The organism is Elusimicrobiota bacterium, from assembly GCA_026388095.1.
Taxonomy (GTDB): domain Bacteria; phylum Elusimicrobiota; class Elusimicrobia; order UBA1565; family UBA9628; genus UBA9628.
This window is the reverse complement of the sequence record JAPLKL010000044.1, coordinates 55,693-112,047: the sequence shown is the minus strand read 5'-3', so window position 1 is coordinate 112,047 and position 56,355 is coordinate 55,693. Positions and strand designations below refer to the sequence as shown.

General features: G+C 67.9%; 52 protein-coding genes and 1 riboswitch (2 of these 53 cut by a window edge). Of the genes, 18 read left to right on the top strand and 34 right to left on the bottom strand.

Annotation, left to right across the window (positions count from 1 at the left end; genetic code table 11):
• The 5 genes in view from NTY77_10880 to NTY77_10860 are tightly spaced (at most 46 nt apart) and all read left to right on the top strand, a layout consistent with a single transcriptional unit that may run on beyond the window.
• Positions 1-372, top strand: partial view of a hypothetical protein gene (locus tag NTY77_10880; GenBank protein MCX5795989.1) — the 3' portion only. Its footprint begins 18 nt before the window's first position; 372 of the gene's 390 nt are visible here — the last part of the coding sequence; its start codon lies beyond the left edge, outside the window; the stop codon is at positions 370-372.
• The gene (locus NTY77_10875; protein ID MCX5795988.1) at positions 372-1,868 is read left to right on the top strand and encodes a DUF3943 domain-containing protein; all 1,497 of its coding nucleotides are present in this window, start codon (positions 372-374) and stop codon (positions 1,866-1,868) included. The genes NTY77_10880 and NTY77_10875 overlap by 1 nt, the downstream gene beginning before the upstream one ends.
• Before the next feature lie 19 nt (positions 1,869-1,887).
• Positions 1,888-2,106, top strand: a complete 219-nt coding sequence (locus NTY77_10870) for a hypothetical protein (protein ID MCX5795987.1) — start codon at positions 1,888-1,890, stop codon at positions 2,104-2,106.
• A 36-nt stretch (positions 2,107-2,142) separates the two neighbouring features.
• Entirely contained in the window at positions 2,143-3,285 is a 1,143-nt protein-coding gene (locus NTY77_10865) for a DUF2914 domain-containing protein (GenBank protein MCX5795986.1), read from the top strand.
• A 46-nt stretch (positions 3,286-3,331) separates the two neighbouring features.
• Positions 3,332-4,339, top strand: coding sequence for a WD40 repeat domain-containing protein (locus tag NTY77_10860; GenBank protein ID MCX5795985.1), 1,008 nt, complete (start codon positions 3,332-3,334; stop codon positions 4,337-4,339).
• A gap of 54 nt (positions 4,340-4,393) precedes the next feature.
• On the opposite strand, the gene NTY77_10855 is transcribed toward NTY77_10860, so the two are convergent.
• The 4 genes from NTY77_10855 to NTY77_10840 form a co-directional block, all read right to left on the bottom strand.
• Positions 4,394-6,562: a type II/IV secretion system protein gene (locus NTY77_10855; protein ID MCX5795984.1), complete on the bottom strand. Its 2,169-nt coding sequence runs from the start codon at positions 6,560-6,562 to the stop codon at positions 4,394-4,396.
• A gap of 104 nt (positions 6,563-6,666) precedes the next feature.
• Positions 6,667-7,326 (bottom strand): response regulator transcription factor, encoded by a 660-nt coding sequence (locus tag NTY77_10850; protein ID MCX5795983.1) that lies wholly within the window; start codon positions 7,324-7,326, stop codon positions 6,667-6,669.
• Positions 7,323-10,499, bottom strand: coding sequence for a histidine kinase (locus tag NTY77_10845; protein MCX5795982.1), 3,177 nt, complete (start codon positions 10,497-10,499; stop codon positions 7,323-7,325). Before NTY77_10845 ends, NTY77_10850 begins: the two co-directional genes overlap by 4 nt.
• 35 nt (positions 10,500-10,534) lie before the next feature.
• Entirely contained in the window at positions 10,535-11,473 is a 939-nt protein-coding gene (locus tag NTY77_10840; protein ID MCX5795981.1) for a LysR family transcriptional regulator, read from the bottom strand.
• 83 nt (positions 11,474-11,556) lie between these two features.
• Between NTY77_10840 and NTY77_10835 the strand changes: the two genes are divergently transcribed.
• Positions 11,557-13,140, top strand: a complete 1,584-nt coding sequence (locus NTY77_10835) for an aldehyde dehydrogenase family protein (protein ID MCX5795980.1) — start codon at positions 11,557-11,559, stop codon at positions 13,138-13,140.
• A 3-nt stretch (positions 13,141-13,143) separates the two neighbouring features.
• Here the strand turns inward: NTY77_10835 and NTY77_10830 are convergent, their stop codons facing one another.
• The 6 genes from NTY77_10830 to NTY77_10805 form a co-directional block, all read right to left on the bottom strand.
• Positions 13,144-14,280, bottom strand: coding sequence for a catalase family protein (locus NTY77_10830; protein MCX5795979.1), 1,137 nt, complete (start codon positions 14,278-14,280; stop codon positions 13,144-13,146).
• A 68-nt stretch (positions 14,281-14,348) separates the two neighbouring features.
• A complete protein-coding gene (locus tag NTY77_10825) occupies positions 14,349-15,101 on the bottom strand; it encodes a methyltransferase domain-containing protein (GenBank protein MCX5795978.1) in 753 nt (250 codons plus the stop codon).
• Positions 15,098-16,231 (bottom strand): type III polyketide synthase, encoded by a 1,134-nt coding sequence (locus NTY77_10820; GenBank protein ID MCX5795977.1) that lies wholly within the window; start codon positions 16,229-16,231, stop codon positions 15,098-15,100. The genes NTY77_10825 and NTY77_10820 overlap by 4 nt, the downstream gene beginning before the upstream one ends.
• Positions 16,224-17,429 carry a U32 family peptidase gene (locus NTY77_10815; GenBank protein MCX5795976.1) on the bottom strand — a complete coding sequence of 402 codons (1,206 nt, stop codon included), beginning with the start codon at positions 17,427-17,429 and terminating at the stop codon, positions 16,224-16,226. Before NTY77_10815 ends, NTY77_10820 begins: the two co-directional genes overlap by 8 nt.
• Before the next feature lies 1 nt (position 17,430).
• Positions 17,431-19,455 (bottom strand): M48 family metalloprotease, encoded by a 2,025-nt coding sequence (locus NTY77_10810; GenBank protein ID MCX5795975.1) that lies wholly within the window; start codon positions 19,453-19,455, stop codon positions 17,431-17,433.
• A gap of 525 nt (positions 19,456-19,980) precedes the next feature.
• Entirely contained in the window at positions 19,981-21,783 is a 1,803-nt protein-coding gene (locus NTY77_10805; protein ID MCX5795974.1) for a protein kinase, read from the bottom strand.
• On the opposite strand from NTY77_10805, the gene NTY77_10800 reads away from it, so the two are divergent.
• The 3 genes from NTY77_10800 (at position 21,782) to NTY77_10790 (ending at position 27,715) form a co-directional block, all read left to right on the top strand.
• Positions 21,782-22,081, top strand: a complete 300-nt coding sequence (locus NTY77_10800) for a hypothetical protein (GenBank protein MCX5795973.1) — start codon at positions 21,782-21,784, stop codon at positions 22,079-22,081. The two genes, NTY77_10805 and NTY77_10800, sit on opposite strands and share 2 nt — an antisense overlap.
• A complete protein-coding gene (locus NTY77_10795; protein MCX5795972.1) occupies positions 22,078-22,302 on the top strand; it encodes a hypothetical protein in 225 nt (74 codons plus the stop codon). The genes NTY77_10800 and NTY77_10795 overlap by 4 nt, the downstream gene beginning before the upstream one ends.
• A gap of 211 nt (positions 22,303-22,513) precedes the next feature.
• Complete coding sequence (locus NTY77_10790) at positions 22,514-27,715, top strand: AarF/UbiB family protein (protein MCX5795971.1); 5,202 nt, start codon at positions 22,514-22,516, stop codon at positions 27,713-27,715.
• Here the strand turns inward: NTY77_10790 and NTY77_10785 are convergent.
• The 10 genes from NTY77_10785 to NTY77_10740 all read right to left on the bottom strand — a co-directional run bounded on the left by NTY77_10785 (position 27,689) and on the right by NTY77_10740 (position 37,256).
• A complete protein-coding gene (locus tag NTY77_10785) occupies positions 27,689-29,356 on the bottom strand; it encodes a DUF2478 domain-containing protein (GenBank protein MCX5795970.1) in 1,668 nt (555 codons plus the stop codon). The two genes, NTY77_10790 and NTY77_10785, sit on opposite strands and share 27 nt — an antisense overlap.
• Positions 29,353-30,159: a DUF364 domain-containing protein gene (locus tag NTY77_10780; GenBank protein ID MCX5795969.1), complete on the bottom strand. Its 807-nt coding sequence runs from the start codon at positions 30,157-30,159 to the stop codon at positions 29,353-29,355. The genes NTY77_10785 and NTY77_10780 overlap by 4 nt, the downstream gene beginning before the upstream one ends.
• 5 nt (positions 30,160-30,164) lie before the next feature.
• Complete coding sequence (locus NTY77_10775; GenBank protein ID MCX5795968.1) at positions 30,165-30,626, bottom strand: DUF4279 domain-containing protein; 462 nt, start codon at positions 30,624-30,626, stop codon at positions 30,165-30,167.
• 454 nt (positions 30,627-31,080) lie between these two features.
• Positions 31,081-32,028, bottom strand: coding sequence for a molybdopterin-binding protein (locus NTY77_10770; GenBank protein ID MCX5795967.1), 948 nt, complete (start codon positions 32,026-32,028; stop codon positions 31,081-31,083).
• A 1-nt stretch (position 32,029) separates the two neighbouring features.
• The gene (gene moaC, locus NTY77_10765) at positions 32,030-32,488 is read right to left on the bottom strand and encodes a cyclic pyranopterin monophosphate synthase MoaC (GenBank protein MCX5795966.1); all 459 of its coding nucleotides are present in this window, start codon (positions 32,486-32,488) and stop codon (positions 32,030-32,032) included.
• 1 nt (position 32,489) lies between these two features.
• A complete protein-coding gene (locus NTY77_10760; GenBank protein MCX5795965.1) occupies positions 32,490-33,290 on the bottom strand; it encodes a radical SAM protein in 801 nt (266 codons plus the stop codon).
• Positions 33,274-34,449: a molybdopterin molybdotransferase MoeA gene (locus NTY77_10755; protein MCX5795964.1), complete on the bottom strand. Its 1,176-nt coding sequence runs from the start codon at positions 34,447-34,449 to the stop codon at positions 33,274-33,276. Before NTY77_10755 ends, NTY77_10760 begins: the two co-directional genes overlap by 17 nt.
• 5 nt (positions 34,450-34,454) lie before the next feature.
• Positions 34,455-35,507, bottom strand: a complete 1,053-nt coding sequence (locus NTY77_10750) for an ATP-binding cassette domain-containing protein (GenBank protein ID MCX5795963.1) — start codon at positions 35,505-35,507, stop codon at positions 34,455-34,457.
• A 1-nt stretch (position 35,508) separates the two neighbouring features.
• Positions 35,509-36,279 carry an ABC transporter permease gene (locus NTY77_10745; GenBank protein ID MCX5795962.1) on the bottom strand — a complete coding sequence of 257 codons (771 nt, stop codon included), beginning with the start codon at positions 36,277-36,279 and terminating at the stop codon, positions 35,509-35,511.
• Entirely contained in the window at positions 36,279-37,256 is a 978-nt protein-coding gene (locus tag NTY77_10740; protein ID MCX5795961.1) for an extracellular solute-binding protein, read from the bottom strand. Before NTY77_10740 ends, NTY77_10745 begins: the two co-directional genes overlap by 1 nt.
• A gap of 132 nt (positions 37,257-37,388) precedes the next feature.
• Here NTY77_10740 and NTY77_10735 point away from each other — a divergent pair, with 132 nt between their 5' ends.
• The 5 genes from NTY77_10735 to NTY77_10715 are packed head-to-tail and all read left to right on the top strand — an operon-like array spanning position 37,389 to position 40,503.
• Positions 37,389-39,257, top strand: coding sequence for an aldehyde ferredoxin oxidoreductase family protein (locus NTY77_10735; GenBank protein ID MCX5795960.1), 1,869 nt, complete (start codon positions 37,389-37,391; stop codon positions 39,255-39,257).
• On the top strand, positions 39,254-39,478 hold the full coding sequence (locus NTY77_10730) for a MoaD/ThiS family protein (GenBank protein ID MCX5795959.1): 225 nt from the start codon (positions 39,254-39,256) through the stop codon (positions 39,476-39,478). The genes NTY77_10735 and NTY77_10730 overlap by 4 nt, the downstream gene beginning before the upstream one ends.
• Position 39,479: 1 nt before the next feature.
• On the top strand, positions 39,480-39,977 hold the full coding sequence (gene mobB / locus NTY77_10725; GenBank protein MCX5795958.1) for a molybdopterin-guanine dinucleotide biosynthesis protein B: 498 nt from the start codon (positions 39,480-39,482) through the stop codon (positions 39,975-39,977).
• Entirely contained in the window at positions 39,974-40,156 is a 183-nt protein-coding gene (locus tag NTY77_10720; GenBank protein ID MCX5795957.1) for a hypothetical protein, read from the top strand. The genes mobB and NTY77_10720 overlap by 4 nt, the downstream gene beginning before the upstream one ends.
• An 8-nt stretch (positions 40,157-40,164) precedes the next feature.
• The gene (locus NTY77_10715) at positions 40,165-40,503 is read left to right on the top strand and encodes a phage holin family protein (GenBank protein ID MCX5795956.1); all 339 of its coding nucleotides are present in this window, start codon (positions 40,165-40,167) and stop codon (positions 40,501-40,503) included.
• 24 nt (positions 40,504-40,527) lie between these two features.
• On the opposite strand, the gene NTY77_10710 is transcribed toward NTY77_10715, so the two are convergent.
• Positions 40,528-40,962: a DUF3568 family protein gene (locus NTY77_10710; protein ID MCX5795955.1), complete on the bottom strand. Its 435-nt coding sequence runs from the start codon at positions 40,960-40,962 to the stop codon at positions 40,528-40,530.
• 136 nt (positions 40,963-41,098) lie between these two features.
• Here NTY77_10710 and NTY77_10705 point away from each other — a divergent pair, with 136 nt between their 5' ends.
• A complete protein-coding gene (locus NTY77_10705) occupies positions 41,099-41,845 on the top strand; it encodes a TIGR03435 family protein (protein ID MCX5795954.1) in 747 nt (248 codons plus the stop codon).
• 84 nt (positions 41,846-41,929) lie between these two features.
• Here the strand turns inward: NTY77_10705 and hcp are convergent, their stop codons facing one another.
• The 6 genes from hcp to NTY77_10675 all read right to left on the bottom strand — a co-directional run bounded on the left by hcp (position 41,930) and on the right by NTY77_10675 (position 46,937).
• Entirely contained in the window at positions 41,930-43,543 is a 1,614-nt protein-coding gene (gene hcp / locus NTY77_10700; protein MCX5795953.1) for a hydroxylamine reductase, read from the bottom strand.
• Between the two features lie 86 nt (positions 43,544-43,629).
• Positions 43,630-44,181 carry a hemerythrin domain-containing protein gene (locus NTY77_10695; GenBank protein MCX5795952.1) on the bottom strand — a complete coding sequence of 184 codons (552 nt, stop codon included), beginning with the start codon at positions 44,179-44,181 and terminating at the stop codon, positions 43,630-43,632.
• 97 nt (positions 44,182-44,278) lie between these two features.
• A complete protein-coding gene (locus tag NTY77_10690) occupies positions 44,279-44,977 on the bottom strand; it encodes a Crp/Fnr family transcriptional regulator (protein ID MCX5795951.1) in 699 nt (232 codons plus the stop codon).
• Between the two features lie 7 nt (positions 44,978-44,984).
• Positions 44,985-45,773 carry a GNAT family N-acetyltransferase gene (locus NTY77_10685; protein ID MCX5795950.1) on the bottom strand — a complete coding sequence of 263 codons (789 nt, stop codon included), beginning with the start codon at positions 45,771-45,773 and terminating at the stop codon, positions 44,985-44,987.
• Positions 45,764-46,252 (bottom strand): N-acetyltransferase, encoded by a 489-nt coding sequence (locus tag NTY77_10680; GenBank protein MCX5795949.1) that lies wholly within the window; start codon positions 46,250-46,252, stop codon positions 45,764-45,766. Before NTY77_10680 ends, NTY77_10685 begins: the two co-directional genes overlap by 10 nt.
• A 1-nt stretch (position 46,253) precedes the next feature.
• On the bottom strand, positions 46,254-46,937 hold the full coding sequence (locus tag NTY77_10675; GenBank protein MCX5795948.1) for a class I SAM-dependent methyltransferase: 684 nt from the start codon (positions 46,935-46,937) through the stop codon (positions 46,254-46,256).
• Between the two features lie 36 nt (positions 46,938-46,973).
• On the opposite strand from NTY77_10675, the gene NTY77_10670 reads away from it, so the two are divergent.
• Positions 46,974-48,209, top strand: a complete 1,236-nt coding sequence (locus NTY77_10670) for an anion transporter (GenBank protein MCX5795947.1) — start codon at positions 46,974-46,976, stop codon at positions 48,207-48,209.
• An 81-nt stretch (positions 48,210-48,290) separates the two neighbouring features.
• Here the strand turns inward: NTY77_10670 and NTY77_10665 are convergent, their stop codons facing one another.
• From NTY77_10665 to NTY77_10635, 7 genes are all read right to left on the bottom strand, one after another.
• A complete protein-coding gene (locus NTY77_10665; GenBank protein ID MCX5795946.1) occupies positions 48,291-48,890 on the bottom strand; it encodes a hypothetical protein in 600 nt (199 codons plus the stop codon).
• 13 nt (positions 48,891-48,903) lie between these two features.
• Positions 48,904-49,707, bottom strand: coding sequence for a transporter (locus NTY77_10660; GenBank protein MCX5795945.1), 804 nt, complete (start codon positions 49,705-49,707; stop codon positions 48,904-48,906).
• Between the two features lie 118 nt (positions 49,708-49,825).
• Positions 49,826-50,188, bottom strand: coding sequence for a hypothetical protein (locus NTY77_10655; GenBank protein ID MCX5795944.1), 363 nt, complete (start codon positions 50,186-50,188; stop codon positions 49,826-49,828).
• Between the two features lie 69 nt (positions 50,189-50,257).
• Positions 50,258-51,292, bottom strand: a complete 1,035-nt coding sequence (locus tag NTY77_10650; GenBank protein MCX5795943.1) for a DMT family transporter — start codon at positions 51,290-51,292, stop codon at positions 50,258-50,260.
• On the bottom strand, positions 51,292-52,440 hold the full coding sequence (locus NTY77_10645; GenBank protein ID MCX5795942.1) for a cation:proton antiporter: 1,149 nt from the start codon (positions 52,438-52,440) through the stop codon (positions 51,292-51,294). The genes NTY77_10650 and NTY77_10645 overlap by 1 nt, the downstream gene beginning before the upstream one ends.
• A gap of 30 nt (positions 52,441-52,470) precedes the next feature.
• A riboswitch (Fluoride riboswitch) is annotated at positions 52,471-52,536 on the bottom strand.
• 57 nt (positions 52,537-52,593) lie between these two features.
• Entirely contained in the window at positions 52,594-52,863 is a 270-nt protein-coding gene (locus NTY77_10640) for a translation elongation factor-like protein (protein ID MCX5795941.1), read from the bottom strand.
• 70 nt (positions 52,864-52,933) lie between these two features.
• Positions 52,934-53,128: a hypothetical protein gene (locus NTY77_10635; GenBank protein MCX5795940.1), complete on the bottom strand. Its 195-nt coding sequence runs from the start codon at positions 53,126-53,128 to the stop codon at positions 52,934-52,936.
• Positions 53,129-53,276: 148 nt separating this feature from the next.
• Here NTY77_10635 and NTY77_10630 point away from each other — a divergent pair, with 148 nt between their 5' ends.
• Positions 53,277-55,835, top strand: a complete 2,559-nt coding sequence (locus tag NTY77_10630; protein ID MCX5795939.1) for a DUF748 domain-containing protein — start codon at positions 53,277-53,279, stop codon at positions 55,833-55,835.
• A gap of 159 nt (positions 55,836-55,994) precedes the next feature.
• Positions 55,995-56,355: the 5' portion of a response regulator gene (locus NTY77_10625; protein MCX5795938.1), read on the top strand. 74 nt of this gene lie beyond the right edge of the window; the window shows 361 of its 435 coding nt (coding positions 1-361); its start codon is at positions 55,995-55,997; its stop codon lies beyond the right edge, outside the window.

Genomic DNA, 56,355 nt, shown 5'->3' with positions numbered 1-56,355 from the left:
CTCCTTTTATTGACTTTAGCCGGCTGCGCTTCCCAGCCGCGGCTGCGGCCTTTCACGACCGATGGGTGCAGCCTGTTTCCCGACGGGACATCGGAGCACAAGGACCTATGGCTCGATTGCTGCAAAAAGCACGACCACAAGTACTGGATGGGCGGGACCAAAGCGGAGCGCTTGCAAGCGGATATCGAGCTCCGCAATTGCGTCGCTGGCGTCGGAGAGCCCAGAACCGCGGAGTTGATGTTGCAGGGCGTCCGGGCGGGCGGAACGCCCTATCTGCCGACCCGTTTTCGCTGGGGCTACGGCTGGCGCTATTTCCGAGGCTATAAGCCGCTTACGGACAAGGAAAAGAAGCTCATTGAGGATTCCAAATGATGATGAGATATCCGGCCATCCTGGTCATGCTTCTCCTGCCCGTGCGGCTTGCCGCCCTGGATCCCCTGATCCCGCCCTCGGTCACCAAGGCCGCCGGCGAGACGGTGACCAAGGCCTCCACCGACACCGCCAAGAACGTCGGCCCCACCACGCCCGACCGCGTGCTCCCGGGTGAGCCGCCCAAGCGCAAGAACTACCTCATCCCAGCCCTGGAGATCCCGCTGTTCCAATTGACCCTGAACGGCTATAACCGGCTTGCTTCTGGAGTGAACGACTACGATTCGACCCTGAATACCGGCTGGCAGCATCTCCGCCACGGCCCCTGGGTGGTCGACCAGGATGACTTCGCGGTCAATCAGCTCGGGCATCCTTATCAGGGTTCCCTGTACTACGGTTTCGCGCGCGCCTCCGGCCTCAACTTCTGGGAAGGCTGGATCTACAGCAATGCGGGCAGCTTCATCTGGGAGACCTACGGGGAGACCACCGATCCCTCCATCAACGACCAGGTCGCCAGCGGCACAGGCGGGCCTCTCATCGGAGAGCCCCTCTTCCGGATGGCCAATCTGGTGCTCGAGGGGGGCGGCGGGCGGCCCGGGTTCTGGCGCGAGCTGGGAGCCGGGTTCATCTCGCCGCCCACGGCCCTCAACCGCCTCCTTTTCGGCGAGCGCTACACGCCGATCCTGAAAAGCCGCAATGCCGCGACTTTCGCTCAGGTGCAAGCCGGCGGCGGAGTGAACACGACGGTCCGCAATCCCAACAGCACGGAGACGATCAACCGCAACGTGCTCACCGCGGGCTTCTCCATGGCCTACGGCCTGCCCGGCCAGCCGGGCTACCTCTACCTGCGGCCGTTCGACTATTTCACCTTCGAATTGAACGGCCTGCGCGAGAACCGCTCCGACTTCGCCAATATCATGACCCGCGGCCTTTTATTCGGACAGAAATACGAGGCGGGAGACGCCTATCAAGGCGTCTGGGGCCTCTACGGGTCTTTCGATTACCTATCCCCGCAGGTCTTCCGGTTCTCGACCACGGCCGCATCTCTGGGGACCACCTTCCAATGGTGGCTCTCGCGCAAGGTCGCGCTCCAAGGCACGGGCTTGGGCGGCATCGGCTACGGCAATGCCGGGACCATCGCGCCTCAAGGAGACGAGAGGGACTTCCATTACGGCGCCGCGCCGCAGGGCCTGCTCTCCCTGCGCTGCATCTTCGGCACGCGCGCCATGCTCGACACGACCGCGCGCGGCTATTACATCACCGGCACGGGCGCCAGCCGCGCTCCCGGCAGCGAGTCCATCGGCCGCATGAATGCCTCCTTCCTGGTCCGGATCTTCGGACATCATGCCCTGGGTGTCAATTATATGCTGACCAGCCGGGAGGCGCGCTACTCCAGCGCGAGCCTGGCGGCCAGGCACCAGCTGGTGGAGACCATCGGCATCGCCTACAACCTGCTCGGCGACATCCATTTCGGAGCGGTCGATTGGGATCGGAACTGAGATTCGGAGGAGATAGATAATGAGAACCATAGGCCTGCTGTTGGTGATCGCCGGACTCGTCGTGCTGGTCAATAAGGGGATCTCGTACACCAAGACGACGCAGTTGATCGACGCGGGGCCGCTCCAGGCCAGCGTGCGGCACACCAAGCATGTGTATCTCGAGCCGCTGGTGGGGGTGTGCGGCGTCGCCGGCGGCGTCCTGCTCATCCTGCTCGGACGCAGGCCCAAGGCGCCCTGATGAGGGGAGCCTCCGTGATTCCCGTGGTGATCGAGCATGGCTGATCCAGGCCAAGCGCCGAGCGTTGCGCCTGCCCCGCAGGCGGCCGTGCCGCTGGCGGCGCGCGTCAAGGACTTCTACCTCGAACACGAGCCCGCCTGCACGACCGGCTTCTTCATCGCCGGCTACCTTTTCGACATTCTGGCCGTGGGCCGCATCGACCACCTGCGCAACATCATCCACCAGGCGGTATATCTCTTCCTCTGCGCGCTCTTCACCGGCCTGGAACTGCGGGAGCTCTACGGCGAATTCTCTCCCCCTCTGCGGCTGCAGACCTTTTGGCGCTATCATAAGGCCGCCACCCATTTCATGCTGGGCACTTTGCTCAACATCTATACCGTGTTCTACTTCAAGAGCGCCTCGCTGGGCGCTGCCTTGGTCTTCCTGCTGGTCCTGGCGGCCATCCTGGCCGTGAACGAACTCAAGCCCTTCAAAACCTCCGGCACCACGCTGCGCATGGGGATCTTCAGCCTCTGCCTGATCTCGTATTTCACCTACCTCGTGCCCATGCTGGCAGGCTCGATCGGCGCCTGGCCCTTCATGGGCTCCATGGCCGCGGCCGCCCTGGTCATGGGGGCGCTGGCGGGGCTGCTGCAGCGCCGCCTGTCCGGCCATCCCCACGCGCTCCGCAGGCACGTGCTCATCCCCTTCGCCGCCGTGCAGGCGTGCTTCGCGGGGCTCTATTTCGCCAAGCTGATCCCGCCGGTGCCCCTCTCGATCTCCGCGATCGGGATCTATCACGACGTGCGCCGCGTAGGCGACCGCTTCGCCTTGACCACGACCCGCCCGCGCTGGAAGTTCTGGCAGCGCGGCGACCAGAGCTTTCTCGCCCGTCCGGGCGACAAAGTCCATTGCTTCGTCAGCGTGTTCTCCCCCGCGCGCTTCCGGGACAGACTGCAGGTGCGCTGGCTCTTCCTGGACCCCGCGGCCGGCTGGCGGGAGTCCGACGTCATGCCGCTCGACATCATCGGCGGGCGCGCGGGCGGATTCCGCGCCGACACGATCAAGAGCCGCTACCAGGCGGGCCGCTGGCGCGTGCGCGTGGAGACCTCCGACCGAAGGGAGCTAGGACGCATCGATCTGACGGTGATCGAGGACGATTCGCCCGCGGCGCCGCCCGCGCGCACCGTTCTGCGATGAGCTATCATATGGTGGTTTGACCGGACTCCGAAGGAGGACCAATACCATGGCATCCCGCCTGCGCAGGACCATCCTGGCAGCCTTGACGGCGCTCTGGGCGATCCCCGCCTCGGCTGACAACGAGTTCACGGCCGGCTGGACCGGAGCCGGACACGTCGACGACGTGACCTGCGTGGCCTTCTCCCCGGACGGGACCCGGGCCCTTTCCGGCAGCCAGGACAAGACGGTCCGGCTCTGGGACCTGGGCAAGGGCCGGACCTTGAAGGTCTTCGCCGGCCACGAGACTCCCGTGGCGGCCGTGGCCTTCTCCACGGACGGCGCGACCGCCCTCTCCGTCAGCGACGAACTCTCCTTCCGGAGCTGGGACATCGCCACGGGCAAGCCGGTCCTGGCCTATCACGATCACGGCGTATTCATCTACGTCGCCGCCTTCTCGCCGGACGGCGGCCAGGTCATCTCCGGATGCAGCGACCGCACCCTGAGGCTGTGGGATTTCGCCCGGGACCAGGAGGTCGAGTACTGGGGAGGACGCTCCGATTACGTGGCGGCCGCGGCCTTCTCTTCCGACGGCAGACGGGCCCTGACCGGCGGCGGAGACTCCGAAGTCTGGGACGTGGCCAAGGGCAAGGTCCTCTCCCGATTGAAAGGCATCACCGGCATCATCCTGGCGGCAGCCTTGTCCCCCGACGGCAGGACCGGCGTGACCGGAGGCCGGGAGAATATCATCAGGGTCTGGGACACCCGGACCGGAGAACCGCGCGGAGTATGGAAAGGCCATGGGAAACCCATCCGGGCCCTTGCCTTCAGCCCCGACGGGCGCCTGGTCGTCTCGGGCGGAGAGGACTTCACGGTCCGGTTGTGGGACGCGGCCGCCGGCAGAAGCCTCAAGGTCTGGACCGGCCATACGGGCTACGTCCGCGCCGTGGCCTTCTCTCCGGACAACGGGCGCGCGCTTTCCGCGGGCAGCGATGGGACCCTGCGGCTCTGGGACGTGAGCCGGGCCTTGGCCGAAGCCAAGTCCGACGAGCTGGGAGCCCGGAAGAAGACGCCCTAGGCGCCAGGACGGCTTAGGCGCGCTGGATCCCCCACGGGCCGCAGAGCCGGCTCTTCAGGCCAGTCTCAGCCGCCTGAAGGCGGCGTCGATGCGGGCCAGGACCAGGGGGGGCTTGATGGGCTTCACGATGTAATCGTCGGCGCCGAGGCTCAAGGATTCCGCCTGGCTGCCTTCGTCGGCGATGCAGGTCAGGATGATGATGGGGAGCCCCAGCATCCCCAGCGACTGCCGCAGGGCGCGGATCACGCCATGGCCGTCCATGTTCGGCATGTTCAAGTCCAGGATCAGGAGGTCCGGCGGGTTCTGGGCGATCTTCGCGAGCGCCTGGATGCCGTCTTCCGCTTCTTCGACCGCGTAGCCCTTGTCCTGGAGGACCTTCCGGAGGATGCTGCGGCTGACCTTGTCGTCGTCCGCGACCAGGACGCGGTTGCCCGCCGCTTTTTCTTTGGGTTGCGCGGGAGACTGGGCCGCCGGCGGCGCCGGTACGGAAGCCTCCTTCCTCGCGGCGGCATCCGCGCCGGGATCCAACCGGACGTAAGGCAGGACCTCCTCGAGCGTCGTGTCCCCCTGGGAGAGATGCCATAAGGCGTCCGCCAGCATGGTGTGGAGCAGCCGGCGCTCCAAGGCGTGGGCGCGCAGCGCCGTCTCCCCGTCTCCCGCGCTGATGCGTTCCTTGAGCTCGGGAGTGATCTCCAGGAACTCCAGCAGGGCCAGCCGGCCCTTGAAGCCGTTGAAGTCGCACTTCGGGCAGCCCACGGGCTTATGGTACGCCGTCTTCATGCCCTGCCGCGCGAAGGCTTTTACGAGAGCCGGGTCCGACTCAGAGGCCTTGACCGGAGCCTTGCAGTCGGGGCAGAGCCGCCGCACGAGCCTCTGGGCGCTGATGGCGATGAGGCCGGAAGCGATCTTGAACCGCTCCACGCCCATGTCCGCCAGCCGGCCGATCGAGCTCACGGTGTCGTTGGTGTGCAGGGTGGAAAGGACCAGGTGGCCGGTCAGGGCCGCTTGCAGGGCGATGTCGGCGGTCTCCCGGTCGCGGACCTCCCCGACCAGGATGATGTCGGGGTCCTGGCGCAGCACCGAGCGCAGGACCGCGGCGAAGCCGAGCCCCTGCTTCTCCCGGACCTGCACCTGGTTGATCCCTTCCAGCCGGTATTCGATGGGGTCCTCGACGGTGACGATGTTGGTGTCTTCGGATTTCAGCTTGTTGATGAGGGCATAGAGCGTCGTGGTCTTGCCCGAGCCGGTCGGGCCCGTGACGAGGAAGATCCCCTGAGCCGTCTTCAAGGCCGTTTCCATCCGGGAGGCGACCGTCGGCTCGAAGCCGAGCTTCTGGAAAGGGACCTCGGCCGCGCGGTTCTCGATGATGCGCATGACCACCTTCTCGCCGAAACTGGTGGGCAGGATGGAGACGCGCAGCCCCACCTCGTGCGCCCCGACCCGGAGCTTGGCGCGCCCGTCCTGCGGGCGCTGGTGCTGCGAGATGTCGAGGTCCGCCATGATCTTGATGCGCGAGACCAGCGCCCCGACCGCGATGTGCCGGGGCAGGACCATGACGTGCTTGAGCATGCCGTCGATGCGGTAGCGCACGTGGCTCTCCGCCTCGTCGTGCTCGATGTGGATGTCGGAAGAGCGCATGGCCACCGCCTTCGCGATGATGGCATCGGCGAGCCTGATGACGGGCAGCTGGACTCTTTCCTCCACCTTCGATTCCTGCGCGCTCCCCCCCACGACCTCGACATGCTCGTGGACGTCCAGGCGCTCCAGCAGGTCGAAGATGACCGTCTCCGCGCTGTAAAGCGACTCGATCAGCTTGTCCACCCGTTCGGCCAGGCAGTAGCAAGGGACCGGCCGGCGGCTGGAGATGGCCTGGACGTCGTCGAGGGCGGCCTGGTCCGTGGGATCCGCCATGGCCACCGTGATCGTTTCGTCGTCGCAGGTGACCGGGAGCAGATGGTGCTTCCGGCAGAGCCTCTCGGGCACGAGACTCTGCGCCATCTTGTCGATCATCTCGATCTGGAGGTCGCAATAGCTGACGCCGTGGGCCTTGCGCACGATGGCCGCGACCTCCTCCTGGGTGGCCAGCCCGGCGCGGATCAAAGCCTGCCCGAGGTAGGGCTCATTCTTCTGGCGGAACCTCTCCACCGCCTCGGGGGTCACTCCCTTCAGGCCCAGGACGGCGCGCAGCAGCCATTCATCCAAGAATCTATATTTCAGAGGCATCGCGTTTTCCCCGCCCGCCAGCGGCGGTCCGGGGAGACCCGATGGTCATTCTACCTTTTAACGGCCTGGGCGCAATCGGCCGCGCGCGCCGCCGGCGCGGGGAGCTAGGTGAGCGAAGTCAGCCCGTTCTGGATGGCGTACTTGGTGAGGCCGGCGATCGTGGCGATCTTGAGCTTGCGCGACAGATGCTCCCGATGCGTTTCCGCCGTCCGGACGCTGATGCCCAGCTTGCGCGCGACCTCCTTGTTGGCCAAGCCCTCGGCCAGCAGCGAGAGCACCTGCCGTTCCCGATCGGTCAGGGCGGCAGCGCCTTCGGCCGCGGCGGGCCTGGTGCCGGGGACCAGGAGCGCGTCGCTCATGTCGGGAGGGAAATGCAGGCCGCCCCTGAAGACATGCCTGATGGCGTCGAGCAGATGCTGCGTCGGCTCGTCTTTCGTCACATAGCCGTGCACGCCGCACCGGGCCATCCTCACCACATACTCCTCGGTGGCGTGGATGCTGAAGGCCAGGAGCTTGGCCTTGGGCACGAGCTGGCGCAGGCGCTTGGCCAGCTCCCCGCCGTCCAAAGACGGCAGGCTGACATCCAGGACGATGACGTCGGGCGAGAGCTTCTTGCCCTTGCGCAGGGCCTCCGGGCCGTCGCAAGCCTCCCCGACCACCGCGATCGAATCCTGGTGGGACAGATAGGCGCGCACTCCTTCCCTCACGATGGGATGGTCGTCCACCAGCAAGACCTTGATCGGCGCCGGAGCCCGGCCGTTCATCTCCGGCCCCGGCCCGCGCCGTCCAAGGGAGCCCGGACCACGAGCCTGGTCCCCTGCCCCACCTTGGAGTCGAAGTCCGCGGTCCCCCCGATGGAGGCGGCCCGCTCCCGGATATTGACCAGCCCCCCCCGCCGCCGGCCCTCCATGCGCAGCCGGGCGCCCGAGCAGCCGCGTCCGTTGTCGCTGACGACCAGCTTGAGCGCGCGCCCCGTCCGCGACAGCGACACCGCCACCCGCGTCGCGCGGGAATGCTTCCCCACGTTATGGAGCGCCTCCTGCGCGATGCGGAAGACCGTCAGCGCCAGGTCGGGCTCGACGAGCTTGGGAGCGCCCGCGCCCCGGAACGCCACGGGGACGCCCAGGCGCTTGTTGAACTCGCGGCAAAGGCCCCGCAGGGCCGGCTGCAGGCCGAGGTCCTCCAGCTCCGAGGGCATCATGTCCTGGGAGACCCGGCGGATCTCCGCGACAGCGCGGTCCAGGACCTGCGTCGCGCTGGTGATCCTTCGGCGCGCGGTGTCCGGCAGGACGCCGCTCTCCCCGGGCAAGGATTGCAGACGGAATTTCACGCCGGAGAGCATCTGGCCGATCCCGTCATGGAGCTCGCGGGAGAGGCGCTTGCGCTCCAGCTCCTGGGCCGACACGACGCGCGCATGCAGCGACCGGAGCTCCTTCTCGGTCCGCTTGCCGGCGTCGATGTCGAGCCAGGCGAGCACGGCGCCGTCGGCCGCGCCGACCTCGGTCCGGTAAGGCCGCATCCAGAGCTGGTACCAGCGGCCGTCATGGCGGACCTGCAGCCCTTCGCCGTCGGCGGTCCGGATCACTTTCCTGAGCGTCCGCTCCAGATGGGGGACGTGGGACATGAAACGGCTGTGGAGGATGGAGCGCCCGACCTCGGCGCGGGGGATGTGGAGCTCCTTCTCCGCGGCCGGGGTGAGCAGGCGGATGCTCAGGTCCGGCCCCAGCAGGATGATGGGGATGTTGATGTTGGCCAGGAGGTTGGTCAGGTCGTTGTTGCTGCGGCGCAGGGCCTCGTTGCCTTGCCGCACCTCATCATTGGAGGTGATGAGCTCCTCATTGGTGGACTCGAGCTCCTCCTTGGCGGTCTCGAACTCCTCGTTGATGCTTTGCAGCTCCTCGTTGCCGGAGAGGAGCTCCTCATTGGCGGACTTGAGCTGCGCGTTGGTGGCCTCCTGCTCCGCGATGATGGACTTGAGATGCTCGTCGGAGACGGCCAGGTCCTCTTTGAGCTGCAGGACCCGGGAGGCGTGGGCCGCGGTCCGGGCCCGGCCGCCGCCCTTCGTCTCGGGCGCCGCCGGGGCGGCCTCCTCGAAAAGGATCAGGTAGCGGTCCTTAAGGCCGCCGGAGGATTTGATGGGCGCCACTTCGACCTGGACTCGCGGGCGCGTGCCCGCCGGGCGAGGCGGCGCCACGGTCTTGCGCACCGAGGCCCCCGACTTCTTCGCCATGTAGAGCGCCGCCCGCAGCTCAAGAAGGAGCTCTGCGGAAGCCATCCGGCGCAGGTTCAGGCCCGGCTTGCCCGGCAGCGGCCGCAGATACGAGGTGGTGTCCCCGATGAACCGGAGGATCTCCAGCTCGCCGTTGACGATGACGCCGTCGGGGCGGAACCGGGCCGGCAGGATGTCCGCCAGCCCTCCCTGCGGATCGGCAGGATCCGCGCTCCAGTCGCCTTCCCCCAGAGGGCCGTGCTCCGAGACCGGCACGGATTGCGTCCCCGGGAAACGGCTCGGCACCACGGCCTCCAGGTCCGTCTGCGCCGGCGAGGCCCGCTTGGAATAAAGCTTGCGCTTGGCATCCAAGGTCGAGAACCGCTCCGACATGTCCCCCACGGTCTCCGAGCGGCCCAGCATGAGCACGCCCCCGGGCTTGAGGGCGTAATGGAAGATGCGCAGGGCCTTCTCCTGCAGGAGCGGCCCCAGGTAGATCAGCAGGTTGCGGCAGCTGATCAGGTCCATGTTGGAGAACGACGGGTCTTGCGCCAGGTTCTGCCGGGCGAAGACGCAGCGCTCGCGGATGGCCGGCGCGACCTGGTAGCCGCCCTCCGTCTCGATGAAGAAGCGCCGCAGCCGTCCGGGAGCCAGTTCCGCCGCGAGTTCCTTGGGGTAAAGACCGGCGCGGGCTTGCCGGATCGCGGCGGCATTCACGTCCGTGGCGAATATCTGGAAGGGCAGGCCCACGGCCTTGGCGTCCAGGAACTCGCTCAGGTTGATGGCATGGGAATAGGCCTCCTGGCCCGTGGAGCAGCCGGGGACCCATATGCGCACGGGCTTGGCGGAGCCGCGCTTGAGGAGCCGGGGGTAGACCTGGCTCTTCAAGGCCCGGAAGGCGTCCGGCTCGCGGAAGAACGAGGTCACGGAGATGAGCAGGTCGCGATAGAGCGCATCCAGCTCCACGGGATCCTTTGCCAGCGCGCAGGCGTAGCTCTCCAACTGGCTGATCCGGCTCAGGGCCATGCGCCTCAGGATGCGCCGCCGCAGCATGCTCTGCTTGTAGAGGTCGAACTCGACTCCCTTGGCGGCCTGCAGGAGCGCCAACACCATCCGGAAAGACCCCGCCCTACGGGGATGCGCGGCCTTGACCCGCCGGTGCCCCAGCCTCCTGGCGATCTCCGCCGGGGGAAGCACGAAATCCACGCAGCCGGAGCGCGCCGCCGTCTGCGGCATGCGCTGGTGCGCCGCCGTCTTCTCATCCTGCGCGAAAGTGGTTCCGCCGCCGGCCTTGATGGCTTGCAGCCCTTTCGTGCCGTCCGACCCCTCCCCGGATAGGAGTATCCCGATCGCCCTGGGCCCTTGATCCTTCGCCAACGAGGCGAAAAAGCCGTCGATGGGGTTGCTGCGTCCGGACTTGGCGCGCAGGCGCAGGACCCCGCCTTCTATGGACATCTCCCGGTTGGGAGGCACGATGTAGACCTGGTCGGGCAAGACCAGCTCGCCGCCGCGCACGGTGCGGATGGGGAGCCTGCTGGTCCGGGCCAGGATCTCGGCCAGATGGCTCTCGTATTGGGGAGCCAGGTGCGGGAACAGCACGAAGCCCATGCCGGTATCGAGCGGCAAGGAGCTCAGCAGCTGCCCGAAGGCTTTCAAGCCGCCGGCGGAAGCCCCGATGCCCACGATGGGGAAGCTCCGGCCATGGCCCTGCCGACTCTGATGTTTCACGCTCGACACCAACATACGACTTTGAAAACCGCTTTTCAAGGACCTCGGCGCGGGGCCCGCCCGATGGCGTCGCCGAACTCGCCCACGGTCATGCCGGTCAGGAAGCGCGTGAGCAGCCGGTTCTTCTCGCGGCCGGCGCGGGCCCGCTTCTGAAAGACGCAGAAGCGGTCCTCCAGCAGCTTGAGCCCCGGGAAGACGACCCGCAGCCGTCCCCGGGCCAGGTCGTCGAGCACGGCGTACTTCGGCGTCAAGGCCACGCCCAGCCCCTCCGCCGCGGCGTTGATCATGCCCCGGATGTGGTTGACCGCGATGACCCGGCGGAACACCGGCCGGCCGCCCTGCGGCACCGCCTCCAGCATGTTGCGCCACCATGCCCCTTCCTTGTCCAGCGACAGCACCGGCAGGCGCTCCAGGTCGCGGGGCGTGGAGACCGGATTGCGCTTGAGAAAAGACGGCGCGGCCACCACCGCGTATTTCTCGCGGAACAGGCTTATGCTCTCGACCGCTGGGTTCTGGTGCGGACGGCAATCCACCGCCAGATCGATCTCATCGCGCAGCAGAGGCTGGGTCAGCTCATGGGAGAAGAGGAAATCCACGCGCAGTTCGGGATGCGCCTCCAGCAGGGGCCTCAGCTTGCGGATGAGCACGTGGCTTCCGAACTCCACGTTGGCGCCCAGCACCACGGCCTTCTCGATGCCGCCTTCCGAGCGCGCCAGCCGCTCTGCGGCCTCGTCCAGCTCGCCGAAGACGCGCTCGCAGACGCGGTAGAGGTATTCGCCGTCGTCGGTCAGCGCCAGCCGGCGGCCGCGCCACTCGACCAAAGACCGGCCCAGGCCGGCTTCCAGCTTGCGGATGGCGTGGCTCACGGCCGAAGGGGTGAGGTGCAGGCGCTCGGCGGCCGCGGTGTAGTTGCCGCTGCGCGCCGCCTCCCGCAGGACCTCCAGCTTGTTCAGGTTAAGATGAAATCCATTCATTCTGTATATGAAAACATATCGTTTTGTTCATCTCAAGAGCGGTGCTAGACTAGAATGGAGATAAAGGAGCACAGGAGGAGGCGATGCCCACCGTGATGGAAAAAGACCTGAAGGTGACTTACACGACGTCCGCCGCGGACCTGGAGGCCATCCATGCCCGCTTCGATTCGGCGCTCGCCGAAGTGCGCGGCCGGCTCGGGCGGGACTACCCCATCTACATCGGCGGCAAGCCCATGCGCAACGGCCAGAGCCCGCTGCTGGACCTCTCGCCCATCGACACCTCGATGGTCCTGGGCCGGTTCACGGCCGCCACGGTCGAGCAGGCGGTCCAAGCCATAGAGGCGGCCGCCGGAGCCAAGCAGGCCTGGGGGACGCGCACGCCCTGGCAGGCGCGCGTTGCCATCATGCGCAAGGCCGCGGCCATCGTGCGCCGCCGCAAGTTCGAGCTCGCCGCGATCATGAGCCTGGAGGTGGGCAAGAACCGCCTGGAGGCCCTGGGCGACGCCGAGGAAGCGGCCGACCTCATGGAGTACTACGCCGCGCAGATGGAGGAGGCCGGCGGCTTCATCCGGAAGATGGGCTCGCTCACCCCGACCGAGCGGACCACGGATATCCTGCGGCCCTACGGGGTCTTCGTCTGCATCGCGCCCTTCAACTTCCCCATGGCCTTGGCCTCGGGCATGACCTCGGCCGCCTTGGCGGCGGGAAACACCGTGGTCTTCAAGCCCGCCGGCGACACCCCCTGGACCGGCCTCTGCCTCTACGAGGTCTACCGGGAGGCCGGCGTGCCGGCCGACGCGTTCCACTTCATCACGGGCAAGGGCTCCGTGATCGGCGACGCCCTCTGGCAGCATCCCAAGGTGGACGGGATCGTGTTCACGGGCTCACAGGAGACCGGGATGCGCATGTTCCGCGGCTTCAGCCGGAAGTGGGTCAAGCCCTGCCTCATGGAGCTGGGCGGCAAGGGCCCGGCCATCGTCATGGACAGCGCGGACCTCGACAGCGCCGCCGACGGCGTGTATAAGTCGGCTTGGGGGATGCAGAATCAGAAATGCAGCGCCTGCTCGCGGGTCTACGTGCACCGCAAGGTCGCCGAGGCCTTCCTCGCCAAGCTCATCGCCCGGACCAAGGCCATGAAGATCGGGGATCCGACCCGGAGGGACGTGTTCTACGGGCCGCTCATCAACGAGGCGGCGGTCACGACGTGGGAGCGGGCCGTGGACCTGGCCAGGCGGGACGGCGAGATCCTCCACGGCGGCCGCCGTCTCCAGGACGGAGCTTTGGCCAAGGGCTGGTTCGTGCAGCCCACCATCGTCAAGGCGCCGCTCTCCAGCCGGCTATTCCTGGACGAGTACTTCGTCCCCATCCTCCCCGTCGCCGAGGTGGAGAGCCTGGACCAGGCGCTGGCGGAGAGCAACAAAGCCGACTACGGCCTCACGGCCGGAATCTTCAGCGCCAAGGAAGAAGAGGTGGCGCGGTTCTTCGACGAGGCCGAGTTCGGGGTCCTCTACGCGAACCGCCGCAACGGCGCCACCACCGGAGCCTGGCCCGGCTGCCAGCCCTTCACCGGCTGGAAAGGCTCGGGCTCGGGCGGCAAGGGCGGCCTGGGGCCCTACTACGTCGCCCAGTTCATGCGCGAGCAGAGCCGGACCGTGGTCACGGAGTGACCGCTAAGGGTTGTCGCCGGCGTCCGGTTCCCGTCGGACTTCGTGATTGTAATCGTGGCGGAACTTCGAGACCGCCTCGTAAACCACTTTCCTGGCCCTGTTGATGTTGCCCAGAGGCCGGTGCGCGGGCAGGCTGTGCCAGGGAGTGAACGAGAGGTTCTCGCAGAAGCGCATCTGGCTTGCGCCCAAGAATTCCTGGACGGGGATGGTGACGGTCGCGACGGGGATGAACGCGGACTTGCGTTGGTCCCAGGGGATGCGCGCGTCTTCCACCGGCATGGTCTCCGGATCAGAGCGCTTCTGCACCATGAATCGGAAGCAGGCGGGCTTCCCATCCCGGACATCCAGTGACCTCTGCATGTTCAGGCGCAGGTAGTCCGGCGAGCCGGCGAAGTGGTTCCGCGGGTCCGGGCTCCCGGAGCAGGGCTGCGCGGAGAACTTGATCACGTTCTTTTCGCCCAGCAAGTAGGGGGTCGTGCTGAAATAAGGGGAAGACAGCGGGCTCACCATCTTCTTTCCCTTCCTCGCGAGCTGGAGAGCCGCGGAGAACTCGGTCCAGCGCCAAGGCAGCCGGCCGAAGAAGAACCAGGCCGGGCTCGAGCCCTTGGCGACCAGCTCGAAGAACTCGACATAGTCCTTGCTGTCCTTGATGAAGAAGGCGTCGTGGTTGAGCATCAGGAAATCCTGGGTCCTGGCGCCCTTTTCGCTCTCCAGGAGCTTCTCCCCGGCGACTCCCATGAGCTTGACGGCCATGCCGCGGGCATCGGCCGCTTTGTCATCCTGGATCTTGGGACCGCCGCTGGAAAAGCGGATCCACGCCGCATATTCCTTCCCCGGCTCGGCGAAGACCCCCGCGCGGAGGTCCGCCGGGACGTCCTTGTCCACCGTGAATGTCGCGCGGACGCAGCCATGCTGCTTGGCGTGGACGTCGCGCGTCATCAGCCCCTGATTCTGGGCTCCATCTTTTTTGAGTCTGGCCTGGCTCAGCTCAGCTATCTCCGCGACCAACGCGCCCTCATCCGGCGCGATCTGCTCGCCGGATGATCCATCACGAGCGGCCGGCGCTTGGCCTGCGCCCGTCGGAGCCGATGAACACCCGAGGATGGACGTCAACAGGATCCCCACGCACAATTCTTTCATAGGTCCAGCCTCCGAGCTGATACTCTACTCATCCCGCGCCCTGGACCGCAATGCGGAGTTTTACGAGGTCAGGGTGGTAGGATCCCGGGTCCGCCCTGGGAGCGGATGTATCTGCGGACGACCATGCGCCAGCGGAAGGCCCAGCGCCAGGATATCTCGGGGGCGGGCAAGCCGGCGCGGCGCGCCAGGTCCTCGAGTTCCGACCTGCGGAAAGCGCGCAGCACCGAGAGCGGGGCGTCGTGACGGATGAGGCGGTTCTTCGAAAGAAGGGCCGTCAGCCACTTGATGGAGCAATAGGCGGCCGGGTGCCGGTGCAGGTCGTTGATCACCAGCCCCCAGCGGCAGAGCTCGTACATCCTGGCCAAGGCCCTGACCGCCGCCTCGTCGGGCAGGTGGTGCAGGAGCAAGGCCGCGTGCACGATGTCGTATCTCCTCGTGGGGGGCAGGTCGAAGAGGTCCTGGGCGGAGAATTCGAGGCCGGGCAGGCCGGCGGCGCCGCGGCGCGCGCAAGCCGCGGCCTCCGGCGCGCGGTCGATGCCGTGCACGCGCGCGGTCAGGCCCCGCCGGCGCGCCCACTCCACGATGCGCCGCGCCGTGTCGCCCCCCCCCGAGCCCACGTCCAGGACGTCGAACTCCCGGCAGCCGGGCGGGATGAGGCGCTCCAGCGCGCCCAAGGTCGTGCCGTAGCCTCCCAAGGCCGAGTTGATGAAGGCCAACTCCCTTAGAGTCTCGGCCAGCTCCGCCGAATCCAGGCCGGAGGCGTCGATGAGCTCGAGGGCCTGGCTGCGCGCGGCGAAGTCCGGCCAGGCGCGAGCGCTCAAGGCCTGAAGAGCACGGCTCCCTCCATGGTGAGCCCCGGCCCGAATCCCAGGGCCGCGACGGGGCTTCGCGAGCCCCGCCGCAGCTCGCGGTCCAAGACGAAGAAGATGGTCCCGCTCGACATGTTGCCGCAGGAGCTCAAGACCTCGAGCGAGGATCGCACCTGCGAGCCGGTCAGGCCCAGCGCGGACTGGACCTCCGCGACGATCTTGCGTCCCCCGGGGTGGATGGCCCAGGCGTTGCCTCCCGGCTTGAGCCCGGCGCGGCCCAGAAGCTCCGCGACGAAGCCCGGCGCGGCGGTCTTGAGGCGCGCGGGCACCTCGCGGTCCAGGCGCATCTCGAAGCCCGAGGACCCGATGCGCCAGGACATATGCTCCAGGCTGTCCTTTTCGACTCGGCTGTGGGTGGCCGCCAAATCCGCCAGCCCCTTCTGGAACCGGCCGGGCCGGGCGTAGACCGCGGCGGCCGCGCCGTCGGCGAAGAGGCTGTTGGCCACGATGAAGTCGGGCAGGGCCCGCTTCTGGAAATGCAGGCTGCAGAGCTCGACGCAGACCTGCAGGACCACGGCCTCGGGCTCGGCCCCCAGGATCTGCCCGGCCATCCTCATGCCGGTGAAGCCCGCGTAGCAGCCCATGAAGCCCAGCACCGCCCGGTGCACCCGGGGCTCCAGCCCCAGACGGCCGATGAGCAGGATGTCGGGGCCCGGGGCGAAAAGCCCCGTGCAGGTCGTGAAGACCAAGTGGGTGACCTCGGCGGGCTGGGCGCCCGACTCGCGCAGAGCCTTGCGGCAAGCCTGCTCCGCCAAGTCGACGCTCCATTTTTCGTAGACCTTCATGCGCGCCGCCGTGGTCGGGAAGGGCTCCAAGGCCCAGTTGGGCGGATAGAATTCGAAGTCCTCGGGGGAGTCCTTGGTGTAGTCGGCCAGGACGCTGTGCCTCTTGGCGATCCCCGAAGAGGCGTAGATCTTGTCGAGGAAATCGAGGGTGACCGCGCGCCGGCGGCCCTTGAGCGTGGCCGCGGCCAAAGAGGCCATGAAGCGTTTGACGACCGGCTGGCCCGCTTGGTGCGGGGGCAAGGCCGTGCCCAGCCCGTAGAGGCGGGCCCGGCGCGGCGCGGCGCGCGAATCAGACACCCCAGAGCCCTCCCGCGGCCATGGTCTCGTCGATCTCCGCGTACTTCCCCAGCACCTCGGCGCGGTACCCGGGCGAGATCGAAACAGCCTGCGCGGCGATCCGCTCGCAATAGCCGCAGGCCTGACAGTCCAGGGAGGCGCAGTCGCGGTTGCGGAAACCGTCCAGGAAATCCTCCGGGATCTTCCGCGCGTCGATCCGGATGGGACACTCCGGCAGCGGCGAGAGCATGCCTTGCAGTCGCGCCAAATCGAGCAGCGGTTTCAGCCGCAAGGGATTGGCCTGCCGCGGCTTCCAGAAGTGACGCAGGGTCCAGAACGATTCCTTGCGCAGCGGCTCCTTCAAGCCATGCGACAGCAGCAGCTCGGCCAGGTTGCCGGCGAACCGCCCCTCGCTGTAGGCTTTGACGCGCCGCAGCAGCTCCGCCGACGGGAGCCCCCGTTCCAGGAGCTTGAACGTCTTGTAGCCCATCGCTGCGTAGGCGGCGATGTCCTCCGGCCGGATCCATGCCGCCTTGATGAACTGCGACGGGTCCGTCAAGCGCGTCCGCGAGCAGCGCAGGAAGCAGTAGTCGATGAAGAGCGTGCCGGTCCCGTCGGACGCGTGCGCAAAGCCGTTCTGATGATAGGTCTGCAGAGGGCAGTTCAGCAGGCAGACATGGTTCGCTATGAGCTGCAGGTCGCAGCGGACCGCCTGGCGGATGGCCGCCAACCGGCGGAAGTCCCGGTTGATCGAGAAGCTCTCCAGCGTGAGCGCGTCCGCCCCGAGCTCTTCCCAGAAGCGGGCGCGCCGGGGCGTGTCCACCTGGGCGTAGATCCCGACCCTGACCTTGAACTTCGGGAAGCGGCGTTTGACCAGTTCCAGGAGAAAAGGGGTGGAGACGGTGACCCGGCGCACACCCAGGTCGCCCAGCTTGGTCAACAGGGCCGTCATCCGCTTCTGCCAGGGCCGCGTCCATTCGTGGTTGCCGAAACAAGCGCCGTTGAGGAGATAATTGAAGGCGATGCCGTGACGGTCGAGCAGGCCGATGTAACGCCGCAGTTCCGCCTCCGAGAGCGGGGTCGCCAGGTAGCGGGGCCGGCCGCCGCTGACGCCGTCGGCGGGGAACTTGCCGTAGACCTCGTCGACCGGGTAGGCGGCGAGCGCCGGGACCAGTTCCGGATCGTAGTTCGCCGCCAGCGAGAACACGGCCGCTTTCATGTCAGAACATCCCGAGCATCCCCAGCACCCCGGCGGCCAGCGCCAGGAACGCGAACACGTACTGCCCCTCGAGGCTGTAGCAGGTGCTCTCCTTGCCGTCGCAGACGAAAGAGCGCAGTTCCAGATAGGGCACCGGAGCGCGCCGGTACCAGCCCTTCACGCTGAGCTCCTGGCCGATGAGCCCGGGCACCCGCCCGATGGCGAAGATCCACTGGAAGACGGCCAGAGGCTGGCGGTAGTCGAGCAGGATGAAGCCGGTCTTATCCTGCAGGACCAGGTCCTCCGAGACGATGAAGCCCGGGACCCCGCGGCCGATGACCCGGCCCTGCAGCGCCGCGGGCACGCCGCGCACTCCCGAGACCTTCACCTTCTTGAGCACGGCGCTCACCGTCATATCCGGGCAGAAGCCGCCGCGGTACTTGAACCACAGCCGGCATAGGCTGCCCGCGCCCCAGCCCGCGGCCGCGCCCCACCAAGTCTGGGCCCCGTGGATGCCGGCCAGAGAGTTGGAGAGCACCGCGGCACCGGCCATGAGCCAGGGCAGCCAGAGGAAGCCCAGGTCCACGAGGAACTCGTCCCAGTAGCTCTCCGGCTGGCGCAGGTCGAAGTCCACGTAAGGCTCCTGCCCGTAGGCCGCGGCTTGGCGGCCCAGCTGCTCCAGACGCCGCGCGGGAAGAGGATGCGTGGACTGCAGCTCATAGTATTTGGCCCAGGGATTCCAGAGGTCCCACTGCATGGCGCCCAGGATGTTCTCCTTGGACGGGGCTCCGGCGCGCGAGAGCGAAGCCGCCACCAAGCCCAAGGCGCCGACCGGGTCGAATATGCCCAGCGCGCGCACGGTCTCGTGGGTCGCCGACTCCTCCTCCTTCGGATCCGGACGCCGCCCGGCCAGGCCGTAGGCGATCTTGACCAAGGCCGAGGCCAGGCTGTTGGGCTGCCGCGTGAGCTCCCCTGAGAAGCGGTCCGCGTAGAGCTCGCGCACGCGCGACAGGAAGAGCACCACGTACTCCGTGACGTAGTAGAGGAGCAGAGCCGTCATGCCGATGAGGAAGACCTGCCCCCGGCCTTTGCGGCTGCCCGAGGAGGAGGGCTTGCGGCGGCAGCACACCTTGTAGATGGTGTAGAGGACCATGGGCACCAAGGCGGCGGCGGTCATGACCAGCATGTCCCAGTGCGCGATATGGCCGAGCTCGTGGCCGGCCACGGCCTCCAGCTCCCCGGGCTCCAGGATATCCATGACGCCGCGGGTCAGGACCAGGCGCGCGTCGCCCGGATAATGGCCGTAGGTGAAGGCGTTGGGGTTGCCGTCGTCTATGATCCCGCACCTCGGGAACGGGATGCCTCGGTCGCGGCAGGCCTTGCTGATGAAGCCGCGCAAGTGCTCGGGCAGGTCCGCGGCGTCGACCCAGCGGAACTCGTGGAACCAGCGCAGGCTCAGGTCCGTGAACCAGGGCCCCAAGATGAAGCTCAGCAGCAAGGCCGCGGCCGAGCCGATGAAGATATAGTCTAGGGGCAGCTTGAGATACGCCACGGCCGCGGCGCAGAAGCCCATGAGGACGGCGTAGAGAGCGAGTAACACTCCCCCGGAGCGCAGGGCCAGGCTGGGCAAAGCGGCCATGACCACCGCCCGCCCCGGAACCGCGGCAGGGGCCGGGGCCGGCGCGGCCGGCTTGGCTTCAGGCTCGGGCCGCAGCTCCAGGTCGAGCATGGACTGCAGCGCCGCCACCTCTCCCGCGTCGAACCAATTGCCGCCGCATTGCGGACAGGCGTCGATGACCGGGCCCGGAGCGGGGAACCTGGCCTGCGTCATCTTCACCTGGCAGCGCGGGCACGGCCGCAGCCCCGGGGCGGTGTCGCCATAGGCTTTGACGAGATCGTCATGGAGCGTCTGCGGGTACCGGACGTAATTGTAAATCTCGCCTTTGTCGAGCCAGACCCCGCCGCAGGCGGAGCACAGGTCCACGAGTATGCCGCTCGGGCCGAGCCGCTCTTCCAGGGATTGTTCCGCGCATTTCGGACAATTCATGCCCGGATTATAACAGAGAGGCCCTGCCATTGCCAGCGCGGGAATCATCCAACAACGGCTATGGTCACTTTCTTGAGGTGCTTGACGCGGCGCGGCAACCTCAACCCTTGGTCAGGTTTTCGGACGTCTGTTTTCGGATGTCTTGATAGGGCTCCCTCTTTGCCAATGCGAGGGGAGTCCAAAAAGGCTATTCCAATCTCAGATCCGCCGGCCTTTGCGACCATCAGTTCTCTCGGTCGGTTTTCGTTCCCCTCCGTTTTTGAAAAAATTACCATTTATTTTTCAGCGCAATCCGCATCGCGCGCGCGATGTAAATTCTGTCTATATTTTCGGCCTTATTTTTTCAAAAACGGAGGGATATTCGCCTTCGCTTGAAGTCCATTGGCGCCTCTTCCCGCGATATGCCGACGCCAAGTAAGATTGAGGAGGGCCGGCCGGCGAAGGGACCCCCTTGTTTCGACGGCACGGCCTCGTTTTATCCGGGGCTCATCTTTGGCTCAGACGCTGCCGCGCCAAGGCGCGGCCTCAGCCTAGGAGCGCGGCGACCAACTCGGAGCCGGAGTGGAAGCGGTCCTCGGGCCGCGGCGACAGGGCCCGGGCCAGCGCCGCGTCGATGCTCGGCGGCAGGTCCGGGGCGACCGCGCTCGCCGGCATGAAGCGGCCCTCCCGCTTGTGACGCAGCTGCTCCGGCCCTTCGAAGGGGCGCCGGCCGGTGAGCAGCTCGTAGGCCATCACGCCCAGAGCGTAGAGGTCGCTCTCCTTGGACACCGTGCCGTCGTGCTGCTCCGGAGCCATGTAGGGCATGGTCCCCAAGGTCTTGTCCAAAGTCTCCTGTGAGCCCCCGTTGCTGGAGCGGTGGGCGATGCCGAAATCCATCAGCTTGGCCACGCCCTCGTTGGATATCACCACGTTGGCCGGCTTGAGGTCGCGATGGATGACCTGCTTGGCATGGGCGACATCGAGCCCCGCCGCCACCTGGCCCAGGATATGCGCGGCTTCGGGCAAGGAGAGCCGGCGCTTGGAAAGCAGCAGGTCGTATAGGGGGAGGCCCGCCACGAAGTCGAAGACCAGGAATATCTCCCCCGCCTCCTGCAGGGCCGCGTAGATCTCCACGACGTTGGGATGCCGCACCAAGGCCACCAAGCGCGCCTCCTCGAGGATCTGCTCGTCGCCGATCTCGCGGCGCAGCTCCGCGCGCATCATCTTGATGGCGACCTTGCGCCGGATGGCCGTGTCGAAGCCCTCGAAGACCTTGCCCATGCCGCCCTCGCCGATGAGCCTCTCGATGCGGTAATTGGACCCGATGACCGTGCCCACGTCCACTCTCGCGGTCTTCGCAGCCCGCGCGGCCTTGGACCGGCGCCGAGCCCAGAGCCCCAGCGGCAGTCCGGCGGCCAGCAGCGCGCCCAAGGCCCAGACCTCGGCGCGGCCCGCCCCCGCCTTCCCGGACCCGGCCGGCGCCTCCCGCCTGGCCTGCGCGTCGGCGAGGAAGGTCTTCAGGGACGGGTCGAGCTGGGCGGCCAGGACGTACTCCTGAAGGGCCTCGGCCGGGTTGCCCAGCCCCTCCAAAGCCATGGCGCGGTTGAGGTGGCCCAGAGCGTTGTCGGGCGCGAGCTTGATGACCGCGTCCGCGTCCTGCAGAGCGAGGTCGTAATGGCCGCGCTTGTTGTAGGCGAAGGCGCGGGCGTTGAGGGCCTTGATGGAGTCCGGGGCCAGTTTCAGGGCCTTGCCGGCCTCCTCCACGGCCGAGTCGTAGTCGCCGAGCTGCGCCAGCGCCTCGGCCCGGTCCGCGCGCGCCTTGGCGTCGTTGGGGTTGGCGTCCAGGAGCTTGGCGGTCTCCAGGAGCACCTCCCGGGCGTTCTTCGCCGCCGCATCCTCGGGGTCCTCCGACCCCAGAATGGGCGCGCCCCCCTCTGGGATGCTGGAGCCCGAAGCCCCCGGCGTCGGGCTGATGGCGCCGGAGCTTTGGGGCTTGGAGCCGGCAGCCTCCGCAGTCGGGATACGGGGGATCCCGGAGCCGGCTTCGAGGGTGTTGAGCCCGCCGCTCTGCAGCGGCGTCGCGCTGGCCACAGCGCCGCCGGAAGCCTGGGAGAGAGGCGCTGAGCCGGATTTGGCCTGCGCGGCCTGGGTCTGCCCCGCCTTGGGGTCCTGGCGCGCCCCCTCAGCGCTGGACACGAGGGCGGCCGCGGATTCCAGCAGGTAGGCGGCCAGCCCCCCGAACTGGTCCAGCGCTTGGCCCGCCGCCACGGTCTGGGGCGACTGGGGGATGGCGGCCAACCCGCTCTTGCCCGCGTTCACCGCGGCCTTGATATCGGCCGGGCCGACCATGGGCCGCGCAGCTCCCGGGGGGGTGGACGGCGCCGGTCTGGCCGCGGTCGGCGCCGACGGCGCCTGGGGCGTCGGCCGGTCCGGCCGCGGGGCCTGGACAGTCGGAGCCGGAGCGGACTGGGGCGCGGCGGTGGCGATCGGCGAGGTCGGTGTCACGGCGGCCGGCGGGGCGATGGCTGCCGGGGTTGCGGGAGTCGGCGTGGTTGCGATCCCGCTTGCGGCCGCGGGAGGGCTCGGGAAGAGGAAGGACTTGATGCTATCTAGAATGGTCGGCGGCCTTTTCTGCCCTTCATCATGATCACCATCGTGGCGATCTCCCCCGCGACCACCCCCGTACCCGCCGCCCCCGCGCCCGCCATCCTGACCTTGCCCGCCTCCGCGGCCGCCCCCCTGATCGCCGCCGCGCCCTTGGCCGCCACCGCCCCCGTGGTCGTGTGCGGCGCAGACGCTGGCCAGCGCCAAGAGCGCGGCCGCCAGGAATGCTGTGCTGCGGGGCATCGACTTGCGCATAGGGTTTGATATCCGCCGGGCGCGAGGGCCGCGCTTAACAAAAGTGTAGCCCCTGCCGTCCCGGCGCGCAATAGGGAAAACCCTCGTTACCAAAATTTTATCTTCGAGGTCCCGTGCCGGTGGGTCCTAGGGCCTAAAGCCGAACCGTCCTTTTTCCGGCTGATGACTGCCCCAGCGGCCCCTGGCGGAAGAGAGGTCCAAGGACTATACTTAGTCCAACGTGATTCTCGCGCGAAAAATCTTGCGCTGGGGCGCGCTCTGGGCGCTTTTGGCTTCGGCTTGGCCGCCGGTCCTTCTCGCCGGACAGACCAAGACCGCGGGCCAGGAAGCCGTTGTCCAGCCCGCGCCCGTGGTCGGGGTCCCAACCATAGGCTCCGGCCAGCTCTCGCCCGGCCCATCGGCCGCCTCGCTGCAGCCCCTCTCCGGAGCCCTCCAGGGCCTCCCCGGCGCCCCGGTCCCCAAGCTGGCCCCTTCGGCGCTGACGCCGGCGACGGACCTGCCGGTTGCGATCACCCCGCCCGCAGCGGAGCTCAAGGCGCCGCAGACGCCCGCGCCCGAGAAGCCCGCCTCCCCCCTGCAGGGCCTCCTGGAGAACGCGCCTCAGGCGGCCGAGACCGCGGCGAAGAAGGACGTGTCCTCGGCCAAGGAAGGCACGGCTGACAATTTCTACAGCGCGGCGCGCCTGGGATCAGAGACGCCGGCCGAGTCCGCGGTTTCCGCCGACTTCCCCGAAGCCTCGGCGCAAGTCTCTGCGGCGGCGGCACTCCAGCCCGCGCCGCTCAAGACCTCCCCGGCCGAGCAGAAGGTCCTCGACAAGATCGCCGATGAGCTCGGACCCGTCATCGCCCGGGCCGAGGCGCCCGGCCTCTACTCCGTCCTGGAGACGATCTTCTCCCGGCTCAGCGCGGCCCAGCAGAAGCTCTTCCCGGCCGACGCGGTCTCCATCAACCATATCCATGTCATCGACACCCCCGTGCTCAACGCCTTCGTCTATCCCATGAAGGCGGCGGGCGTGCGCCGCTCCAGCAACCTGGTCTTCGTGACCACCGGCCTGCTCAGGAAGATGCTGGGCGACGACCCGGCCCAGCTCAGGGCAGGCCTGGTCCGCGTCGTAGGCGTCCTGTCCCATGAGCTGGCCCATCCCCTGGACAACATCGACGCCGAGGGCATCCTGACCAATTACGGCAAGGAGATCGGCGGCCAGGCCCGGGAAGTCCGCGCCGACTCCGAAGGCGCCATGATCGCCAAGGAGGCGGGCTACCCGGTCGACAGCGTCTACGAATCCCTCAAGCGCCTCTTCGCGGGCGAGGCGGACAGAGGCGGGATCCTCTCCTCCATGTCCAGCACCCACCCGCAGAACGACCTGCGCCTGGCCATGCAGCGCATGCTGCTGACCATGGACCGCTACGAGAAGGGGACCCGGATCCCCTCCTACCCGGAGGACGTCCCGCCGGCGGTCCTGTCCGAGCTCGCCGGCATCGACCAGGGCGCCGCCGCCGGCCGTTTCCACGCCCCGAAGGACCTCGCGGAGGCGCTCGCCCGCCTGCAGAAGCTCTCCGAACTCAAGCGCGGCGCGGCCTACAAGGAGGTCGAGTTCAACCGCCTGGTCTTGAGCGTGGACGCGCTGCTCGCCAAGCGAGGCGCCGACCTCGGCGACGAGGAGTTCCGCCTCTTCACCGATATCAACCGCCTGCTGGCCAAGCCGGGCGGCGGCCTCGACCTCGCGGACCGCGCGAGGATGAACCTCATCTTCACCGAGGAGACCCACTCCCAGGAGTTCCTCGCCTATCCCTCGCACGAGACCTTCATGAAGAAGGTCCCGGCCTACAACAGCCAGCGCTACCTGGACTGGGTCCAGGCCAACTACTTCACCAAGACGGACCCCAGCTACGGCAGCGCCGAGAGAGGCCTCAACGCGCTGGCCAAGATCCTGCCTTCCGCACCCATCTTCGCTCTCTTCTCAGACCGCATCGCCGAAGAGCTCCTCGCGAACATGCGCTCCTTCACCAGCAGCCGCTACATCTACGACCAGTCCGTGGCCAAGGGCAAGTCCCCGGAATTCCAAGCCCGCCTGGCCGTGCTCTTCCACAAGAAGGTCATGCCCCGGCTCTCGCACGAGGAGCGCATCGCCTTCTTCATCGAGTCCACGCACGACACCTACTCCTACGTGTTCCCGGAGGGCCGCGATTCCACGGCCAAGAACTACAGCCTGGGCATACTCAAGCAGCGCATGCGCCTCATGGGCGACCCGCGCCTCAAGGGCCTGGCGCAGGACTACCGCGAGGCGCTGCAGTCCATCTGGGACAACCGGGGCTATTACGGCACGCTGGACCTCATCCTGGCCTTCAACGTGACGGATTGGGACTCCATCTTCGCCGTGCTCGGCATAGCCCCCCAGGCCGGCCGCAGCCAGCTGCGCCAGGCGGTCAAGGCGTTCGCCGAGACCCCGGCCTACGCGGGCGTGGTCAAGACCGTCCAGGCCAGCAGCCTCGACGCCTTCCGCATGCTCAAGATGGGCCACCCCATGGGCAAGATCGGCGAGCTCTCCTGGCTCGACGACACTTTGGGCCCGCATCTGCGGGCCGATTCCAACGAGAGCCTGAAAGCCGAGCCCGAACTGCACAAGCTGGCCAAGCAGCTCTTCGCCGGGTCCTATTACCAGTCGCGCCGCGAGGTCTTCCAGAATGAATACGGCCGGGCTTTGGCCGCGGCTTTGGCCAAGGCCGCGGGCAAGCCCATGAGCGTGGCAGAGCTGGGCGCGCTCCACGGCTCGGTCATGGACGACCTGGTGGGAGGCGCGCGAGTCTCAGGCGAGCTCGCGGGACTGCAGGCCGAGGCGCTCTCCCGCTCCCCCCTGTCCGCGGAGAACAGGAAGGAGCTCCTCCAGGCCGTGTTCCTGGAAGGTTATGAAGAGAACCTGCGCGTCAGCGGCCTGACCTACGACCGGGCCGGAGCCTGGCTGTCGCGCGAGGGAGAAGGCTCCAAAACGGTGCTGCGCGTGCTCGTCAAGAACGGCCTGGCCCAGGACGCCCGGGACCTTTTCGCCAGGCTCCTGGCCCGGGATGATTTCCGCAAGTCCGCCAAAGGGAACGGCTACTCGAGCTACGTCTCGGCCGTGAGCGGCTTCAAAGACGATCTGCTCTCCGGCCTGGACCAGGCCCTGGCCCGTGAGTCCACCGACCAAGGCAAGGCCGCCCAGCTCATCCTCTTCCTGGAGGCGGTGGCCGACCCCGCCGACGGCGACTATCCGGCGCCCGAGACCCTCAACACGCCGGAACTGCGCGACATCAAGACCCGCGCCGCCGCGCTCGCCTCCGGCTTGGAGGTGGATTTCCGGGGCCGGCTCAAGCTCTTCCGGCTCCTGACCGGGACCGGCGCCACTCCGGCCACGGACGCCTTCTTCCAGAAGCGCCTGGAGCCGGCCTTCGACGACGCGGCGGCCGCGGCCGCGGCTCTGCCCCTCTCCGCCATCCTGGAGCAGGGCCGAATCGCGGGCTCCGGCCTGCAGCTCTCCTTGACCCGCCGCCTGCTGGAACCCGAGGTCGCGCGCCTGCGGTCCCAGCCGCAGGACCCGGAGGGCTTGAACCGCCTCATCGAGACCATCAACGCCTACGTGCGGCAGGGCTCGCTCAAGAAAGACGAGTACCTCGAGAGCCTGGCCTGGCGCCTGAACCTCTCCGGCAAGGAGCTGGGCGCTTTCGTGGAGGACGAGAAGTCCTACAACTGGCGCAAGGCCAACCCCATGCTCCTGCGCTTCGGCTCGGCCCTGTCCGGAGAGATCGCCAAGCTCTCCCCCAAGGCCCGCTCCGAGTTCATCGCCTTCCTCATCGAGCCCGAGGGCCGGGAGCTGCCCGACCCCATCCTCAAGGAGCTGCAGCGCAACGCCTATTCGGCGGCCCTGGCCATCGACGCGGCCAAGGACAGCCACAGCTCCAAGGCCGAGATCAAGAAGGAGTCGGACCGGGCGGCCTACCTCATGAAGCTGGAGATCGAGGCCGCGCTCATCGACGCCTCGCCCTTCGAGCGCATCCCGCTCTTCGAGCTGCTCCTGAGCGCCGGCGGTCAGGCCCTGCAAAACGCCGAGGATTTCCCGGAAAACGTCACCCGCGCCTTCCTGCAGTACCAGCCGGACTCCAAAGAGGAGAAGATGCTCAAGGCGTACCTGCGGGTGGTGCCCGCGCACGAGAGGACGGTGAGCCTGGCCTACCTGCTCAGCCAGGCCGGGGAGAACAAGAGCAGCGTCAAGCACATCTTCGAGGTGTTCCAGACCGTGGGGGTCAAGTTCGGACAGCTGAGCTCGACCTGGAAGCTCTTCGGCGACGAGGTGGCGCGGGAGACGGCCTCGCTCAAGAACGACGCCCGGCCCATGACCAAGGCCGAGATCCTGGAGGCCATGCAGCGCGAGCTCACACCGGAGGAGCTGGCCCGCATCAAGACCTTGAAGAAGGTCATCGGCAGCGCCAGCCTCAAGACCGTGGTGGTCGTCGAGCTGACGGACGGCCGCGAGGTGGTGATGCTGCTGCGCCGGCCGCACGCGGCCGAGCAGATCGAGACCAACCTGCGCCTGGGCCAGGAGTTCCTGCGCGAGCTCGACCACATCGGCATGAGCCAGGCCTCGGCCATGTTCGACGCGGTCCTCGACGCCGTGCGCCAGCAGCTGGCCGAGGAGCTCAAGTTCACCAAGGAAGCGGAGAGCATCCGCACGGCCAAGAAGCACTTCGAGGGCTTGAACTCATCCATGCGCGCGAAGCTCGGAGGCTGGCGCTTCGCGGTGCCGGACCTGGTCGAGGGCTTCCAGGTCCGCGACTCCATCCTCTTCATGGAGAAGGCCGCCGGCACCACCTACGACAAGCTGTCCCCCGAGATGCGCGCCCAGGCCGGCCCGCTCATCGCGGACTCGGCGCTCTCGCTGCTGTTCCGCCAAGGCTGGTTCGACGCAGACCGCCACACGGGCAACCAGCTCATCGACCCGGAGAAGAAGATCATCTATCCGATCGATTTCGGGCAGGCCGCGGCCTATTCCAAGAAGGGCTTCTGGCAGAGCGACGACCGCTACGAGCTGGCCCAGTTCCTGCGGGCTTTCTCGGAGCGGGACGCGGACCTGGTCCTGTTCCACGGCGCGGCGATGGCGGGAGGAGGAGGCTCGCGGGACCTCTCCGCGCTCAGGGAGGAGCTGCGCAAGGTCCTCGCGGGCGAGGGCAGCATGTCGGACCGGCTCATCGCCTTGGTCTCGGCCTTCACCGAGCAGGGCCTGCGCCTGGACGGGAAGTTCACCTTCGGGGCCTTCAAGGGCCTCATGACCCTCTACGGCGAGAGCTATGTCAGCGAAGAGGGCTTCCGCGCGCTGCTGGCCCGCGAGATCGCGTCCTTGCTCAAGCGCAAGTTCCCTCGGACTTTAGCGGACAGCAAGGCTAGACGCTAGCTCCGCCTGGAGCGCGGCCGCCAGGGCCGCGGTATCGCCGGCTCCGGCGTCCCAGACCCGTTCCGGGGCCAGGCCCCAATGCCTGCGGACCTCGTCGATCAGGGCCCTGCGCACCACCCAGACCATGGGCTTGCGGCGCTGGCGCGCCAAAGCGTCGAGGCCGGGCGCCCAGCCGAGGCCCCGGAGCTCCATGGGGCCGACCTCGTCGACGAAGATGACGTCCGCGTCGCGGCGCATGGCCTCGGCCAGCGCCCGCAGCCCGAAGGCGAGCCCGTCGGGAGAGAAACGGAACGGCCCCTGAGCCGGCCAGCCCGCCGGTCCCTGGGTCCGGCACAGCGGCCGACTCTCACCGGTGCCCAGGTCCGTGATGTCGAAGCCGCTGCGCCGGCCCTCTTCCCAGAAGCCCGGCGCGTGGATGCCGCCGAGGCTTGCGCCCGCCTCGCGCAAGGCCTGCGCCGATGTCTTGACCAGGCTCGATTTCCCTTCTCCCTGCTCCCCGGTGATGATGAGCACTCGGCCCGGGGCCAGGGCCTCGAGCAGGGCCGGGGCGCAGGCGATGGCGGCGTGCAATGAGGCCACGGGTCTGCGCAGCAGTTGCGCCGGGGACGGCAGGCCGGTGAACACCGCGGGCAGGGATTCGAATGCCTGCTCCAGGGCCGCGAAGAACATGCGTCCGCCTCGGCGCTCCAGCCACGTGCGCAGGACCGGATTGCGCAGCTCCGTGCCGATGCAGGAGAAGCCCAAGGTCAGGACCAGCGCGCGCAGCCCCATCTGAGCGCCCGCCTGCCAGCGCCCTAGGACCAGGCCCGCCAGCACAGCGGCCAGGAGCAGGCCGGACCAGAGACTGGACCGCTTCATGATCCCGGCCGCGCGGGGATACTTCCAGACGCAGAGCCACGCGTAGGCGGCCGAGGCCGCGGCGAAGAGCCAGACCGGGAGCCTGCTGCCCAGCGACATGGCCGCGGCCACCGTGGCGGCGTGCAGGAGCAGCGCCGTCAAAGAGTATCCACCATGCTCCGGAACCGCCGGCCGCGGCGCCGGGGCGGCCGCCCCGGCCGACGAAACGGTCACAGCGTCCTCCCACCCAACGCGCATGCCCGCGACCGCGGCCGCGCCCCCGCCCAGAAGATGCGCGGACCAAAGCAGCAGGAGCGGCGACCAAGGGCTGCCCGGAGCGAGGTGGAGCCAGGCGCGGACCTGCTCCAGGCCTTTGACGTAGAGGGTCCAGGTCTGCGGGCCGTAATAGAGGAAGGTGCCCCCGAGCCTATGCCCCAGGGGCCAGGACATGGCCAGGCCTCCGGCCAGGAGATAGCCCGCGGGATTGGCTCCGCCCAGGAGCACTCCCGCCTCCAGCAGGAAGCCCTCCACGGAGATGGCAATCATGGGTGAGAGGATGACCGCGCTGGGAGAGACGGACTTCATGGCCGCGCAGATGAGCCCGGCGCGCCAGAGCAGGCCGCGCTGGGGCCAGAGCCTGTGCCCGGCTACCAGGATGGCGATGCCGATGCCGGTGAGGATGTTCCCGCTCAGGGGGATGCGCGCGTTGTGCAGGAAGCTGCCCAGGACGATCTCCGAAGCGGCCCAGAGGCTGCCCAGCACCGCGGCCTTGCGCCAGAGTCCGGTGCTGCCGGGTCGGCTCATGGGAGGGGAGCCAGATTGATGCGGCGGGCGCAGGTCCCGTAGAGGTGCCGCGCGCGCGCGCCCTGGGACAGGAGCTCCAAAGCCGCGTCCGGGTCATGGACCACGCAGCCTCCGGCCCAGCGCACGCCCCTGGCGAAGAGCGCGTCCGGCAGCAGGCTGCCGGACGGCCCGACCACGATGACCGCGGCCTTGGGCGAGGCCAAGCTCAGCAGGCCTTCCAAGGTCCCGTTGACCACGGTCATGCCGGTGATGACCAGCGCGTCGCAGGCCGGCACCACCTGCGCGGCTCTGGAGGCTGGCGCGTAGAGCGCCCTGTCCTGCTCTCGCAGCGCCGATTCGCGCAGCTCCAGGACCGTCAGGCGCAGACCCGCGACGGCCTTGAGCCGGTCGATGTAGGATGAGAAAGCGCCCACCAAGGCCACGCTCATGCCCGGGCGCAGCTCCAGGAGGTCGAGGGCGTCGCGGTCGTAGACGACCCGGTAGCGCCCGCCCTCCAGCCAGGGCGCGGAGAGGGCGTTGACGGCCGCCACCGCCAAGGCGCGCCGGAAGGGCTCATCAGGCCACGGTTCGAGCAAAGAGAGGACGGGCAGGCCGGCCAAAGCTCCGGGGGGATGAGGCACGGCCTTGCCGGAGGGGTGCTCTTCAGTCCTGGGAGTGCCGGCCAGGCCGCCGCGGCCGTCCGAGAGCTTCACTCCGGAAAAGACGACCCCGACCACGGCCTTCTCGACGCGCAGGCCGGCCAAAGCCGGGCCGTGCAGGACGCGCAGCCGGGCGATGGTCTCGGAAAGGAGCCCGGCGCGCATCGGCGCTAGAACTTGGGGGTCCCGGCGTCCGGTTCGCCGGAACCGGATGGGGCCCTGGCCGCGGCGCGCGCCGCGGATTCCACGAAGGTATCGATGCGCAAAACCGCTCCCATCACGGCGATCCAGCGCAGGTCGTCGCGCTGGAAGGTCAGCAGGGGCGCGGTCTTGCGGTGCAAGGTGCAGATGAACTCGACGATGCATTTGTCGCTCAGCGCCAGGGACCCGATCTTCTGCGCGGCCGGCGCGACCTTGCCGATGAGAGCGGTGATGTATTCCTGGAATGGGAGGCTGGCCTGCGCGCCGGACTCGATGACGAAGCCGTGCTGCCGGGCCGGGGCCCCGAAGGCGCCCAGGTGGTCGCCGATCCTCCAAAACTCGTCAGGCTGGAGGCCGATGCTGGCCTCGATGTCCTGCGGGGTCATGGTCAGGCTCGAGATCTTCAGGCGGACGTCGGTGTCCTGGCGCATTAGGCCTCCAAGCGCACGGTAGTGCGCTTGCACTGACCGTCGTCAGGAAATGCGTGACGGTCATGTGCTTAACGATGATTATGATACCACACGCGGGGCCGATGAGGCATCCCCGGGGAGCCGTTGTTCCGTCCCTGCACTCCGGACAGACAGGCGCAGCCTGTCTGTCCGGAGTCGCGCGCCCCTCCTGCCGGCCTTGCGGGCAGGGGCGCGCCAGAACCCCTAGAGGCTCGCCGCCGAAGTCATCCACCGACTCGGTGCGCGACGAGTCGCAGCCGGAAGAGTCATACATGAACTTGCCCCGGGGCAAGTTCGTGGATAACTGAGGGGCCAGGCGGCATGGGTGAACGAATCCGCCCAGCCCGGCGGAGCCGGGCTGGGCGGTGGCGCCCGGCACACGGCCGCCGGGCGCTCTTTTACGGCGTGGGGCCGGCGGACTGCGGCAACCCGGAAATCAGTGCCCGAGCCCGTGGAGCATAGCCAAGGCGTGCTCCAGGGACTTAACGATCTCCGCCACGTACTCGGCCGCGGCCTTGGGACTGCCGGGCAGGCAGTAGATGAGGGTGCGGCCCTTCACCGCGGCCAGCGAGCGGCTGAGCACCGCGGCGGGTAGGCGGTCCGCGTGCTTGAGCCGGACCTGCTCCATGATCCCGGGGATGAGCCGGTCCGCGAAGCCCGCGACCGTTTCCGGCGTGATGTCCCGCGGCCCGATGCCGGTGCCGCCCGTGGTCATGATGACGTCGCAGCCGGCCCTGCACAAGCCCCGCAGCCGCGCCAGAAGGTCCTTCTGCTCATCGGGGATGACGGCCCTCTGGAATCGCGGATGCCACCTCTTGCCCTTAAAGAAGTCTTCCAGAAGCTCCTGGATCTTGGAGCCGCTACGGTCCTCGTAGATGCCGGCGCTGGCCCGGTCGCTGAGAGTCAGTATCCCGATCCGCAGGGCCCGCGGCCGCCAGACGATCGGGTCTCCCGGGCGCACCACGCCGCCCCTGAGCACCCGCGCGAAGAGCCCGGCCTTGGGCATGACGCAGCGCCCCACGTCCTTGAACACGGCGCAGCCCTCGCCGTGGCAGGCCTTGCCGATCTGGGAGATCTCGAGTTCGGCTGGCCCCACACTGAGCCGGTCGAGCAGGCCCACCTGGCCCAAGTCCACGCCCCGGGTGGTGATGTTCTCCGCGAACTCCCCCGGCCGGAACCTTCGCCGGCCAGGCGCGGACTTGGAGAAGCGCTCCACGTCCTCGATGGCCAGCAGGCTCACCTGCCGATGCCAGGGCCCGGCATGGGCGTCGCCCTTGATGCCGGACGCGCCGAGTTCCACACGCTGGCGCGGGGACTTCGGAGTGCCCTTGCCTTCCGAGACGTTGAGGGAGACGACCTTGCCCGCGCCGCTCTGTTTGGCCATCTCAGAAGCCCTCGTCGCTCTTGCGCTTCTCGAGCAGCGTTATGTCCGAGATGACCATGTCCTGGTCCGCCGCCTTGCACATGTCGTAGACCGTGAGCAAGGCGACAGCCGCGGCGGTCAAGGCCTCCATCTCCACCCCGGTGGGCCCCAGGCATTTGGCACAGGCCTCCACGCGCACCCCTTTGGTCGCGATGCGCGCCTGGACCTCTACATGGGAAAGCTGCAAAGGATGGCAGAGCGGGATGAGCTCCGAGGTGCGCTTTCCCGCCTGGATGCCCGCGATCTGAGCCACTCCCAGGACATCGCCCTTCTTCATGCGGTCTTGCCGGATCAGCCTGAGCGTGGCCGGCCGCAGGCGGATGAAGCCTTCGGCCCGCGCGGTCCGGTACTGCGGCCTCTTGCCGCCGACGTCCACCATGCGCGCGCGTCCCTGCTCGTCTACGTGGCTCAGCTTCGGCATACTACCCCCCTATGCTGTAGAATCCGTGCGTCCTGCTGGCGGTCCCGCATTCCGGCTTGGCCGCGACGGCCTGGCGCAGGACCTCCCCGGCGTCCGCGCTCCGCACGGGGAAAGCGACGTCGCTGAAAAGGCAGGGCTTGAGGTAGCCGTCGCTGGTCAGGCGCAAGCGGTTGCAGCGGCCGCAGTCGCCGCCGCTGCCGCCTGTCACGACCCCGAAGCGTCCGGCCGCCATGTCCATCTCCGGGATGAACCGGGCCTGCAGGCCGCGCTCAGCGCAGAAGCGCGCCACCTCTTGAGCGTCGGGCTCCTCGGGCCCGGCCTTGACCACGCAGTTGACCTTGATGGGCGCAAAGCCCGCCTCCTGCGCGGCCGCTATGCCGGCCAGGACCTCGGAGAGCTCGCCGCCCCGGGTGAGCGCGCGGAAGCGCCCGGGGTCCAAGGTGTCCAGGCTGACGTTGACCCGCCGCAAGCCGGAGCGCCGCAGGTCCGCCGCGTGCCGGGGCAGGAGGATCGCGTTGGTGGTCATGGAGAGATCCCGGATGCCGGGGATCGCCGCGAGCAGCGCGACCAGCTGGGCGATGCCCCGGCGCATGAGCGGCTCGCCGCCGGTCAGCCGGATCTTGTCGACGCCGAGCTCAGCGGCGCGCGCGGCGAAGGCCGCGATCTCCTCGAAGCTGAGGATGTCCTTGCGGTCCACCAACCGGCCCCCGCCGGGCGGCATGCAGTAGGCGCAGCGCAGGTTGCAGCGGTCCGTGACGCTGACGCGCAGGTAGTCGATGCGGCGCTTAAAGCGGTCGTACATCGACAAGAGCGCCTCCGGGGAGCTCGCTGACGCCGGCGGGGATGGAGACGACGCCGTCGGCTGCGGCCAGCGAGGAGATGTGCGCCGAGCCGTGGAACTCCACCGCCTCGGCCGCGCCGTCGGGCCGGATGCGCACCGGCACGCGCGAGAGCCGGTCGGCCCTCTTCCTCTTGATCGCCGCGGCCAGGGGCAGCCTCAGCGTCCGGGGCGGCTCCAGACAGCCCGTCATCTTAGAGAGCAGCTCCTTGACGAAGAACTCGAAGACCATGAAGGCCGAGACCGGATTGCCGGGCACCCCAAAGACCACGGTGTCGCCGCAGCGGCCGAACACCGTGGGCTTGCCCGGCTGCACGGCGACCTTCTCGAAGAGGAGCTTGAAGCCCTGCGCGCGCAGCTGCTCCGGAACGAGGTCGAAATCCCCCATGGAGACCCCCCCGGCGATGAGGATGACGTCGCATCCGGCCTTGGCCCGCGCCAAAGCCGCGCCGATGGACTCCTTGGTGTCGCGGGCGATACCGTAATGGGTCGGGACGCAGCCGCTCTCCAGGGCCTGCGCCATGAGCTGGGCTGAGTTGGAATCCCGGATCTGGGCCGGACCCGGAACGGCTTCCGGCGCGACCACCTCGTCGCCCGTGGCGATGACTCCCACCTTGGGCCGGAGGCTCACCAAAGGCCGGGCGCAGCCGGCCAAGGCCAAGGACGCCACGACCTTCGCGCTGATCCGGGTCCCGGCTTCCACGAGCTTCTGGCCGGTCGCGATGTCCTCGCCTCGCCGGCAGATATTGTCCGAGGTGCGCTGGCCGGTCCAGCGTATGCGCCCGTCGGCCAGGGCCTCGGCCTCCTCCACGATGACCACGCAGTCCGCGCCGTCGGGCAGCATGGCGCCGGTCATGATCTTCGAGCACTGCCCCGGCCCCACGGCGCGGCTCGGCCGGCTTCCCGCGGCGATGGTCTCCACCACTTCGAGCTCGCAGGCCAGGTCCTGCCTGCGGCAGGCGTAGCCGTCCATGGCGGACTTATGGAAAGGCGGCATGTCCACGTCGCAGACCACGTCCTGGCGCAGCACCCGGCCGAGGCTTTCGTCCAGGCCGACCTGCTCGGCGGCCAAGAGCACGGCGTTGGACCTGATGAGCGCGACCGCTTCCTCGGCGGATATCATCGCTGTCATCCTCCTTGATGGATCAGACATGAGGCGGCCTTGAAGCTCACCCAGGCCGGCTCTCCCACCCGCAGGCCCAGCGCTCTTTGCGCCTCCGCGGAGATGGTCGCGGTCACGGGCAGTCCCGCGTCCACCACCACCTGGACTCCCAGCCGGGAAGGGGCCAGGTCCACCACCTTGCCGGGGAAGTGGTTGCGGCTGCTGGTCTCCTCCCGCAGCCGGGACACCACCACGTCCTCGGGCCGGACCGTGAGGAAGGCCTCGCCGTCGGCCGCGTCCGTCAGGCACAGGATGCGCAGGCCGTGCGTGGAGAACTCCTTGAGGTCGCTCTCCGGCAGGCCGCGCAAGGAGCCCTTGAAGAAATTCTTCGCGCCCACGAAGCTCGCCACGAAGGCCGAGGCGGGACGCCGGAACACCTCTTCCGGCTCCGCCAGGCCGGCCAGGCGGCCTTGCTCCAGGATCCCGATGCGGTCGGCCAATGAGAGCGCCTCGTCGAAATCGTGGGTCACATGCACGAAGGCGGCGCCGTTGCGGCGCAGGCCGCGCAGCAAGGCGCGCAGCTCGGCCTGGGTGCCCTTGTCGAGCGCGGCCAGCGGCTCGTCGAGCAAGAAGAGGTCGGAGCCGGCGGCCAGGCTCCGGGCCAAGGCCGCGCGCTGGTACTCCCCCCCGGACAGTGTCCCGGGCTTGCGGTCGAGCTGGTCCGAGATGCCGGTCCGCTCCGCGGCGCGGCGGACCTGCTCTTCGACAGCGCCGGCCGCGCGGCTGCGCAGGGGATAGGCGATGTTCTGCCGCACCGTAAGATGAGGGAAGAGGTCCGCGTCCTGGCACACGATGCTGAGCCCCCGGCGCTGGATGGGCTCGCGGGTGACGTCCCGGCCGCGCAATCTGATGCGGCCCGCATGGGGCTGCCTGAGCCCGGCGATGGCTTCGAGCAGGAGGCTCTTGCCCGCGCCGGACGGGCCCAGGATGACCAGGTAGCCGCCCGGCGCCACGCTGAAGCCGATCTCCTTGAGCTCGAAGGAGCCGGCGCGCAAGGACAGGCCCTCGACGCTGAGCATGCTACGCCTCGTCCTTGACCAGGCGCAGGGCCGTGAAGACCAGCAGGCTGACCGCGACCAGCACGGCCGCGGCCGGCACGGCCTGGCCCAGTCCGTAGGAGTTGAACTTCTCGAAGATGAGCACCGGGGCGGTCTTGGGGTTGTAGGCCACGATGACCACGGCGCCGAACTCGCTGATGCCGCGCGCCCACATGAGGATGAAGCCGGAGAGGATGGAGCGCCAGGCCAGAGGCACCGACACGGTGAAGAACACCCGGGCCGGCGAGGCGCCCAAGGTCAAAGCGATGCGCTCCAGGCGCACGGGGACCGCGGCGAAGCCGTCGCGCGCCGCGTTGATCAAGAACGGGACGCTCACGAAGGCCATGGCCAGCATGATGCCGGCGGGGTGGTCCACGAAGCTCAGCCCGGCCGCTCCAGCCGCCCGGCCCAGCCAGCCTTCGCGGGCCACGATGCCGAGCAGAGCGATGCCGGCCGCGGAGTGCGGGATGATGACGGGAAGGTCGATCAAGCCGTTGACCAAGCCTTTGAGCGGGAAGGTGTTTCGGGCCAGGAGATAGGCCAGGGGCACGGCGAACAGGGCGGACAGCGCGGTGCCTGCCATGGAGACCCAGAGGCTCAGCCAGATGCTGGCGCGCAGCTCGGGGTCGGCGGCGGCGCCGGCCAAGGCGTGGGGAGAAGATGCCAGGTAGAGCCCGGCTATGGGCGCGGCGATGAAAAGGAGGACCGCGCCGCCGAGGAAGGCGAAGGCGAGGTCGCGGCCGGAGCGCTCCATCAGCGGGGGCTCCTGCGAGCGTAAACCTTGAGGTCCTTGGGCAACTGCTCGTAGGTGCTGGTGGGAGCAGGCACCAGCGAGGGCTGGCCGAGCCGCTCCATGGTCTTGAGGCCTTTATCTTTGTCCAGCAAGAAACGGATGAACTCGTTTGCCAGCTCGGGGTTGGCGACGTTCTTGGGTATGGTGACGCCGTAGGCAATGGCTGAGCCGTACTGGGTGACGAGCTCGGCCGGGGTCTTGCCGTGGAGCTGGATGGAGGCTTTGCGGTAGAAGCCCTCGCGCTCGGGCTTCTTGAGATTGATCTGGTCGGGCAAGGCGAGCCAGCGCAGTCCGTGCTGTTGGGCGACGGAGCGATAGAGGAAGAGGTAGTCGAGTTCGCCGGCTTGGAGCAAAGCGAGGAGGTCCACTTCCTTGGGACGGCTATGGGTATTGCTCTTGCCGAGGAGCTTATCCGCCAAGCCGGGCCGGCGGTAATGGAGCTCCGCGAGCTTTAGGGCGATGACCGTGCGGTAGCCGCAGGGGTCGGCCTCCGGGTCGGAGCGGCCGATGGCCACGTCCTGGTCCGCGAGGATGTCGAGCCAGTTCTTGGAGGTCAGCTCAGCGGCCCGGCGCGACTTGTCCGTGTAGACTATGGCCAGCTCGTTGCCCGCGAATTTGAGGCTCCAGGCCGCGTGCTCGGGGATGAGGAGCTGGTCTATGACCTCGTAGTCGGCCACGGCGAGCACGTCGCAGGGCTTGTGCAGCTCGGAGATCTTGCGGGCGCACTCGCGGCTGCCCGCGACCTCCCGGATCACTTCGACTCCGGGGTGCTCGGCTTTGAAGTCCGCGATGATCCGGTCGAAGGGCACGGTGAGGCTGCCGGCGTGGAAGATGACAAGGCGACGCTCCCCCTCCGCCAGGGACCGAGCGCACAGCGGCAGCGCGACCGAAAGCAGCGCGAGCAGTGCCGCTGGGAGCCCCCGGGCGTTAGGAGTCATGAGATGATTGTATGAAAAGTAGGGAAGCCCCGGCGCGCTGTCGGTTTCGATCCTGCGCCTTGACTTTACGGTCCCGTTTGGCTTTCATGGTCATACCGGCTCCGCCGAGGACGCCGGCCCGGAGGGCTCGCCATGAAAGGATGGACCGGCAATATCCTGCGCATCGATCTGACCAAGAGCAGCTATAAGGTAGACCGCTTCACCGAGGAGTTCGCCCGCAAATGGATCGGCGGCCGGGGATTTGCGGCCAAGATCCTCTGGGACGAGCTCAAGCCCGGCATCGACCCCCTCGGCCCCGACAACAAGCTCCTCGTGGCGCAAGGCCCCGCCTCCGGCGTCCTCATGCCCAACTCCGGCAAGACCATCGTCGCCGCCCTCTCCCCCCTCACCGGCACCTACGGCGACGGCAACATCGGCTCCTACATCACCATCCAGATGCGCAAGGCCGGCTACGACGTCCTCATCTTCGAAGGCCGGGCCCCGGCCCCCACCTACGTCTACATCGAGGACGACACAGTCGCCTTCCACCCCGCCGGGCACCTCTGGGGCAAGGGCACCTACGAGGCCCAAGCCTGGCTGGAGAAGAAGTACGGCAAGACCGCCGGCATCCTCAGCATCGGCCAGGGCGGCGAGAACAAGGTCTTGTACGCCATCATCCGCAGCATGGAAGGCCGGGCCGGCGGCCGGCCCGGCATCGGCGCGGTCATGGGCTCCAAGAACCTCAAGGCCATCGTGGTCAAAGGCACCAAGGAGATCCCCCTGGCCGACCCCAAGGCCATGAAGGAGCGCGGCCTGGCCGACCTCAAGGCCGTGGGCGCCATGGACAAGAAGTCCAAATGGTCCGTGCAGGGGACCAACGCCGTGCTGGAGTGGTGCAACGAGATGTGGGCCCTGCCCGTGCGCAACATGCGCCAGTCCCACTCCGACCAGGCCTGGAAGCTCGACGGCCTGCGCACCAGCCAGGCGCGCGTCGCCACCTACGGCTGCCCCCACTGCACCATGCGCTGCGGCCTCGCGGTCCTCGACCACGAAGGCCACGAGTCCGAGCTCGACTACGAGAACGTGGGCATGCTCGGGCCCAACCTGGAGATCTTCGACCTCAAGCAGATGGCCTCGCTCAACTACATGTGCGACGACTTCGGCGTGGACACCATCTCCGCCGGCTCGGCCCTGTCCTTCTACGCCGACGCCATCGACCACGGCGCCGTCCAGGGGAACTTCAAGTTCGGAGACGCGGAGCGCGCCAAGGAGCTCCTGCGCATGGCCGCGCACCGCGAGGGAGTCGGCGACCTCATCGCCGACGGCAGCCTCAAGATGGCCCGGAAGTTCGGCCACCACTCCGAGGCCTACGCCATCCAGTGCAAAGGCCTCGACCTCTCCGCCTACAACTGCAAGTACGTGCCCGGCCAGGCCCTGGCCTTCGGGACCAGCGCCATCGGGGCGCACCACAAGGAAGCCTGGATCATCACCTACGAGCTCAAGTTCTCCGAGCGCGGCGCCTACGGCCGGGACAAGGCCCAAAAGGTCATCGAGCTGCAGCGCATCCGCTCCAGCATCTTCGAGTCCCTGCCCCTGTGCCGCTTCCCCTGGATCGAGCTGGGCTGGGACATCAAGAACTACCCCGAGTACTTCAACCTGGCCACGGGCTCGCACTGGACCATGGACGACTTCAACACCACGGGCGACCGCATCTACAACCTGCTCAAGGCCTTCTGGGTCCGGGAGCATCCGGACACCGACCGCAGCTCGGACTACCCGCCGCGCGTCTACTTCGACCCCGCCAACGCGGAGAAGGAAGGCCCCACCGCGGGCAAGGTCCTGGAGCTGGACAAGTACGAGACGCTCCTGGACCACTACTACGACATCCGCGGCTGGGACAAGCGCGGCGTGCCCACGCGCAAGACCATGGAGCGCCTCGGGCTCGGCGCCGAGGCCGAGCAGCTCTCCAAGCTCACCACCGTCTCCGAAGACGTGGTCCCCATGGGCATCGCGGGAGTGTGAAGGTCACGGTCCGGCTCATCGGAGGCTTCGTCCAGAAGCTCGGCTTCGCGGAGAAGGAGCTGGAGTTGCCCGCGGCGCTGAGCGTCGACGGGCTGCTGGCCCGGCTGGGGCTCAAGGGCATACCCGTGCTGGTCTCCCGCGACGGCGCGGGGCTGCACGGCCATGATGAGATCAAGGACGGGGACCGCCTGCTCGTCTCCGCCATGTTCTCCGGAGGCTAGGTTGGCTGTCCCCATCGTCTCGTTCGTGGGCCGCAGCGGCTCGGGCAAGACCACCTTGCTGGTCAAGGTGGTCCGCGGCCTGGCCCGCAAGGGCCGCCGGGTGGGCACGGTCAAGCACTTCCGCCACGACTTCGAGACCGACCGGCCGGGCAAGGACTCCTACCGCCATTTTCACGCCGGAGCCAGCGCCTCCATGATCGCCTCCCAGGACAAGCTGGCCTTGGTCAAGCGCCTGCGCCGGCCCCTGAGCCTGCGGCGCATCGCCGCCGAGTTCTTCCCGGACGCGGACCTGGTGGTGGCCGAGGGGTTCAAGGGCGAAGCCGGGCCCAAGATCGAGGTGCTGCGCCGGGCCGTCAGCCGCAGGCCGGTCTGCCCCGCGCGCGGCCGCGGGCTCATCGCCTTGGCGGCGGATTTCGAAGTGGCCGGCTACCCTCAGCCGCGCTTCCGGCTCTCCGAGGCCGGCAAGATCGTGCGATTCATCGAAAAGGAGCTCTTATGACCAAAGGACACGGGCTGGACAAGACGATCAAGGCGGCGAGCTTGAAGGTCGACGGAAAGGCCATCCCCATGAAGGGCTTCGTGCAGGACTTCGTGGGCCTGACCGTGGCGGCCATGGTCTCCAACCTCAAGGGCGTCGGCAAGCCCCGGGAGATCGAGCTCAAGATCAAGGTCCGCTAGCGGCCATGATCAAGATACTCCTCCACATCCTGGTCAGCGGGGTGGCGGTCTATGCGACCGCGCGCTTATTGCCGGGCGTCCACGTGGCCGGCTTCGGGACCGCGATCGTGGCGGCCGTGGTCCTCGGCGTGGTCAACGGCTTCGTGCGGCCGATCCTGCTTATCGTGACCTTGCCCATCAACCTGCTGACCTTGGGGCTTTTCACGCTGGTGATCATCGGCGGCTGCGTCGAGCTGGCGGCCTGGCTGGTGCCGGGGTTCGTGGTCGACAGCTTCTGGTGGGCTTTGGCTTTCGCGGCGGTGCTGTGGGTGGTCAACTCCTTCCTGCACGGGCTGGAAAGGCGCTAGCTCGCAGTCAAGCGGCAGCAACGATCAATGGGGCGGATGCGCCGCATCAGCGCCCCCCAGGATCTGATCCATCTGGATCAGGATCTCGGCCGCGACGGTCTGGTCCTTCATCAGCCAATTCCTTTTCGCGTTGATCGACGCTTTCGTGACCGTAGGCGTGATGGGAGCCAGAGTGATGTAGATGGTCAGATGCTTGGTCTTGCCCTTCAGCTCGATATCTTCGCCGCTCTTCTTCTCCTTGGTCTTCGCGATCTGCATGCGCCTGAGCGCCTGCAGGGCCGCCGTGTGGACCTGAGCCTGGGGGTAGGTGAAGGAGCGATAGGCGGTGGTGCTGGTGAAGCTGATCCCGCTGCCGGCTCCCGCGACCGCGACCGGGACCGCCGCCGCGCAGCCGCTGAGCCCGGCCGTCGCGACGAGAGCCAAGAAGGAGAGCGCCCGCAAGCCGGCTCCAGCGCGCATGGGGGGATTGTAGCATTTGCTCCCGGAACGCATGGCGCAGGCCCCTCGGCGCAAGATCCCACAAGGAGTGCGAATGGAAGTGTAATCTGTTATCATAATCCAAACCGCGGCCCAAATCTCAGACAAGGATACTGACATGAGAAGATCGCTCCTGTTCCTCGCCTCCTCGCTTCTGCTCGCAGCATGCCAGGCGCCCCCGCAGTCGGCCCTGCACGCCGACGACGCCGCCGTCGGCTGGGCCACATCGGCCCTCTTGGAGCTGCGCATATCATCCGCGTCGAGCGCGGCCTCCGCGATCAGCTCGTACAACAACAGCTTCATCGGCCGCGGGATCACCCCGGCAAAGGCTATTTTCTGGGCCTACGGCACGCCCTCTTGCCGGACGATCATGGACCCTGCGCTGACCCGCCGCCGGTACGACTTCACCGCCAAGGTCCCCAACGGGCAGGACTTGATGCTGGCGCCTTTGGTCCAGCAGGGGATAAAGGCCGTCTTCAATGTGGATATCCATCGCGGGCGGTTGGATAGGGACGTGTTCATCGCGTCCGTCGCCAAGAACGCGAAGAGCGGGCTCCAGCCGTCGACCCAGACCGCCGGGAGGAAGGTCGACTACATCAGCAGCAGCAACAACAGCATCAAGGTCAAATGCACTCACGCGGAACTCGGCAAGCTGTTCAGCGCCCTGGAGGGCCCGCTGGACCGTCCCATAGTGGATGAGACCGGGCTCAAGGGCGAGTTCGCCATCGAATTCAAATACGAGGGCCGCCTGGAGGAAGCCTCGATCTTGAAAGCCCTTCAGGAGCAACTGGGCCTCAAGCTGGCCCGGGGCAGGCGCAGCGTAGAGATGCTCTCAGCCAAGAAGCTGCCCGGCAAAGCGGGCTGAAAAGAACCCTCTTCGGCGCGACCGGCGCGGACAGGCTGAGCCTGTCCGCGCCGGTCCGTCTTACGGCCCTTCCCGAGAGTCCGACTAGGCCGAGGCCTTGGCTCCCATGATGGCGTCGAGGTCCTGCGCCGCCGTGGTGGTGGGCTTGAGCCCGAACTTCTCCACCAGGACCTTGAGCACATTGGGCCCCACGAAGGCGGGCAAGGTCGGCCCCAGCCTCATGTTCTTGAGCCCCAGATGCAGCAAGGTCAGCAATATGCAGACCGCCTTCTGCTCGTACCAGCTCAGGATGATGGAGAGCGGCAGGTCGTTGACCCCGCAGTCGAAGGCCTTGGACAGGGCCAGCGCGATCTGGATGGCGGAGTAGGCGTCGTTGCACTGCCCCACGTCCAACAGCCGCGGGATGCCCCCAATATCGCCGAACTCCAGCTTGTTGAAGCGGTACTTGCCGCAAGCCAAGGTCAGGATGGCGCAGTCCTGGGGCACGGCCTGGGCGAAGTCCGTATAGTAGTTGCGGCCCGGCTTGGCCCCGTCGCAGCCCCCGATGAGGAAGAAGCGCTTCAGCTTGCCGGCCTTGACCGCCTCCACCACCTTGCCCGCGACTCCCAGCACCGCGTTGCGAGCGAAGCCGATGGTGATGAACTTGGCCGGCGCGTCCTCGTTGAAGCCGGGCGCGGCCAGCGCGGCCTTGATCACTTCCGTGAAGTCGCCGTTCTGGACATGCGTGACCCCCGGCCAGCCCACCAGGCCGGTGGTGAAGATGCGGGCCTTGTAGGTCTCCTTGGGCTTCTGGATGCAGTTCGTGGTCATCAGGACCGCGCCCGGGAAAGCGTCGAACTCCTTCTGCTGGTCCTGCCAGGCCCCGCCGTAGTTGCCGACCAGGTGCTTGTGCTTCTTGAGGCCCGGATAAGCCAGGCAAGGCAGCATCTCGCCGTGGGTGTAGACGTTGACGCCCTTACCCTCGGTCTGCCGGAGGAGCGTGTCGAGGTCCTTGAGGTCGTGGCCGGAGACCAGGATGCACTTGCCCTTGACCGGGGTGACGCGCGCCTGGGTGGGCTCCGGGTGCCCGTAGGTCCCGGTGTTGGCGCGGTCGAGCAGTTCCATGACCTTGAGGTTGACCTCGCCGACCTTCAGCGCCATGCCCACGAGCTGGTCCACGTCCGTGGGGTTCGAGGCCAGGAATTCCAGGGCCTCGTGGAAGGCCGCGTAGACCTCCGGAGCCTCCACGCCGAGCAAGCGCGCATGGTCCGCGTAAGCCGCCATGCCCTTGAGGCCGTACTTGATGAGCTCCTGCAGGCCGCCGACGTCGCCGCCCAGCTTGGAGAGCTTGCCGCCCACGGAAGCCTCGCCGGCCGGGGCCGCGACCTGCGCCACGGGCCGGCCCGCCTTGCGCGCGGCTTCTTCATAGAGCTTGCGGGCCCGCTCCTTCATGGACTGGGCGCGCTTGACCCAGTCCGCGAGGCGCGCGGAGTCGAAATTGACGTTGGTGATGGTAGTGAAGAGGGCCTCGACCACGAAGCGGTCTATGTCGCGGTCCGCGGCTCCCAGGACCTGCGCCCGGTGCGCGTAGCGGGAGATGCCCAGGCACTCCTGGATCAGCTCGTCCATGGTGTTGGCCGCGACCGCGTCCTTGCCGCAGACCCCGACTCTCTGGCAGCCCTTGCCGCCGGCGTTTTGCTCGCATTGATAGCAGAACATGTCCATTTTCTTGTCTCCTCCCTTCAGATCCGTCTCGGTCATGATGACATTATGCCACGGACGTCCCGGCTTGGCCTTGACCTAAGTCAAGCGCCGACCGAAGCCGCGAAAGCCAGCTGCGCCTTCACGACCGCGGCGAACTCCCGATCCACGGCCGCGAAGCGCTCCTTGAGCGCGGCGCCGCGCGCGGCGCCCAGAGCCTCATCGGCCATGGGGTAGAGGATGTTGTCCTCCTTATAGATGTGCTCCTCCAGGAGCCCGCAGTACCCTCTGGTGTTCTCCAGGAGCTCGGCCTTGCGGCCCTCCCGGAGCGCCCCCTCCAGGCCGCGGACGTACAGGCGCCCCAACTCGTGGTTCTCGAGCATGACCGGCCGCGGATCGCAAGGCATCCTGACCCCGGGCTCATCCAAAGCCGGGAACAGGATGTCCTCCTCCTTGGCGTGGTGGAACTTGTCGGCATAGTTCCTGATGAAGTCCACCGCCTTCAGGAAGAACTGCGGGTCCACGGCGGCGCCGCCGGCGACCTTGCCGCATTCCGCGCGCAAGGCGGCCACGACCTTCAGGATGATCCGATGCTCGTCGGAAAGCTCCGCAGTGGTGTTGGCCGCGGCTTTCGTCTGCGTCCTCATTCTGGTCATGGTCAGGTCCCCCTCTGTGTCCTTCGCCCATAGTATGGCTCGGGAAGCGGAAAACGGCCTTGACCTAGGTCAAGCGGGCCCGGCGGGTCCGCGAGGCTCAGTCGCCGTCGGCGAGACGGCGCAACTCCGGGGACTTGAGGATGGAGACCTCAGGGCCGCGCACCGCGATGAGCCCCGCATCCTGGAGCTTGCGCAGGCCGCGGCTCAAGGTCGCGGGGATGGTGCCCAACTGGGAGGCGAACTCGGCCTTGGTCCGGCGTATCCGGAACCTCTCCGACCCGGCCCTCTTGGCTTCGGCGAGCAGCGCGCCGGCCAGGCGCGCCGGGACTTCCTTCAAGGACAGGTCTTCCACGAGCTGGACGAACTCGCGCAGCTTCTGGGAGAGGCCGGCCATCATGCCGATGGCCAGGTCCGGGCTTCCGGCGAAGGCGTCGCGCAGGGCGGCGCGCGAGAGCACGAAGAGGACGGACCTCTCGATGGCCTCCGAATAGGCCGGGTAGCGGCCGCCCGCCCACAGCGCGGCCTCGCCGAATGTGGTCCCCGGGCCGAAAGAGTGGAGGATCTGCTCGCCCCCGCGCGCGGAGAGCTTGAAGACCTTGACCCGGCCGAAGATGACCAAAAAGAAACAGTCCGCGGGCTCGCCCGCCTGGAACACGGCTTCGCCGGCCGCGTAGGCGCGCACGCTCCCGCGGCGCAGGACCAGGCTCATCGCCTCCGGCCGCAAAGCGCAGAACAGAGGCGAGGCCTTCATGACGCGCAGCAGATTCGGCCGGCTCGGCAAGGGCTCGCGGGGCATGCTCAGACTATAGCGCTTTTTTCCGGAGCTGCGCGTGGTATTCCTCATAGCTCGCGACGGCCTCGAAGCCGAGCTTGCGGTAGCAGGCGATGGCGGCCCGGTTGTCCGCCTTGACGTTGAGGCAGATGTGGCTCACCGTCTTGAGCAGCCGGCGGCACAGCTCGGCCGTGGCGGCCTCCGCATGGCCGCGGCCGCGCGCCTCGGGCCGGGTGGCGATGTTTCCCAGGGCCGCGACCTTCTGCCGGGCCGAGTAGACATGCACGCCCGCGGCGCAGATGAGCCTGCCCCCTTCCCGGATCCCGACATAGTAGCCGGTATCGAGGAGGGAGGGCACGAACCAGTTGCCCGGATAGCTCTCCGCGTAGAACCGCTCCACCTCCGCGCGGTCCCCAGGAGCGAGCTCCACGGTCTCGGCCGAGCGAGCCGTTTCCAGGCGGCTGGGATCCTTCAGCGCCATCTTGTAGTGCTCGCCGTGAGCGGTCAAAGCATAGCGCTCCTCCAAGGCCTTGCCCAAAGAAGGAGTCAGATGGCAATAGAGGCTCGGAGGCAGAAGCGGCGAGAGCTCTCGCAGCAGGCGGGCCAGCTCAGCCGACTCTTGCGAGGCCAAGGCCAGCAAGGTGGGCTCGCTCAAGCCCGTGTAGAGCAGAGCCAAAGCCCGGATCCGCCCTGCGTCCACGAGCCCGTACCAGGCCGTGTCCGGCCAGAACCGGTCGTCAAGGTCCCCGAGCTCGTAGCCGTGCAGAAAAGGGTCCCGCCGCAGGAAAGCCTCTATGCGGGCTCGGTCGCTCAGGCGCACGGCCTCTGGGGGTGGAAGTCGGACATGGGACCGATGCTCTTGCGCAGGAGCAGTTCGGAATGTCCGGCCACGACGTAGTCCTTGAGCTCCCCCACCAGCTTGTAGCCCAGACGCTCGTAGAGGCGGCGCGCTTTCGGGTTGAAGTCGGACACGCAGATGAAGGCGTTAGGAGACTCCGAGAAGATGCGTTGCTCCGCGAATGCGATAAGCCTGCTGCCGACGCCCCGGCCCTGCCAGGCCGGGGAGACCGCGATGGTCTGGATGTAGCCTTTGAAGGCCCCGCCCATGGCCAGGATGACGAAGCCGGCCACGGCGCCGTCCGCAGCCGCCACGTAGACCTCGCGCTCCGGGTTCTTCAGCAGGGCCAGGGCCTGGTCATGGCCCCGGCCGAGGGTGAGCCAGGGCTCCTGGCTCGACATGATGCGCGCGCAGGCCGCCAGCTCCCCTGGCCCGCCGGGACGGCGGATCTCGATGTCCATCCTAGTCTCGGCGCAGGGCCATGACCGTCAGCAGCGGCCAGCCCAGGTGCTTGGCCGCGCGGGGGAAGCGCCTGGCCAAGGCCCGGTCCGGGGCGTGCTCGCTCATGTGCGAGAGGCGCAGGCCGGCTGCGACCGCGGCCATGACGTAATCGGAAAGGGTCTGACGATGGCTGCGGGGACGGATGTCCCGCCCGCTCTTGGGATCGAAGAAGCGCGCGGACTGGCCCTTGAGCCAGAGCGCGGGGTGCATGGCCGTGACCACGATGGTCCCGTCGCGCCTGCAGACGCGCTTGAGCTCCCGGAAGAGCCGGCCGAGGTCCTTGATGTGCTCCAGGACCAAGGAGCAGACCACGCGGTCGAAGCCGCCGGAGGGCAGGGGCAAGGGCCTGGCCAGATCGTGGCGGATGAAACGCACGGCCGCGGCGCCGGGCTTGGCCCGGGCCTTGGCGAGCATGCCTTCCGAGAAATCGAGCCCGGTCACCGAGGCCCCGCGCCGGGCCAGGCGCACCGCGTGGCGGCCCGTGCCGCAGCCGATGTCGGCCACGCTCAGGCCGCGCACCGGGCCCAGGAGGCGGTCCACGACAGGCTCTTCCATGGCGATGAGGGGATTGCCGTCCGTGTCATAGACCGCGGCCCAGAGGTCGTAGCCTCGCCGCGTGGCAACGACCATCGGCTCTTTGGTCATGAAGGCGATTATAGCCTTTTGGCATAATACCTCACGATGTCGCATCCCTGGGTCGCGGCCGCGGTCTTCCTGCTGACCTATCTCCTGCTGTCCTTCCAGAGCCTGCCCGGGGTCTTCATCCGCCGGCCGGCCGCCGCCCTCATCGGCGCGGTCGCCATGGTGGCGGGCGGGGTGGTGTCCTTGGACAAGGCCTACCGCCTCGTGGACCTCGACACCATCGTGTTCATCCTGGGGATGATGATCATCATCGGCTACCTGGAGGTCAGCGGGTTCTTCGAAAAGGTCGAGTGGCTCATCCTGGAGCGGGCCCGCACCACGCGCGACCTGCTGGCCTTGGTGGTGGCGTCCTCCGGCCTGCTCTCGGCGCTGTTCATGAACGACACCATCTGCCTCATGCTCACGCCGGTGGTGCTCCGGCTGACCCGCCGCTGCGGCCTCAAGCCCGCCCCCTATCTCATCGCATTGGCCACCTCCGCGAACATCGGCTCGGTGTTCACCCCCATGGGCAACCCGCAGAATATGATCATCGCGGTCCATTCGCGCCTGCCCTTCAACGCCTTCGTGCTCAAGCTCGCCCCCATCACCGCGCTCGGCCTGTGGCTCAACTACCTCGTGCTGCGCCGGGCTTACCGTGAGGAGTTCGCCGGGGACCGCGCCGTCCGGCTGGGGGAAGTCAGAGCCCCCGCGGGCCGCGGCCGGCTCATCTATGTGTGCCTGGCCGCCTCGGCCGTCCTGCTGCTCCTGCTGGCCATGAACGTGCACCCGCCCCTGGCCGCGATCGTGGTGGCGGCGGCGCTCATCCTGGCCGGGTCCACCCGCCCCCGGGAGGCCTTCGCGCGCATCGACTGGGAGCTGCTGCTCATGTTCGCCAGCCTTTTCGTGGTCATGGGCGGCCTGCGGGAATCGGGCCTGCTGGGCGAGCTCATGGGCCGGCTGGCCCGGGCGCGCGGCGCCGGCCTGCTGGCCCAGCTCGCCGGGCTCTCCGTGGTCTCCGGACTCCTCTCCAACATCGTGAGCAACGTGCCCGCCGTGGTGTTCCTGAGCAACATCATGCCCGCGCTGGGCGGACGCGACTGCCTGTGGCTGGCCTTGGCCGCGTCGAGCACCGTGGCCGGCAACCTCACGCTCATCGGCTCGGTGGCCAACCTCATCGTCTTCGAGTCCGCGCGCAAGGAGGCGGCGGTGGGGTTCTGGGAGTACTTCCGGGTCGGCGCGCCCCTGGCCGTCCTGCTGGGCGCGCTCTGCGTGGGCTGGCTCTACTGCCTGGGCTGACAGACAAAAGCCCTCCTTTCGGAGGGCCAGTGTCCATTGAGCGTCGAAGTCGGTCTGGCTTGAGCTGCCGACCTTCCCGGTCTAGTGTTTGGGGTTCTCCGGCCGCTCGGTCCTTTCGGTTTTTTCGGTCCTTTCGGGCCTTTCGGTCCTCTCGGGTCTTCCGGCGCGTTCCGAGCGCTCGGACTTCTCGTGCCGGCTGGCCTTTTCAGCCTTTTGCTCTTTCTTCTCCTGCTTCTTGCTTTCGGCCTTCTCGTGCTTTCGGGCGGCGGCGTCCACGCTCTTCACCTTGCCGATCACCTTGCCGAGTTTGACGCCTTGCTGCTTGGCGATCTGGCCCCAGCCCATGACCGGCGGCCCCTGCCGCTGGGACATGATCGTCTGGACGTTCTTGTCCGTGATCCCGCCGGGCATCTTCTGGGCCAGCGCGAGCACGATGGATACCTCGCCGTAGCCCAGCTTCTGGTCGCGCAGGCCTTGGACGCGGGCGTCGTCCACCTTGAATTCGGACTTCAGCCTGGACTCGACCGCCTTCTGCCCTTCAGGCCGGGCCGCGTTCTGGTCCAGGTCGGATGATGTCTGCTCCAGCTTCTGCTCGTCTTTGGACGGTCCTTCCTCGGCCGCGGCGAATGACGCGGCGCAGAAGGCAAGAACGACCGAAAGGCCTAACGCTGTGTTTTTCATTTTTCTCCTTTGATCAGAACCGATAACTGCCGCCCAGGCTCAATCCGTAGTCCGGGCTGCCGTTGGACAGGCCCACCAAGCCCCCGCCGAAGAGACTGCCTTGTTCGCCCAGCTTGTAGTCCAGGATCCCGCGCAGGTCCAGGGGCGCGGGCTGGCCCGAAACGAGGGCATTGCTTCCCTCGAAGAGGACCGTCGACGTCCAATCCTTTCCCAGCGGGTGCGAGAAGCCGATATCCGCGGCGACCTGGTTGTTCAGATCCTCTCCCGGCGGGTCCCCGATGAACGTGTAATACAGGTCGGCGAGGACGGTCCAACCGGGGACGACGCGCTTGCCAAACTCGATCCCGAGCCCCTCGTCGAACTTCCCGGTCCCCAACCCCTTGTTCTTGTTCGCCGTCGGCAGCTTGATCTTGGCGGCCAAAGACAGATCGAAGGGCTGCGGATCCTCCCGCATGAGGGCGTAGCCCCCCCGGACCACCACGTCGCCCAGTCCGGAATGGGTGGTCGTCGCGGTCGACCCCGTCCCCCTGCCGGTCCTGACCGGCCGTCCCCCAAGGTTCGTCACCTGTCCGTTGCTGCTCTCGCGCAGGTAGGGGACGGTCAACGACGCGTCCCAGTCGCCCAGGTAGCGCTTCAGGGTGACGGGGATGTAGAGGGAATCCGACCGCGTGCCGGTCCCGAACTTCCCGGATTCATAGTCGAGCGACGAGCTGAGCTTCCAGTCGAGGTCGTTGGCGAAGGACGAGCGCGCCGTCGCGGCGCACAGCATCCCCGCCGCCAGCCAACCGAGGCGTCGTGTCCAACGGGTTCGTTCCATGGCAGAGGCAGTATACCTATGGGCCTGGCCCTCGACTATCAGGAGTTATACGCGGGTGGAGAGTAAGACTACGGTCTCGGCCGAGGCTCCGGATCGAGCCCCGCTCCGAGGCGGCGCGCTACCGCCAGAAAGACCCGGGGCTCGCGAAGGTCTGCGGGGCGGCTGCCAGAGACCCCGGCCTGGCGAAAGACCCGGTCCTGGCCAAGGTCTCCGGAAGCGCCGCAGGCTGAGGCGCCGCCGGAGCCCCAGGCTTCGTCGCTGGTCCCGGCGCCGTCAGGGGGGCGCGGAGAGTGAACGACTCGGTAATCGCGTAAGTCTCGGAAACCCGGAAAGGCCCGGAAAAGGCGAAAGTCCCGGGGACCGCCAAGGTGTAGGGCATGGCTTGAGACGGCGACAGCTCGGAGGCCGGCGTGAGCCCGCCGTATCCCTTCGGGCGGCCGGTCGCAGCCGCGGACAAGGCCAAGGATAGGACGATCGCCACAGCAGACAATCTAGTCGCAATCATGACACGCGTGCGCCCCATAAGACATTATAACAGGAATCCCGGGCTTCAGCGATGACGATGCCGGTGATGCAGGTCGGGCCAATGAGGATGCGCGTGTTCATAGGCCGCGTGGCTATGCCGATGCGCATGCTCTGCCCCGGGAAGGGCCTCAGTATGGACATGGCCATGGTGCTGGTCGTCATGGCGATGGCGATGCTCATGCTCCAGGGGCTCGTGCCTATGGGCATGGTGATGCTTCTCCAGCGCCAGCAAGGCCGCGGCGCAGACGAACAGGCCCCCGGCCGCCGCCTGGAGCCAGGAGAGCTTCTCGCCCAAGGCCGCCATCGAGATGAGGACGCCGAAGAACGGAGCGGTGGAGAACAGGATCTGGCTCCGCGTCGCCCCGAGCCTCTGCGCTGCCGCGACATAGAGCGCGATGCTGGCTCCATAGCACGCCGCCCCGATGGCCAGGGCCTGCGCCGTCTCTTTGAGGCCTCCTGACCACGGGGCGAGCGCCGAACCGATGGCCAGGTTCACCGTCCCGGCGGCCAACCCCTTCCAGAACGTCGAGTCCGCCGGGGCGATGCCGTCGATGAGGGACGTCAGCTGGTTGTCCAATCCCCAGCACGCGCAGGCCAGCGCGACCAAAGCGGCGGCCTGGACGCCCGCCGCCCCCCCTCCCCATGCCAAGACCACGGCCGCCAGGGCGGCGACTCCCGACGCCGTCCAGCCGCCCCAGCCCAGCGAATCGCGGAAGAGCGCGGCACCCAGCACCGCCGTAGCGACGAGCTCCAGGTTGAGCCACAAGGAGACCGACGCGGCAGGAGCGGCTTTGAGCCCGAGCAGGACCAGGACCGGAGCGAGGATCCCGCCGAAAACGATGGCCCCCAAGAGAAATCGTCGGTTCCGGGCATCCAGCTGCCAGGGCTTTCGGACGGAGCCGCGAAAAGCCCAGGGAGCTATCCCGATGGCGGCGCCGAGATACAGCAGCCCGGCCAGTTGGTTGGATGAGAAATGCCCAAGGAGCGGCTTGCTGGCGGGGCTGGCCGCGCCGAACAACACCGCCGAGAGGACGGCGAGCAGGAATGGGGAGAGCCGCATCAGGAGCTCTCTTCCTCCCGAGCCAGCAGTTCCTCGGCCTCCGGCAGCGCCGGGGAGAACCAGCGCTGGGCGATGAAGGTCGGGATGATGGCCGTCCCGATGACCACGGCCACCAGGACCGAGAACTGACCCTTGTCGATGTAGCCGGCCTGGAGCCCGTAGAGCGACGAGATGGTCCCGAAGGTCAAGCCGGTGCTCATGAGCAAGGTCGTGTACTCGGCGTGGCCGCGCGCGTAGAGCCTGGCCAGGGGCCAGACCCCGACGAACTTGGCCGCGAGCTTGACCCCGAACAGGATCAGGAAGAGCGGCCATTGGGCCAGGACGGAGCCCAGCGACACGTTCATGCCGCCCTTGATGAAGAAGAAGGGCGTGATCATGGCGAAGGCCACGACGCGGAGCTTCTTCTGGAGCTCCTGATGCTCGCGGAAGAGCGCGGCCAGGCACAGGCCCAGGATGAAGACCGGCAGGACCGCGTGCCCTTGGCCCAGCTTGGCCAAGGACATGAAGCAGAAGAGCAGGAAGAAAAGGAGCTTGATCTCCGGCTCTATGACCCGCTTGCCGTAGCGCAGGAACACGCCGGGCAGCCAGCGGGCCGCGGCCGTGATGAGCAGGGCCGAGCCCAGGATGAAGCACAGGGTGTAGCGGTCGTATCGGGCGAAGGTCAAGGACAGGGCCATGGCCACGCCGAAGTCCGTGACGAAGGTGGCGGCCATGATGACCTTGCCGATCTCGGTCCTGGTCAGTCCGGTCTCGACCAGGACCGCGTAGACCACGGCCAAGGACGTCGTCGAGAGCGCGCAGCCCGCGATGAGCGAGGCGTCCCAGGTCCAGCCGGCGGCCCAGCGGCAGTAGGCGATGGCGGCCAGATAGGGGACCAAAAATGAGATCCCTCCGATGAGAACGCTCTCCTTGAACTTCTCCCGCATGATCTTGGGGTCCACCTCGGCCCCGGCCAGGAAGGTGAGCAGGATGCCGCCGAAGCCCGCGAGGAAGTCCATCCAGGGCGCGGACTGCAGGCCGAGGAAGTTGCCGGCGATGACGCCGACCGCGATCTCGATGATGGCCGCCGAGAGCGCCAGCTCGACGGAGAAGACGCTGGCGATGAAGACCAGAAGGGTGATGCAGGTCGCGGCGTAGATCGTGTCCATGTCTCCCCTCAAAAAAAGAGACTCCTACCGCGATCGGTAGGAGTCATCAGCCCCGTCGCCGGGGCGGTTCAGGCGAACTCCATCGCCTGGCCCTATTCAAGCAGTTTGGGTGTAGGGAAACAAGGAACCCTCCTGGGAAAGGAGGGCCCGAGTTCAGCCGGCCGGAGCGGGGTCGGTGACCTTATGGACCGTGTCGCCCAGGCGCACCTTCTGGCTGACCTGTATGCTGACCAGGTCTCCGGCTTTCGCCTCCTGCGCGGGAACGCGGTCGATCTGCATGGAGGACACTTCGTGGACCAGTTCGGCGTCCTTGCCCTTGATGCGGATCTTATCTCCCACCTTCAGCGCGGCGGTCAATCTGATCATGCTCACGCTGATCTTGCCGAAAAAATGCTCGACCGTCCCCACCTGCTCCTGTTCCATTACGCCCTCCTTCTCGCATCCGGCCCTCTCGGGGGCCGGGACAGGCTATGATAGCAAACGGGGGCCCCCTTCATTTCGCGACTTGGATCTGCGTGCTGGTGCAGTCCGAATTGTTGATGACCCCCGTGAACGCGTTGAGATGGGCCATGCACTTCTCGATGGTAAGCATCCCGGCCCCGTTGCTACTGATGTTGGTCACATAGGGGCCGGCCGTGGAGCAGGAGCACAGAGCGGCGGCTAGCAAGGCCAAGGCTAATGTTCTCATCCGTTCCTCCGATTCGAGCCAGCCCTCCAGCCACAGCGTCAGCAGCGGGCCCGGCTAGGATATAATACCCCATCCAGCGCCCCCCCAGCGGCTTGGAGCGGGAGGCTCGACAAGTCTGACTGGGCGGGCAAGATGTTAGAATGACGCGATGAAAACCCTCGTCCCCGCTTCGCGCAAGTGGCTCCGGCGCCTGGCCTATGCCGCGGGCGCTTACGTCGTCCTGGCCGCCGTTTCCTGGGCCGCCGTGCCCTGGGCGGTCCGCCGCGCCCTGAGCCTGGTCCCGGAATACCTGCCCACCTTCGCGGCGCGCCTGGACCGCGCGGCCTTCAACCCCCTGACCTTGCGCCTGACCGTGGAGGGCCTCGCCTTGACCCAGGAGCGCTTCGGGGAGCTAGCCTCCTGCCGCTCGGCCAGCGTGGCGCTGGGCCCGGCCGCTCTGCTGCGCCTGGCGATCGGCCTGCGCGAGATCAAACTCGAGGGACCGAAGCTGACCTTGGGCATCGGACCGGACGGCAGCAGCGTCCTCGACGCTTTGCCCAAGAAGGCTCCGGCGGAACCCGCGGCCCCGGCCCAGCCGATGTTCATCCCGCGCCTGGTGATCGGCGCCCTTGATATCGTGGACGGGGAGCTCAACTTCGAGAGCCGCCTGCGCAGCGCCCCCCAGCGCCTCTCGGCCCGGCCCATCGAATTCCGCCTCCAAAACCTCAGCACCATCGTCGGCGACGACGGGATGCACCGCCTGCAGGCCCGGACCAGCAAGGGCGAGGTCCTGAGCTGGGAAGGGCGCCTGACCGTGCGGCCGCCCCACCTCTGGGGCCGCGTCGCGCTCGCTGACGCGGACCTCTCGCGCCTCGCCACCGGGGCTCCGGCCCTGCCCGTGGAGATCTCGGCGGGCAAACTGGACGCCTCCACGGATTACGACGTCGCGCTCGACAGCGGCACCCTCACCCTCTCGCTCAAGGACGCCCGGACCTCCATCGCCGGCCTCATGTGGAGGCTCAAGTCGGTCAAGGAGAAGCCGCGGGGGCCCTTCGCGCTGGAGATCGGGCCGGCCAAGGTCGACGCGGTGGCCGCGGACCTCCCCCGCGGAGGCCTGACCCTGTCGGCCGAGGTCCCGGTGTCCAGGACCGGCCTCGTGCGCCTGAGATCCTACCTCAAGCCCAAGCCCCTGGCCGCGGGCGCGGAGTTCGAGGTCGCGGCTCTGCCTCTGGCGCCCTTCTCGCCGCTGGGACCGCCGCCCACGCAGGTCTCGCTCGACAGCGGGACCTTCAGCGCCGACGGCAAGGCCAGCCTCGCCGACGGAGAGGTCGAGGCCGCGGTCTCCTTCTCCCTGTCCGGCCTCTCGGTCTCGGACCGGCAGAGCCGCCGCGTCTTCGTCCGCCTGGGGCGGCTGGCCGTGGAGTCCGCTCGCCTATCGACCAAGGCCCGCCGCCTCGACATCGCGGCCATCCGGGTGGATAAGCCCTACCTGCTCGCCGCGCGCCGGCGCGACGGCAAGACCAACATCGAATCGGCCTTGGGAGTGTCGTTTTCGAGCGCGCCCGCGAAGTCTCCAGCGCCCGCGGCACCTCCCCGCCCGGCCGCGCCCGGCGGGGAGCCCTGGGGGGTGCGGCTCAAGCGCCTCTCGGTCTCCGGCGGGCGCATCGTGGCCCAGGACGACGCCGTGGCCCCGGCGTTCTCTTTGGCCGTGTCCGAGGCCCGCTTGGACCTGACGGGCCTGGCGACCGACGCCCGCTCGACCGCGGTCTTCTCCGGCGGGGCCCGGGTCGAGGACGCCCCGGTCTCGGCCGAGGGCACGGTGCGCCTCTCGACGGCGGCCGCCTGGGCGGCGGTCCGGCTCAAAGGCGACGGCATCCAGCTCCCGGTGTTCAGCCCCTATTCCGGCCGGCTGGTGGGCTATAAGATCGACCAGGGGGCGCTGAGCTTCGACCTGGACCACAAGCTCGCGGGGCGGACCATCGCGACCAAGAACCACGCGCTCATCGACCAGATGACTTTGGGCGAGAAGGTGGAGAGCCCGGACGCGATCAAGGCGCCGGTCAGGCTGGGGCTGGCCATCCTGAAGGACCGGCGCGGCGTCATCGACCTGGACATCCCCATCGACGGCAGCCTCGACGACCCGGACTTCCACATCATGGGCGCGGTCATCAAGACCGTCGTCAACCTGATCGTCAAGGCCGCGGTGTCGCCTTTCGCCGCGCTGGGCCAGATGCTGGGCTCCAAGGATGACCTCGGCAAGGTGGCCTTCGCGCCCGGGGAGTCGGCCCTGCCGGCGGAGCGCGCCGCGGACCTGGAGAAGGTGGCGCAGGCCCTGGCAGACCGGCCGCAGATGCTCGTGGGCGTGCGCGGCGCGGCCGGCCGCGCCGACGCCCTGGCCGCCGGCGCGCGCGCCCTCCTGACCCGCTTGCGCGGGGCCAAGGGCGGAGACGAGCCTTTGACGCCCAAGGAGGAGGCCCAGGCCCTGTCGCTCTACCAGGAGGCCTTCGGCGCTCCGGCCGCTTCGGCGGCCGCGGCCCGCGACGGGCTCGCCGAGAAGTGGCTGGCGACGGACGCCGAACTGCGGACCGTGGCCCTGGCCCGCGCCGGGGTCATCACGGAGGCTCTGCGCGCGCGCGGCATTTCGGCGGCGCGGTTCTTCAGCCTGGAGCCGGCGGTCACGCCGGAGGCTGCCGACGCCCCCTGCCAGCTCCAGCTCGACGTGCGCTGAGACGGCGCCGGCCGTTCAGCGGACCGGCCTCAGCCGGCTCAGCCGCGTCGAGACGACAAGAAGCCCTCCTCTCGGAGGGCTTTGCCGCGGATCCCGCATTCCACGTATAAGTCCGCATAGACACAGCCCGTCAGAGGTGGTATCGTAAGGTGAGCTTCCATGAACAATAGGATATTGGTGGTTGATGACGACCCAGCCGACCGGAAGATCCTGGCCTGTCTATTCGAGACGACCGGCGAGGTCATCGAGGCCTCCACGGGCGAGGAGGCGCTGCGGATCATCGAAGCGGAGCGGCCTCGGCTCATGATGCTGGATATGGTCATGCCCGGGATGAGCGGTCTTGAGGTGCTCCAAGCCTGTCAAGCCTCCGCCGTGACGATGACCATCATCGTGCTGACCAGCCAGAACGATATCGAGTTGGCGAAGCGGGCCTTGGAGTTGGGCGCGGTGGAATACATCACGAAACCGTTCGTCTTGGCCAATCTCAAGGAGAAGGTGGAACGCTGTGTGAAAGTCGTCC

Bases quoted from the DNA above. Each gene is read 5' to 3' on its own strand.
- NTY77_10720 (MCX5795957.1), top strand. From the start codon at position 39,974: ATGACCAAAGGACACGGGCTGGACAAGACGATCAAGGCGGCGAGCTTG.
- NTY77_10745 (MCX5795962.1), bottom strand. From the start codon at position 36,279: ATGGAGCGCTCCGGCCGCGACCTCGCCTTCGCCTTCCTCGGCGGCGCG.
- NTY77_10855 (MCX5795984.1), bottom strand. From the start codon at position 6,562: ATGCCTCTGAAATATAGATTCTTGGATGAATGGCTGCTGCGCGCCGTC.
- NTY77_10750 (MCX5795963.1), bottom strand. From the start codon at position 35,507: ATGCTCAGCGTCGAGGGCCTGTCCTTGCGCGCCGGCTCCTTCGAGCTC.
- NTY77_10695 (MCX5795952.1), bottom strand. From the start codon at position 44,181: ATGACCAGAATGAGGACGCAGACGAAAGCCGCGGCCAACACCACTGCG.
- NTY77_10665 (MCX5795946.1), bottom strand. From the start codon at position 48,890: ATGAAAAACACAGCGTTAGGCCTTTCGGTCGTTCTTGCCTTCTGCGCC.
- NTY77_10770 (MCX5795967.1), bottom strand. From the start codon at position 32,028: ATGGCCAAACAGAGCGGCGCGGGCAAGGTCGTCTCCCTCAACGTCTCG.
- hcp (MCX5795953.1), bottom strand. From the start codon at position 43,543: ATGTTCTGCTATCAATGCGAGCAAAACGCCGGCGGCAAGGGCTGCCAG.
- NTY77_10860 (MCX5795985.1), top strand. From the start codon at position 3,332: ATGGCATCCCGCCTGCGCAGGACCATCCTGGCAGCCTTGACGGCGCTC.
- NTY77_10660 (MCX5795945.1), bottom strand. From the start codon at position 49,707: ATGGAACGAACCCGTTGGACACGACGCCTCGGTTGGCTGGCGGCGGGG.
- NTY77_10690 (MCX5795951.1), bottom strand. From the start codon at position 44,977: ATGCCCCGCGAGCCCTTGCCGAGCCGGCCGAATCTGCTGCGCGTCATG.
- NTY77_10710 (MCX5795955.1), bottom strand. From the start codon at position 40,962: ATGCGCGCTGGAGCCGGCTTGCGGGCGCTCTCCTTCTTGGCTCTCGTC.
- NTY77_10635 (MCX5795940.1), bottom strand. From the start codon at position 53,128: ATGAGAACATTAGCCTTGGCCTTGCTAGCCGCCGCTCTGTGCTCCTGC.
- NTY77_10815 (MCX5795976.1), bottom strand. From the start codon at position 17,429: ATGAAAGCGGCCGTGTTCTCGCTGGCGGCGAACTACGATCCGGAACTG.
- NTY77_10780 (MCX5795969.1), bottom strand. From the start codon at position 30,159: ATGCGCGCCGGGCTCCTTTCCGAGACCATCGCCCGGCTGCGCGTCCTG.
- NTY77_10835 (MCX5795980.1), top strand. From the start codon at position 11,557: ATGCCCACCGTGATGGAAAAAGACCTGAAGGTGACTTACACGACGTCC.
- NTY77_10650 (MCX5795943.1), bottom strand. From the start codon at position 51,292: ATGCGGCTCTCCCCATTCCTGCTCGCCGTCCTCTCGGCGGTGTTGTTC.
- NTY77_10840 (MCX5795981.1), bottom strand. From the start codon at position 11,473: ATGAATGGATTTCATCTTAACCTGAACAAGCTGGAGGTCCTGCGGGAG.
- NTY77_10875 (MCX5795988.1), top strand. From the start codon at position 372: ATGATGAGATATCCGGCCATCCTGGTCATGCTTCTCCTGCCCGTGCGG.
- NTY77_10760 (MCX5795965.1), bottom strand. From the start codon at position 33,290: ATGTACGACCGCTTTAAGCGCCGCATCGACTACCTGCGCGTCAGCGTC.
- NTY77_10705 (MCX5795954.1), top strand. From the start codon at position 41,099: ATGAGAAGATCGCTCCTGTTCCTCGCCTCCTCGCTTCTGCTCGCAGCA.
- NTY77_10630 (MCX5795939.1), top strand. From the start codon at position 53,277: ATGAAAACCCTCGTCCCCGCTTCGCGCAAGTGGCTCCGGCGCCTGGCC.
- NTY77_10785 (MCX5795970.1), bottom strand. From the start codon at position 29,356: ATGAGCCGACCCGGCAGCACCGGACTCTGGCGCAAGGCCGCGGTGCTG.
- NTY77_10675 (MCX5795948.1), bottom strand. From the start codon at position 46,937: ATGACCAAAGAGCCGATGGTCGTTGCCACGCGGCGAGGCTACGACCTC.
- NTY77_10810 (MCX5795975.1), bottom strand. From the start codon at position 19,455: ATGAATTGTCCGAAATGCGCGGAACAATCCCTGGAAGAGCGGCTCGGC.
- NTY77_10680 (MCX5795949.1), bottom strand. From the start codon at position 46,252: ATGGACATCGAGATCCGCCGTCCCGGCGGGCCAGGGGAGCTGGCGGCC.
- NTY77_10755 (MCX5795964.1), bottom strand. From the start codon at position 34,449: ATGATATCCGCCGAGGAAGCGGTCGCGCTCATCAGGTCCAACGCCGTG.
- NTY77_10775 (MCX5795968.1), bottom strand. From the start codon at position 30,626: ATGCGCCAGGACACCGACGTCCGCCTGAAGATCTCGAGCCTGACCATG.
- NTY77_10735 (MCX5795960.1), top strand. From the start codon at position 37,389: ATGAAAGGATGGACCGGCAATATCCTGCGCATCGATCTGACCAAGAGC.
- NTY77_10640 (MCX5795941.1), bottom strand. From the start codon at position 52,863: ATGGAACAGGAGCAGGTGGGGACGGTCGAGCATTTTTTCGGCAAGATC.
- NTY77_10870 (MCX5795987.1), top strand. From the start codon at position 1,888: ATGAGAACCATAGGCCTGCTGTTGGTGATCGCCGGACTCGTCGTGCTG.
- NTY77_10645 (MCX5795942.1), bottom strand. From the start codon at position 52,440: ATGGACACGATCTACGCCGCGACCTGCATCACCCTTCTGGTCTTCATC.
- NTY77_10805 (MCX5795974.1), bottom strand. From the start codon at position 21,783: ATGGTCGGCCCGGCCGATATCAAGGCCGCGGTGAACGCGGGCAAGAGC.
- NTY77_10740 (MCX5795961.1), bottom strand. From the start codon at position 37,256: ATGACTCCTAACGCCCGGGGGCTCCCAGCGGCACTGCTCGCGCTGCTT.
- NTY77_10865 (MCX5795986.1), top strand. From the start codon at position 2,143: ATGGCTGATCCAGGCCAAGCGCCGAGCGTTGCGCCTGCCCCGCAGGCG.
- moaC (MCX5795966.1), bottom strand. From the start codon at position 32,488: ATGCCGAAGCTGAGCCACGTAGACGAGCAGGGACGCGCGCGCATGGTG.
- NTY77_10670 (MCX5795947.1), top strand. From the start codon at position 46,974: ATGTCGCATCCCTGGGTCGCGGCCGCGGTCTTCCTGCTGACCTATCTC.
- NTY77_10800 (MCX5795973.1), top strand. From the start codon at position 21,782: ATGGGCCGCGCAGCTCCCGGGGGGGTGGACGGCGCCGGTCTGGCCGCG.
- NTY77_10795 (MCX5795972.1), top strand. From the start codon at position 22,078: ATGATCACCATCGTGGCGATCTCCCCCGCGACCACCCCCGTACCCGCC.
- NTY77_10850 (MCX5795983.1), bottom strand. From the start codon at position 7,326: ATGAACGGCCGGGCTCCGGCGCCGATCAAGGTCTTGCTGGTGGACGAC.
- NTY77_10830 (MCX5795979.1), bottom strand. From the start codon at position 14,280: ATGAAAGAATTGTGCGTGGGGATCCTGTTGACGTCCATCCTCGGGTGT.